This is a genomic window from Pseudoalteromonas sp. Ld20 (assembly GCF_045064175.1).
Lineage (GTDB): Bacteria > Pseudomonadota > Gammaproteobacteria > Enterobacterales > Alteromonadaceae > Pseudoalteromonas > Pseudoalteromonas neustonica.
This window is the reverse complement of the sequence record NZ_JBISHB010000040.1, coordinates 115,343-161,564: the sequence shown is the minus strand read 5'-3', so window position 1 is coordinate 161,564 and position 46,222 is coordinate 115,343. Positions and strand designations below refer to the sequence as shown.

Here is a 46,222-nt window from a genome sequence, read left to right as displayed (position 1 = left end):
GATTTTACACAGCTGTAAGCGATAAGCTTAAAGTTGTAAGAAGACAATTATCAGCATTTTCAAATTTTAGTTAGTGCGTAGAGATACGAACTGACACCCAATTTGCTTGGTGACAATAGCGTTTTGGACCCACCTGATCCCATGCCGAACTCAGTAGTGAAACGAAACAGCGCCGATGATAGTGTAGCATTTGTTATGTGAAAGTAGGTCATCGCCAGGCTCCAAATAAAGAAAGCCCGACTCACTGAGTCGGGCTTTTTTACGTTTGCAGGAAAGTGAAAAAGCGAGCAAGGTGCAAGGTGGCCAGTGTCGCTCAGGCGTTCACCTGAAAGCAACACACCCCCATATATCGGTTGTCGCGATAAATCACGACCTACATCGTACTGAGTGAACTCAAATAGTGTGTGTAATACCAATCTGCATAAATATTTGAACAATTTAACGAATTAAATCACGCTATAACCCAGTTAGCTCTTTATTTAACTCGCTAGGGTGGTTAAATATTTAAGTCGATTGGTATTACATCCAAGGTGTTTATTTTAGAATGTTGCTCGTACGCTAAGCGCAAAGCGTCGATCAGTCGTGAAGTTTAATGCTTGCGTTCTTGTTCCGGCTTGATCCATCTGGTATTGAGTTTTGGTTTCAGTTTCAAGCAAGTTACTTGCTTCAATACCAACTTTCCAGTGATCATTAATCGTGTAGTAGAAGCTGGCATCCATCATGCCAGATGCCTCAGCATAAGCTGGAACATATTCTTCTGACTCACGTAAAGTAAGTAAATACTCAGAGCGCCAAGTATAAGCAAGGCGGAATGAAATATTTTCGTACTCATACATACCAATAATATTCATGTTTTGATCTGAGTAACCCTGTAATGGTAAACCACTAAATACACGAAAGGTGTTTCTAGTATCTGCAATTGGATTACCGTTTTCATCAAAACCTAAAGTACCTTCTGAAATATTATTAGGATCTTCTAAACCATTTTGATCGATATAAGTGTAGTTAAATTGTAAGCCTAAACCACTGAATGCGCCTGGTAACATGTCATAGAATTGAGAGTATGAAAACTCAGCTCCACGGATTGTGCCTGATCCTGTATTGTCTGGCCCATACGCAGATACATCGTACTCCTCACCATTAAAATTAACATCAAGATCAAATGATTTATTACGAATAATATTATCTAATTTCTTATAAAATAAGCCCACAGTGATATAACCAGCAGGTGCGAAGTACCATTCTGTGGTTAGATCAGTATTAATAGATGTTTCAGGCTCTAAGTTTGGATTGCCTGATAGTGCGGTGAGTTCTATATTATCAAGTCCAACAATGGGGTTGTTTATTTCATCAGAGTCCGCGCCAGGGGTTTGTAAACGACGAGTATAGTCTAGATTGAGAATGCTAATATTACGGGCATCAACTAAGCTTGGGTAAAATAGCGCTTTTGAAGCGCCGAAACGAACAACGACATCTTCAGAGACACCAAAGCTTATATTCAGGCTAGGTAAAATAGTGCTGTAATCAGTACCTTCAACGGTACTTAACTGAGACTCACCTGTAGCAATATCATAGTAACGTTTATATTCAGGCTGTTGCATAACAGCATTAAGAGATGTTCCTGGATCGCCGCGTTTGATAGTTGCAGGCTGTACAAATGCTCCTGTGGATTCCAATTGATAATTGACGTAGCGTAAACCAATGTTACCTACAATTGGTATATCTTGTGCAATAAAATCAAAATCACCGCGCACGTAAAGTTCGTTACGCTTTTCATTTGTTGAACTAATGTTATGTGCTGCATATGGGCCTTCGACCCGATTTGGCTTGTCTGTATAAGGAACGTAAGTACCACTACAAACGCCATTATTAGCGGCGCTATTTGTTGCGTTGTGCCACCCATCTTTACAACCTTGACGTAATGAGTTTGCGTAGTTTTTGACTAACTCCATGCGTGGAAATAAGAAGTTATTTACATCGCCTTGTAACACTTGACCATTGTAGTAATCAGAAAAATCAACACGTTCAAATAGTTCTGGTCTATTTATAGCTGATGCAGCATTTCTATCATCTTGGATCCAAGGAGTACCAATGGCAGACCAACCCTCGTAGGCGGTGTCTCGTACTGTTAGGTCTTTGTCTGAAAGATATAAACCTGCTTTAATATTGGTAAATACGCCATCAAGCTCATAATTCAGATCTAATTTAAAACTATCAGCTTTTGCAGTATTGTGTTCTTTTTGCTCCATACCACTGCCTAAGAATAAATTAGGTACGGGTCCATTCCAATCTTCGTTAGGTGACCAGCCAGCGGTCATAATATTATCGCTTAAAAACTCTACTGTTGGTCGAGAGCCTCTCATATCGAGAAAGTATGGGGATACTACATGAACATGGTTGCCGCGTGTCTGACCAGACATACTATAATTATTTAAAAATTTTTCTGAACTTATATGCTGATAGTCAAATTCAACGGTTAAACGGTCAATGGGCTTTATCGTTAGATTGAATGAGGTATCCTTCACTGTGTTTTCGTTTTGATTCCAACGACTGCGATAGAAAAAGGGAGTCTCAGGGCTGACACCCAGTGCGATACCTGAGGTTACGAATCCATTATCAGTTATTAAAGGATGGCCACTAGCTGTATCGTCCATCCAGTTTTGTGATGATCCCATAAAGCTTTTAAAGCCTTGTGCTGCTTGACCTATTTGACGTTCATTCCACTCAAGTGATGCTTTTGAATTGATGTGTTCTAGTGTAACCACAACAGTGTCATCACTACTTGCCCATTGCAGGGATGATGTGAAACCTGTTCGTTTACGGTCGTTGGTCGCTGTACTCATATGTATTGCTGCTGGCACATGCCAGACACTGCCTTCTGGTTGGCCTGGTAAGGCCGGACCATCTACAGGTGAGCTAGGATCAACGCCTGTAATTCCACCCCACTGATCGGTTGTTGGTAAAAATGAATCGCCACGAGAATGGAAGTTTCCTATACCTACACCATCACCTCGGGTTTTATATTCAGATTTTGATCCTGCAATTAAAAAACCAAATTTACCCATATCTGTTTCCCAGTTATCAGAAAACAATGCGGAGAATGAAGGAGTCGTTTCATCACGGAAGTCGCTGTAGTTTGCTTTTGCATTAAAAGAGATTAATTGTTCTGTAGAATCAAATGGTTTACGAGTAATGAGGTTTACAGTACCTGCAACACCACCGGATATAAGATCAGCCGTTTGATTTTTAACTACTTCTATCGCACCTAGTAGTTCCGCAGGAAAGTCTTCATAACTTAAACCACCAGAAGGGTTTGCACTAAATGCATCACGGCCGTTAACTTCTGAACGAACGCGATCCAGCCCGCGTATAAGTACACCAGTCCCTTCATCTGCATAGTGTTTAGGATCATCTGAAGAAGCGAACCTTTCGATTGTTACACCCGGCACACGTTGCAGAGCTTCGGTAACTGATTTATCGGGGAGGGCACCAATATCTGATGCTGTGATGACATCTTTTACTGTATCAGCATAGCGTTTTAAATTTTGAGCGCTAAATATGCTTCCTCGGATCCCAGATACTTCAATTACTTCGATAGAGTCCTGCTTTTTCCCTGTGATGACATCGCTGTCATTTTGTGGCGCTGTTTGACCCAAAACTAATAGTGGGCACAACCCGAGGATCGCACATGAAACCGCTAGGCTAAGTGAAGTACGTTTTGTATGTTTATTATTACTGTTGATGACTATTTTAGACATGGTTTTATCTCTTTTTTGCTTTTTATAACCAGTGTAGCCTTGTTCAGACAAAGGACTTACAAAGCTATTTTATTATCGACATTACGGCCCAATATGCCAAATTCATTCGCTACTTCTAATAACCTATTATTTTTAATAAAGCATAAAAAGTAACAGTTATTTAAAGTGTAACTGTTACTTTTTAACATAAAGTGCGAAAAAGTAAACATTTTTGGATTAAATTCTTTTTTATAGTGATTAAGTATTGGGTTTATCAATAACGGATATAGCAAGAGATCCTGCATTATAATTTTGGGGGGAGTAAGATAATTATAATTTTGCTTTATGCGGCAAACATTCAGCTGGCCAATTTACGTAATTAGCCAAGAGCTAGCCAAATTCCTACGCCAATCATTAAACTACCAGCTATTGCATTCATCCATTTTATATTATCGCCTGTATTTAAAAATAGGCGTAAACTTTTACCGCCACTTGCATAGGCAATCATACAAATAAACTCGCTGACCATAATGACAGCAACGAGAATACATAGTTGAGGTGCTATCGCCTTGTTGATGCTTATAAAAGGAGGAAGCAGAGAAATCATAAAAGCCCAGCCTTTAGGGTTTGCTATGGCAGTTATAAAACCTTGCATGAATAGGGCTTTATGACTTGCTTCGGCACGCTTTTCATCAACTACAGTAAGTTTAGCTTTTGCAAGCCACATGCTAATACCGATATAGATTAGGTAAGCACCACCAATCCACTTCAAAATAGCGAATATATTGGGGTAGTTAAGCATAATGCTCGCGACCCCCAAGACTGCAGCCACGGCGACAAGTGCGACACCTAAAACCTCACCATACATCATCCACATTGTTTTGCGTACGCCAATACTCATTCCGAGTGTCATTGCTAAAGTCATGCACATACCTGGCGTGATAGAGACAAAGAAGAAGGTGGGAATAAAAACAGCGAGAATAGCAAAATCAAACATGTTAACTACTTGTAGAATATATTTACGCAAACAATACCAGTTAGTTGTTAGATTAACCACGCTATTTTAACTACCTATTCTTTGATTAAGACAATAGTAAAGCTTGGTAGTAACGTATTTATAATATTGTATTTTAAAATATATTTTTGCTTTGTTGAGTGCTTTGATTTAGGATCAAAAAAGTTTAAATCAAAGAACCAATCACCTGTGTCTAGATTACTAATTGCCATTGCCTCTATTTTTTTGTGTTTTACAGCGACTGCAGTTGAAGTCACTGATCTATATCAAGATGTGCTAAAAGTCACTGATAAATCTCGCGATGCGAGGTTAAGCGCCAGTCGTAAAGCGTTACTTAATGTATTAGTGAAAGTCAGTGGTGACCCTCAAGCGGATCAAAACCCACTCGCGCAGCAACGTAACAAAGACATTTCAGAGTACATGCTTAAATTTGAATACGATGAAAAAGCAGACGGTGAGCTCAATTTAGTTGTTAAGTTTGAAGCAAATAAAATTAATGCACTTGTTAAAGAGCTTGATTTACCGTTATGGGGAACTCGTCGTCCACTGATTGCTATTTGGCTTGCGATAGAAGATAACTGGCGTCGAGAACTTGTTACACAAGAAAGCTATCCGCAGTTAGAAAAATTAATCTATAGCACAGCATCTCGCCGAGGTTTACCCGTTGTAGTACCATTACTTGATTTACAAGATCGTGCATTGGTTGGTATACCTGAAGTATGGGGAAATTTCTCAGAGCCTGTGGAGCAAGCATCAAGTCGATATAGTGCTGAGCGAAGCATCACAGCACGGTTATACAAGCAACTTGACAGCGAAAGTTGGGTTCTAGATTGGCGTTTTACCAATGATGAACTTTTTGAAGAAAATAGACTAACAGGTGATAAGCAACAAACAATCGCTCTAATGATTGATAGCTTAGTTGCAGGCTTAGCTGATGAATATGCAGTGGACCCAAACTTACTTGGACAAGTAACTCAAGCTGCATTCGAATTAAAAGGTGCAAATAGCTTTGTTGATATTGAGCTTGCTAAACGTAGATTACAAAGTTTAAGTGTTGTTACGCAAGTGACAATTAGCGCTCGAACACCTGATGCTGTTCACTTTACGATCAGCCATACAGGCAATATGAGCGATTTACAAAAAGCGCTGAAACTTGATCGCGCTTTTGAAGCATTTGTCGACCCTCGTACATTTTATTCTGTTGTTAAAGATAATTTAGAATATCAATGGATTGGCTTATAATGCAGGCAATGGAGCCAGTGCAAATGGCCTTGCCGGTTACATTGCCGGATGATGAAACGTTTGCATCATATTTTGGTGGTGAAAACTCCCTTGAAGTGAGCCATTTAAAAAATGCGTTTAAGAGTTTAGCAACTACCTTCCAATATACATATTTATGTGGTTTAGGAGATTCGGGTAAATCACATTTGTTGTATGCAACGTGTATTCATGCACAAGAACATGGCTTATCAACCATGTTACTATCGATGCGAGAAGTAATTGATTTTGGGCCTATGGTACTCGATGGCTTAGATGCACTTGATGTACTATGTATTGATGATGTACATCTAGTAGCAGGAAACGATGCGTGGGAAAAAGCGCTATTTAATTTTTTCAATCGTTTTAATGAGCCAGGTAAATGTTTGGTCGTTACTGCGGACTTGTTACCTGATATGCTCAATATCAGCTTACCTGATCTTGAGTCGCGGCTAAAATGGGGCACGACTTTTCAAATTCGCTCCATGAGTGATGATGATAAAGCAGAAGCCTTAGTTAAACGCGCGAATATGCGGGGGTTAGAATTGAGCGATGAATGTGCGCGATTTTTATTAACACGCTTAAGTCGTGATATGCGCGCACTACTTGATGTACTTGATAAACTCGATCATGCATCGATGGCCGCACAACGAAAATTGACCATACCTTTCATTAAATCCACGCTACATCTCTAAATTCTCCTGCAAAACAGCCTAAGTTCCCATTTTGCTTATGCAGAATGGGAAAGAATTCAATAAGATTGGTTTAAGGTCTAGAATCTAGTCCTTGCTTTCAGTTATCATTAGCTATTACCAGAGCGTGTTTACCTTTCAGGATTGAAATTTGTTCAACCTAGAGGCGTTTTAATTGCGATGCGAGGACTGCAACATAGTAATTCTATGTAAAGTTTGAGTAACAGTAAAAAAACGCCTTTAGGCAGAACCCGACGGGCAGCGTATGTTTGGTTTTTTTGCAATGTTATTGCACTATTTTGTAGGAAACTACACGACATGTGCTCTGCCTTAACTAAAAATCAACGACTCAGCTGAAAAATTAATCTCGAAAAGTCAGCACGCTCTAAAGCAATCACCTCTGTGAAAGATCAGGTATCGAATGAACTTAGAAAATATATTAGCGCAAGCACTTGAGGCGGTCGCCAGTGCCAATGAAATAGCGCAGCTTGAAGACATCAGGGTTAATTACCTTGGTAAAAAAGGCGAAATCACGAACTTATTAAAAACCCTTGGTAAAATTGCTCCTGAAGAACGTAAAGAAGCGGGCCAAGTAATTAATCAAGCCAAACAAGACGTACAAGTTGCGATTAACGAAAAGCGCGAGTTACTTGCAAGTAAAGCACTTGAAGAAAAACTAGCCGCTGAAACAATTGACGTAACTTTACCGGGGCGTGTAATGCCAACAGGTGGATTACACCCAGTAACTCGTACAATTGAACGCATTGAGAGCTTTTTTGGTGAGCTTGGTTTTGAAGTTAAATCAGGCCCTGAAGTTGAAGATGATTTTCATAACTTTGACGCGCTAAATATTCCAGAGCATCACCCAGCGCGTGCGGATCACGATACCTTTTACTTTAATCCAAAATTAGTTTTACGTACGCAAACCAGTGGTGTGCAAATCCGCACTATGGAAACAGAGCAACCGCCGCTTCGTATTATTTCACCAGGGCGTGTATATCGTAATGATTACGATCAAACCCACACGCCTATGTTCCATCAGGTTGAAGGCCTAATGGTTGATACAGATGTAAGCTTCACAGAGCTTAAAGGCATTTTGCACGATTTCTTACGTAACTTCTTTGAAGAAGACATGGAAATTCGTTTTCGACCTTCATTTTTCCCATTCACAGAACCTTCAGCTGAAGTAGACGTAATGGGCAAAGACGGTAAATGGTTAGAAGTACTAGGTTGCGGAATGGTTCACCCTAATGTACTTAAATCTGTGGGCATTGACCCAGAAAAATACACAGGTTTTGCCTTCGGTATGGGCGTTGAACGCTTAACCATGCTGCGCTATGGTGTAAACGATTTACGTGCGTTTTTCGAAAACGATTTAAAATTCCTTAATCAGTTCCGTTAAGAGTGAAAATATAACATGAAATTTAGTGAAAAGTGGTTAAGAGAGTGGGTTAACCCTGCAATTGACACGCAGGCTCTTTCGGAACAGTTATCGATGGCCGGCCTTGAAGTAGATGGCGTAGAACCTGCAGCAGCGCAGTTTACCGGTGTTGTTGTTGGTGAAGTGGTTAAATGTGGCCAGCACCCAGATGCAGATAAACTACGCGTAACAAAAATCAATGTCGGTGGTGATGAGCTACTAGATATTGTATGTGGCGCGCCAAACTGCCGCTTAGGTATTAAAGTTGCGGTTGCGATGGTAGGTGCTGTTTTACCAGGTGATTTTAAAATTAAAAAAGCCAAGCTTCGTGGTCAACCTTCTCACGGTATGCTGTGTGCGTTCGTTGAGTTAGGGATTAGCGAGGAAGGCGATGGCATCATGGAATTACCAAGTGATGCGCCTATTGGCACCGATTTACGAGAATACTTAAGCCTTGATGATAACATCATTGATGTTGATTTAACGCCTAACCGTGGTGATTGCTTAGGCATTAAAGGTATTGCGCGTGAAGTAGGCGTACTTAATAGCATCGACGTCAAAGCGTTAGAAATTCCAGCAGTGACGCCAACAATTGATGACAAAATATCAATTGAGCTAGTAAACGAAGAAGCATGTCCACGTTATTTAGGCCGTGTGATCAAAGACATTAACCTAGACGCAGAAACACCGCTGTGGATGGTTGAAAAGCTTCGTCGCAGTGGCGTACGTTCAATCGACCCCGTAGTTGATGTAACTAACTATGTGTTACTTGAACTTGGTCACCCAATGCATGCGTTTGATTTGAGCGCTATTGAAGGCGGTATCAAAGTACGCAGCGCTAATGCAGGTGAAGAGCTCGTTTTATTAGATGGTAATACCGCTAAACTAAACGAATCAACATTAGTTATTGCCGATCATAACAAAGCATTGGCAATTGCGGGTATTTTTGGTGGCGAGCAATCTGGCGTGACAGATAAAACGTCTGATATCTTATTAGAAAGCGCATTTTTTAATCCTGTTGCAATAGCTGGGCAAGCCCGTAGTTACGGTTTACACACAGATGCATCGCATCGTTATGAACGTGGAGTTGATTTTGCGCTACAACATGATGCAATGGAACGTGCAACTGCGTTGTTACTTGAGATTGTCGGTGGTGAAGCTGGTCCTGTAGTGGAAGCGGTAGCTGCAGATAAACTACCTAAAGTGACAGAAGTTCGTCTTCGCCGGGCGCGTTTAGACCGTGTTATTGGCCACCACATTGAAGACGCCAAGGTAACGGATATTCTTACTCGTTTAGGTCTAGATGTAAAAGTTGAAAATGAAAGCTGGAGTGCAGATGTACCAAGTTATCGTTTTGATATTCGCATTGAAGAAGACTTAATCGAAGAAGTTGCCCGTGTATATGGTTACAACAGTATTCCAAATGTTGCGCCAACGGCTAAACTAAAAATGACAACTCATAACGAGGCAACTATTGCGGTTAATAAATTTCGCAATACTTTAGTGACTCGAGGTTATCAAGAAGCAATCACTTACAGCTTTGTTGACCCTAAAGCACAAGCTATTTTACACCCAGACAGCGACGCGCTTATTTTACCACACCCAATTTCGATAGAAATGTCGGCAATGCGTGTCAGTCTGATGCCAGGTTTACTTGCGTCAGTCATGTATAACCAAAACCGTCAGCAACCGCGTATTCGTTTATTTGAGCATGGTCTTAAATTTTTACGTGACGAAAATGCAGAGAATGGCGTAAACCAAGTAGCAGTTATCGGTGGTGCGATTACCGGCCTTGCTCATGGTGAACATTGGGTTGAAGAAAAACGCACTGTTGATTTTTATGACCTAAAAGGTGACGTTGAAGCATTACTTTCATTAACTAATGATATAACACGTTTTGAAATCAAAGCTGAGCAATCGGATGGCTTACATCCTGGTCAATCTGCAGTGATTTATGTTGACGGTAAAAAGGTTGGTTTCTTTGGTGCAGTTCATCCGCAAGTACAAAAATCGTTAGATATTAATAATGCGACTTATGTGTTTGAAATAGAAATGTCAGCCATTGAGAAAAGAAATTTACCAGAGGCAGTAGGGGTATCTAAGTTCCCTTCAAACCGCCGCGACATCGCTATTTTAGTGGAAGATCAGGTGAAATCTGGCGACATTTTATCAGTGATAGAAAAAGTTGGCGGAAATCAATTGGTTGACCTAAACTTATTCGATGTGTATAAGGGCAAAGGTATTGAGCCAAATTACAAGAGTTTGGCGATTGCTCTAACACTGCAAGCGGTTGATAGAACACTCGAAGAGAAAGATATCAATCTAGTAGTTGATAACGTGGTGGCCGCACTGGCCGAACAGTTTAATGCATCGTTGAGGGACTAGATATGGCGCTTACTAAAGCCGACATAGCTGAACACCTATTTGAAAAATTGGGGATCAATAAAAAGGATGCCAAAGATTTAGTTGAAGCGTTTTTTGAAGAAATCCGCTCAGCGCTTGAAAAAGGCGAGCAGGTTAAGCTCTCTGGATTTGGTAACTTTGATCTTCGTGACAAGAAAGAAAGGCCTGGCCGTAACCCGAAAACAGGGGGAAGACATTCCTATTTCGGCGCGACGAGTTGTGACTTTCCGACCGGGTCAAAAGCTCAAAACCCGTGTTGAAGTTGGCACGGGCAAATAGATTAAAAAAGGCAGCGCAAGCTGCCTTTTTCTTTTGTCTTAATTTATATTATAAATTGATTAAAGTACGATTCAAAAATCACGTGGTGATACAAACTGTCCAGTCTGAATGCTCTCAAAAGTTTGCTCCGCTAAAGAGTCTAGACTATTTAAACTTTTCCCTGATGCTGTAAGCTGATGCTCAATTGACATTATATCAATATTTGTTATCCCAGAAAGCTGTGCAATTTTAGCAAACGTATAAGCGTGCTTAAATTTTTCATGCTTATTGAATAAACTCACAAGCGTTGTGTAAATTTCAGGGTTGGGGATTTGATCGGGCTTATTCAGCTCTAGAGTCTTGTAGAGCAGATCAATCGTTTTTTCTTCATCAAATTTAATATAATACGTTGCTAAAAAAAACTGCATCTCAGCATCTTCAGTCACACTGGGTTGATCTTCGATGGTTAATAACTTTGTTAATGCTGATTGATCATTATTGCGAGACCAATGATAATAAAGTAACCCTGGGTGATTGGTATTTTTGGTATCTTGAAAAATTCGCGTTATTTCTTTAATACTGGTTAAGTGGCCTTCCACTCGGGAAGTGGTTTTTTCTTTTAGTTTAATATGTTCAATTTTTGCGGCTAACGACACACATTGTTCGTATTTTTCAAACCCTTTTAATAACGCGTATTTATTTTCATCAGTGGGTTCTTTGTATTCATGGTAGCGCGCCATAATCACATCTGCTCGCTGTTCTTTACAATGACTATCTTTATTTAAATCATTACATAGCCCAGGAGTATCTTTACACACTTGGGCAAGTGTTAATGGTTCTTCACAGCCTGTTAACGCCAATAAACTTAGTAATATGCTTGCTCTTAGTAACATTTTTTAGCCTCTACATCATCTCTAATATGATTCTAGCGTAATGAATTGATCTCTAACAGTGGAGAATAAAGTTAGTTTAAATTAGAATAGCTGTGCCCAATAGGATGCATTGCTCTCAAAACTCAATATATCCTTATGGCTATCCGTTCAAAAATTGTTTAATTAGGTAAATAAAATGACCTCATCTCACGAGTTAGAATACACAAATAGTTGGCAAGAACGCCAAGATTATGCTGAAAGCATGCAACCTATCATTGGTAAGCTTTACCGTAATCGCGGTATTGAAATCGCTGTATATGGCCGTCCTCTCGTAAATGCCAGTACTATTGAGATTATTAAATCTCACAAAACTGTTGCCCAGTTTGAAGGCACTAAACTACGTTTACGTGAAAGCTTTCCGTTTCTTGAAGCTATCGCTAAAATGGATTTAAACTCAGCACGTATCGATATCGGTAAGCTTGCATACGGTTATTTATATAATGATGCAGCTAAAGGTCGTTCAGTTGAAGAATACTTAAATGATGAACTTGCTGAAATCATCAACTCACAAGCAAAAGAGCCGCGTGATGTTGTTTTATACGGTTTTGGTCGTATCGGTCGTTTACTCGCTCGTTTACTAATTGAAAAATCAGGTCCTTACGCTGATTTACGTTTACGTGCAATTGTTGTGCGTGGCGGTAAAGATGGCGACCTTGAAAAGCGTGCAAGCTTATTGCGTCGTGATTCAATTCATGGTCCTTTTAATGGTTCGATTACCATTGATAAAGAACGTAATGCAATTAAAGCAAATGGTAGCTACATTCAAGTTATCTATGCTAACTCACCAAGTGAAGTTGATTATACTGCGTACGGCATTGATAACGCACTTATCGTTGATAATACGGGTATCTGGAAAGATGAAGCAGGCCTTGGTCAACATTTAGAGTGTAAAGGCGCTACAAAAGTATTATTAACAGCACCAGCTAAAGGTAATATCAAAAACATCGTATACGGTGTTAATAACCAAGATATTCTACCTGAAGATAAAATTGTGTGTGCGGCCAGCTGTACAACCAATGCAATTACACCAACATTAAAAGCGTTAAACGATAAGTTTGGTATCAACAATGGCCATGTTGAAACTGTACACTCGTACACCAATGACCAAAACTTAATAGATAACTATCATAAAGCAGACCGCCGTGGTCGTGCCGCAGCGCTTAATATGGTAATTACTGAGACTGGCGCAGCAAAAGCCGTTTCAAAAGCACTACCGGAGCTAGAAGGCAAGTTAACAGGTAATGCAATCCGTGTTCCTACACCAAACGTATCATTAGCTATTTTGAACTTAAACCTAGCGACCAGCACCACGGTTGAAGAGTTAAACTCGTTCTTACGCCATGCTGCGCTTCATTCAGATTTACGCGATCAAATTGATTACACAGCGTCTACTGAAATTGTATCTACTGACTTAGTAGGTAGTCGTTATGCCGGTGTTGTAGATTCAACAGCAACAATTGTTGATGACAACCGTATTGTACTTTACGTTTGGTACGATAATGAGTTTGGTTATAGCTGCCAAGTTGTACGTTGTATGCGTGATATGGCAGAGGTTTCATTCCCAAGTTTGCCACGTTAAGTAATTACAGTCGTTAATTCATATTGAGCCAGCATTTGCTGGCTTTTTTAGTCATGAATGTTTTTTCAAAACCAAAGCCATGTGGTAGGCTGTATCTAGTTTGCTACATTTTAATAACAAAGCGTCTTTAACATGAAGGCGTTGTTGAATTTCTAATCTAACGCATTATTTGTTAGGAATTAATTTTTTAATCTATAGGTTTATTTAAATGAAAATCACCAGTAATTTTGACAGTGGTAATATCAAGGTCATTGCCGCGACCGATCCACTTAATATTCAACTTGAGATCAATAAAGATCATCAATCTGATTTTTTTCAGTGGTTCCATTTCCGTCTTGAAACAACGCCTTTTCAAAGCCATAAACTGCATATTAATAATTTAGAAAACTCAGCTTACCCAGATGGTTGGGATGGTTACCAAGCTGTTGCATCGTACGATCGCCAAACATGGTTTCGTGTACCTTCAAGTTATGCTGATGGCACATTATCTTTTGAAATTGAACCTGAGTGTGGCAGCGTCTACTTTGCTTACTTTGCACCATATAGCTACGAGCGTCATTTAGATTTACTTTCGTGGGCGCAAAGTCAAGAAGCATGTCAGCTGGAAACATTAGGCGAAACACTGGATGGCCGTGACATGAGTGTCTTGCGCATTGGTGGAGAGAGTGACGAAAACAAAAAAACGATTTGGATCACTGCACGTCAACACCCAGGCGAAACAATGGCCGAATGGTTTGTAGAAGGGATTTTACATAAGTTATTAGATGATGAAGACCCACATGCAGCTGCATTGTTATCAAAAGCGGTTTTTTACATCGTACCAAACATGAACCCAGACGGAAGCGCACGCGGTCATTTGCGCACTAATGCCAAAGGCGTTAACTTAAACCGTGAATGGCAAACACCAAGCATGGAAAATAGCCCTGAGGTGTATTTAGTGCTTAATAAAATGCGCGAGACCGGCTTAGACATGCATTTAGATATTCATGGTGATGAAGCAATACCGTATAACTTTGTTGCAGGAAGCGAAGGTATTCCAGCGTACGATGCACGCTTAAAAGATTTAGAAGATAGCTTTAAAGCGGCATTGCTTGTTGTGACACCTGAGTTTCAAGATGTGCACGGCTACCCGAAAGATGAGCCTGGACAGGCAAACTTAACGGTAGGATCAGCTGCTGTTGCACAAGAGTTCAATGCGCTTGCTTACACCGTAGAAATGCCATTTAAAGATAACGATGATTTACCTGATCCAGATTATGGCTGGTCAGATCGTCGCTCATATCAATTTGGTCAAGATACTTTAGCGGCAATTGTTAATGTTGTTGATAAATTAAGATAGAGTAAACTTGAATTAGGGCATCGTTTATTGATGCCTTAATGTTCAAAAATATCAAAAATTAATAGATAACAATCGTAGAGTATTTAGGCTAATATTTATTATATCAAAGGGACACTCAGAGGACTCTTCCTCATCTCTTTCTATAAAAGGTAGCGGATTCTGGGCAATAAAGAACAGAATATCGTTAAACAATAATAAAAAATAATAGAGGATATCCATGGAAGCTTTTGTAAGCGCTGTTAACGGCGTTGTTTGGAGTAATGCACTCATCTACCTATGTTTAGGCGCTGGCCTATTCTATTCAATATTAACCCGGTTTGCTCAAGTTAGGCATTTTAAAGAAATGTGTAAATTGCTGTTTAGCCCTAACACATCTGATACCGGTATTTCATCGTTTCAAGCATTAGCCGTGTCATTATCTGGGCGAGTTGGAGTTGGTAATATTGCCGGTGTTGCTGCCGCGATTGGCTTTGGTGGACCTGGCGCTATCTTTTGGATGTGGGTTGTGGCCTTTTTAGGTGCCAGCACTGCATTTGCAGAATCAACATTAGGGCAAATTTATAAAACAGAAGAGGATGGCCAATATCGTGGTGGCCCAGCTTATTATTTTGACCGTTGTTTAGGCCAAAAGTGGCTGGCTATTTTATTTGCCGTATCGGCAATTATTGCCTGTGGTGTTTTTCTACCTGGCGTACAGGCAAATGCCGTTGGTAACGCGTTTACCCAAGTATTTGGCGAAGGTACAATGGTCAGCACTAGTTTTGGTGACGTTGGTAGTTTTAAGCTGGTTGCATTAGCGATTATTCTTATTGTGCTTGCTTTTATCATCTTCGGTGGCATTAAACGTATTGCAAACTTTACCCAAATTGTCGTGCCTTTGATGGCATTGGGATACATTGTTTTAGCGTTGATTGTAGTGTTTTTAAACATTGATAAAGTACCTGGAATATTTGCTTTAATTATTAGTGATGCCTTTACAGCACAGGCTGGCTTTGGTGCTGCTATCGCCTGGGGTGTAAAACGCGGTATTTATTCTAACGAAGCTGGGCAAGGTACGGGGCCACACGCTGCTGCTGCCGCAGAAGTTGACCACCCAGCTCAGCAAGGGTTAGTACAAGCGTTTTCTGTTTATGTAGATACACTTTTTGTTTGTACAGCAACAGCTTTAATGATTTTAATAACACAGCAATACAATGTAGTGGGTGAACTACCTGCAGGGCAGTTTATCGTACAAAATGTTGATGCTGCGACAGAGATAGGTTCAGCAGCGTTTACCCAAATGGCGTTATTTAGTGTATTTGGTAGTTTTGGTCAAGCGTTTGTTGGTATCGCATTGTTTTTCTTCGCATTCACAACAATATTAGCGTATTACTTTATTGCAGAAACTAATGTTGCGTATTTAAATCGCTACTTTAAAGGTGCAATCCCACTGGTATTAGTGAAGCTAGTGATTATGTTTATGGTGTCGTATGGCATGGTTAATAACGCGGGCTATATATGGACCATTGGTGATATAGGTGTTGGCTTAATGGCGTGGATTAATATCTTGGGTATTTTGGCAATATTTTTCGTGGCGAAGCCGGCTTTATTATGTTTACGTGATTTTGAAGACCAGAAGAAAGCGGGTGGAGCTATCAATTTTGATCCAGTTAAACTCGGTATCAAAAATGCGACTTTTTGGGAAAAACGTTTAGCTAAACAGCAGCAAGACGATAAATCATAGACACTGATAATTTAGCGTGATTTGTTTGTTGAAATAAATGTCTAGGCAATGACTGCAATTGAAAAAAGACAACGACAAATAAAACACGTACAATAAAGGGCGCCGCAAGGCGCCTTTTTTATGCGTAGATTTTTATGCGAAGTATGGAGAGAGATATGGCGATTGTTCGTTGTCCTAGTTGTAATAAGTCAATATCCGATAAACACCAGCAGTGCCCTCACTGTGAGAATAATGTAGCTGAGCTTGATGGCGAACAACGCCAGCAGCTGGCACGCGAAAAACGAATTCAAAAACAACAAATGTTTATGAATTATTCTTTTTTTGCACTGTTCATATTTTTAGGTGGATTCTTTAGTTTATACTTTTTACATCCAGAACCCGAAACCCCACAGTGGTACGCATGCACGGCAGCCATTGCTATCGGTTGTATTTGGTATTTAATAAATCGCGTTATCTTAGTGACTCTTAAAAAGAAAAAATGACATGAACATCGACAATCTCGTAAAAACAATTACCCCAGAATTATTTGAACGATTACAATATGGTGCCGCAACAGGCAAGTGGCCTGATGGTACAGTACTAAGTGATGAGCAAAAAGCGCAAACAGTCCAGTTAGTCATGCTTTATCAAGCAAAAGTAGCCCAATCTAATGAGCAATTTACCATTGGCTCAAATGGTGAAATGGTGCAAAAAACAAAAGCACAATTGCAAAAAGAATTCACCGCAGACAACGAAATAGCAAGGTTTAGTGAAAATGATCTTTAAACACCTTTTTACCCCGAAATGGAAGCACCCAAAGCAGCAAGTACGTCTAGATGCAATTGAAAAGCTAGATGTAGAACGTGATGCAACAATTTTAAATACATTGGCACTAGATGATAGTTCCGCAGAAATCCGCAAAAAAGCCTTAAATAAAGTCAATGATTTAGTGTTGTGGTGGAAAGCGTACAAGCAAGACCAAAGCTTAAAAGAGTTAGCTGAACAGCATATTTCAAGTGCAGTATTAAACGCCGAAAGTACGCTCGACACGCAGATTAAAAATGAATACATTGAACGTTTCGCACCAGTAAAAACACTTGAAAAACTCGCCTTTGCCGAGAAAGAATTACAAGTAAGAGTTAAATTACTAAAGCGCTTATCAAATCCTAAGCTGATAGAAAAAGCCTTTAAAGAAGGCGGCAACGAATTGCAATTGCAGTTAACGGAATTAGTTATAAATCATCAATTGACAAAAAGCTTAGTAAAGCATGCTCACGGTGAGGCACACACGCTACTACAGACACATCTTGATAATGAACGTTTAGCATCTGTTATGCCTGGTCAAGTGCAAAATGACACGCGTGTAGTGCTCGCTAAACTTAATGCATTGCGTGAAAAGCAAGACTATGGCGTTGTGTGTGAACAAAAAGAGTCACTTATAGCACAATGGCAAGCGATAGAGCTAACATGGTTAAACCCAGAGCAAATTGCAATACTAGAAGAAAAATATCAGTCATTGACGGCTAAATTGAATGTGCATTTAGCTTTATTAAAAGATCAGCATGATCAACAGCAAGCGATTTTAGCGCAAAAACAGCGCGAAGTTTTAGCATTGGCAAATCTTGAAGCACTTAGTGAAGAAATTGAAAATGCACTGCAGCTTGGTCTTGAAACACCAGAACAAATTCAACAAGACTGGCTTGATGCAAAAGTTGAGCAAGCACAAGCGGTGATAGCACAAAGCAATCTTTCAAATAGCGAGCATAAAACAAAAGTGGTTGCTAAGTTACAGCAATTATTTAAACAAGTTAGCCAATTACCAGCACTAAGCCAAGCGATCAGTGATTATAGAGTGGCATTAACAGCCCTGAGTGATTTGAGCACTGAAGTTGATAAAACAAATTTTGATGCCGCGACTGCGCAGTTTGAGCAAGCATTTAAAGCGGCCAATGCGCCACTTAAGCAATTACCTGTATCATTACAAGCGCCTTTTAAAGCGCAACTTAAAGAGCAAAAGTTACAATGGCAGCAAGGTATTGCGCAATTAAGTAATGAATTAACAAAAAACCAGCAGCAGGCGAGCCGAAAAGCGCGCGATGTTAAACGTCTAATTGAGCAAGGCCGTTTTAATGTGGCATTTGGTGTGTTTAAAGGTTTTACGGAGCTTTATGACAGCTTAACACCGGGTTTTCAGGCGCAGCTTGAAAAGCTTAAAGCGGAACTTGAGCAGCAGTTAGCAGATGCTAAAGATTGGCAAAAGTATGCTTCAGCGCCAAAACGTGAAGAACTGTTAGCTGAATTAACGAGTTTGTTAGAGCAGCCATGCACAGACCCAAAAGCCCGTGCAAATGAGGTTAAGGTTTTTCGCCGTCGTTGGAATGAGCTAGGGCGTTTAGACACTGAGCAAGAGGAACAACAAGGTAAAGAGTTTGATGACATGATTGAGCAATTATTTGCACCATGTCGCGAATACTTTGCACTGCAAGAACAACAGCGTGAAGCAACTAAGCTTGAACGTGAAGCAATCATTAATCAAATGCAAGCACTTGCGCAGGCAGACACCAGCGGCACTGAATTTGATTGGAAAGAGTTTGAAAGCCAATATAACCGCATTAATAAAGTCTGGCGCAATGCCGGTAATGTTGAGCCAAAAGTATACCGTGCATTACAAACACAATATAAAGCGCAACAGCAGCAAGTATTTAATGCACTAAATGCATTTCATAAAGGCAATGCGGCTGCAAAAAATGAGTTAGTTGAGCAAGCGCAGCAGTTATCAGTCAGCGATGATTTAGCGACGGCTTGTCAACAATTAAAAGAACTGCAACAGCAATGGCAGGGAATTGGTTTTGCAGGCGTAAAAGCTGAAAATGCTTTATGGCAAAAATTTCGTCAATTTAATGATTTAACCTTTGCTAAACGCAGTGATGAGTTTGCGCAGCATAAAGAGCAACAAGCAGCGGATAACGCAGTTGTTGCGGCGCAAATTATTGAACTAGAAGAAGCTTTACCAGCAGTGACTCAAAAAGCACAGTTGCTAGATTTGCGCACTAAAGTAACCGCACTACAAAGTAGTAAAGAGTTAGGAAACCGCATTAAAAAATTATTGGCTAACATAGATGGCAAATTAGCGATCCTGACTGAACAAGCTGCTAAAGCTGATTTTAGTGCGCTATTTACGGCACTTGAAAATCAGCAAGTTATCCCTGCTCAATGGCAAGGTAACGCAGATACGCATTTAACAGCTGCGCAATTATTAGTGAGAATGGAAATTCTTGCCAATATGGCAAGCCCTGATGGCTCATCTCGTATGGCTGAACAAGTTGCCATGCTTGATGATAAGCATCGTGGCGAACAAGCTGATTTGCACTATTATTTAAAGCAGCTATTAGCGCTCAGTCAAGGTTCAGTTGACAGTGACACACTAGCACGCTTAAAAACGGTTTTTAGCGTTTAGTGGCTAAATGCGTTAAAGAATAAAAAAGCCGCCGTTGTGCGGCTTTTATTTTTTTATCCTCGAAAAGGAAAAATCATGAAGTATATTGTATTAATTGCCTGTTTATTTCTCAGTGCATGTAACACGACCCAAGGAGTCTCGTTTTATTCATTTACTAGCAGCGAAATTGAGTCAGCACTGAATCAACAGCTTCCTAAACTCAGTGAAAAAGTGCGTTTAATGGGCTTACCAGTGCAATTTGATGTGAACGATTTAAGCGTTAATGTTGGCCCCAATAATCGCGACGTAGTGATACTTGGGGCTGATTCAAGTGCTGTCATTAATGCGTTTGCACTTAAGTATCCGGTACGTTTAAAGTTGCAAATTGAAGGTGCGCCATTTTACGATAGCGAGAAAAAAGCAGTTTTTTTACGTGACATAAAATTGCTTGATTCAACCATTGATGCAGGTGGTTTTAAAGGTAATCTAGCCGTTTTAAATGATGAGGCCATGAATGTCATTAATAGTTTTTTAGCTGTAAATCCAGTGTATAAGTTAAACATGAATGATCCAAAAGTCGCGTTATTAAGCAAATTACCTTTAGATATGAAAGTCGTTGAAGGTGCAATTAAGCTAGTGCCTCATATGTAAAAACACGAGATTAACTAATCTGAACTCGGATTATAGTATAAAAAAGCCCTGATCATCAGGGCTTTTTAGTGTACTTAAAAGTAGGAGAATTAACCTATGCTTGCATAAAAACAGCCAAAGCCGGGCAGGGTTAACGTGTTTTTATTTACAGTACCGTTATGATGATTAAGCTCACTATGAGGTGTGATATTAATATGGTCAATCTCATAGCTTGTGGTGCTTTGTGCGAGGTTAAATATACAAAGCATAGTTTGACCTGCAAAGCGACGGTAAAAGGCGAGCAGTGGCTCAGGGGTATCGATAAATTCAATATCACCCTCAAGTAATACGGCCTGTGTTTTACGCCATGCCATAAAGTGACGAAATGCATTTAAAATCGAATGTTGATCGCTCTCTTGCTCACTTACATTTTGGTTTTTATGCTGCTCATCAACGGGTAACCAAGGCTTAGTGGTTGAAAAGCCGGCTTGCTTGCAGTTATTGTTGTGCCACGGCATTGGTGTACGACAGCCATCACGCCCTTTAAAGTTTGGCCAAAAAGTAATGCCATATGGGTCTTGTAAATCTTCAAAGGCAACGCTTGCTTCGCCTAAACCAAGTTCTTCACCTTGATACATGCACACACTACCACGAAGTGACGCCAGTAAAGCACTAAGCATCTTACATTGCTGTGGATTTACCTCGCCATTGGCACCCCAACGACTTGCTACACGCTCTACGTCGTGGTTGCTAAATGCCCAGCACGGCCAGCCTTGTGTCATGCGCTCTTCAAGTGTTTTGACGGTAGTACGAATGTACTCACTGCTGTAATCATTCGTGAGTAGTTCAAAACTGTAACCCATATGTAGTTTGTCGCCACCCGCGGTGTATTCAGCCATTGTCGCCAGTGAATCTTCAGATGAAATTTCGCCCAAAGACACAGTCCCAGGGTATTTGTCTAATAGGGTACGAATATCTTGCATAAAGCTGATATTTTCAGGTTGGGTATTGTTGTAATGATGGTATTGAAATGCATACGGATTATCTTCACTAAAACCACGACCTTGACGTTTTTCAGGTGGCTTTGCAGGATTATCGCGCAGCTGTGCATCATGATAGCAAAAGTTAATTGCATCTAGTCGAAACCCATCCACCCCTTTTTTAAGCCAAAACTCCACGTTGTCGAGTACTGCTTGACGTACATCGGGGTTATGAAAGTTTAAGTCGGGTTGTTCTGTAAAAAAATTATGTAAATAATATTGACCCCGACGTGGCTCCCACTGCCAAGCAGGGCCACCAAAAATAGATAACCAGTTGTTTGGTTGCGTACCGTCGGGTTTAGAGTCAGACCATACATACCAATCCGACTTATCGTTAGTTTTGTTTTCGCGACTATCTAAAAACCACTGGTGTTGATCTGATGTATGACTTAAAACTTGGTCAATTATGATTTTTATATCACGCTGGTGAGCGTGTGCTATCAGCTCATCAAAGTCATTAAGATCGCCAAACAGGGGGTCAACATCACGATAGTCACTAATATCATAGCCAAAATCTTTCATTGGCGATTTGAAAAAAGGAGAGATCCAAATAGCATCAACGCCAAGACTTTTAATATAGTCAATGCGAGCAATGATCCCTTTTAAATCACCAATTCCATCGCCATTGGTATCTTGAAAGCTGCGAGGATATACCTGATAAATAACCGCACCTTTATACCATTGCTGTTGAGCCATGCTTTTCTCCATCGTGACATCAATACCTTAAAAACGTTGGTCGCTTTATAGCTAAAATTTTTTAAGGCGTGTTGTTTTCGTCAATCTTATTTTATGGGTAGGGTTAACTACGCCACGTTATTTTTGAAAAGCATACGTGAAGGCTTAGATACTGTAAAAAGCCTGCATACGTATGCATGCTAAATAGATTATTCTACAGTGCACAGATGCGAGTAATATCAGCATTAAATAACGTAGAACAAGCATCGTTTTAATTATTACCAATTAATATGTTAAAAAAGTTAACATGTTATAAAGTCCATTATGGTGCGGCTTTCATTGACTTTGTATTGTGTTGGTGCAAATGATTATTGGTCTTACCAATTGCCAGGGGTGATATACAATGCCACAACTAATAATTGAAATTGATAGTTACTTGTATTTTAGAGTGTTATAAGTCAGTTAGTTTTGAATTTACTTATTTAGTATTATGAAATTTGTTTTAGTGCTTATTGCACCAACATATTTATTTTTTACCTCTATAAAAACAAGGTGTTGCCAGTATCCTTGTGAAATTTTTGTTAAAAGTGATGGTTTTATTCTACTGTGAATACGTATGCATAAAGTTGTTAATAAAATAAAGCGGGCGTTAATATTCATCCTGACAACAAAATCAGCCAGCGAATAACGGTGCTTCTATCACAAGCCTGTTATTACGCTGGTAATAAATAATATGGGTAACGGGAAAACATCATGTCTATGTTCAAACCAAGTATATTAACAATTGCACTTGCGACCGCAGGTATTAGCAGTTTCGCTTCACACGCACAAGATGAGCAGCAAGCAGCAAAGAATGACGTTGAAGTCATCGAAGTGAAAGGTTTTCGTGGCAGCGTTGTTGAATCAATCAATACAAAGCGTTTTTCATCAGAAGTGGTTGAATCTATTTCTGCAGAAGATATTGGTAAATTACCTGATTCATCAATCGCAGAGTCAATTGCACGCCTGCCGGGCCTGACTGCACAACGCCTAGACGGACGTGCAAGCCGTGTGAGTGTGCGTGGTTTTAGCGAAAATGAAAGTGCAACAACGTTTAATGGCCGTGAGCAAGTGTCTATTGGTGACAACCGTGGCGTTGAGTTTGACCTTTACCCATCAGAAATAATGAGCGGTGTAACCGTCTATAAAACACCAAGCGCAAGTTTAGACGCTGAAGGTATTGCCGGTGTAATTGATATGCAAACCGTAAAGCCTTTAAGTAAAGGCGAGCGTGTGATCATGTTCAATGGTCAATTAGAGCAAACGGGTTTTGAAAAGTTAAACCCTGACGGCGATGACCAAGGTTTCCGTGGTACGGTTTCGTACATAGACCAATTTGCAGATGACACTATCGGTGTTGCATTTGCATACAATAAAATGAGTTCACCTAATCAAGAAAAACGTTGGAACTCTTGGGGTTACCCTGATTACAGTATTTCTGAAAATAAACTTAAAGACGACACAACTGTTGGCCCATATAACCCTATTTTAGGTGGCGCAAAGCCGTTTGTACGTTCGTCCACTCTTGAGCGCGATTCAGCTATGTTGGTAATTGAAGCTGCGCCCACTGATCGCTTGAATATGACATTTGATGCACTTTATGTTGATTTTTCAGATGAAAAAATACTTCGCGGTATTGAAGTACCCTTTGGTTGGGGACAAGGTAAAATACGCTCTGGTTCAGAAGTTGTTGATACAAATTCCGACTTTATCACCAGTGCTGTAACCCAAGGCCAACGTGTTGTTGTACGTAATGACTATGAAGAACGTAATGCAGAACTAACTCAATTTGGTTTTAATACAAAATATGATATCGATGATTCATGGTCTGTGGAATTTGATGCCAGTCGCTCAGAAGTAGAACGCCAAATTTGGAGTATCGAAAGCTATTCTGGTACTGGTCGAGGTGATGCAAATGGCATAGCTGATAACATTGGATACGTATTTGATGGCGGTAACACAGGCGCGCAATTTTCACATGAACTAGATTACAGCGATTATGATTTAATTCAATTAGGTGGCCCATTATCATGGGGTGGAAGTGCCGCACTTAATGACAAATATGGATTAAAAGACACGCCATACCAAAATACAGCACAAGATGGCTTTATTAATGCACCAGAAATTAACGACGAATTAAGTACATTAAAACTTGCTGCCAGCAAAGCACTTGAAAGTGAATATTTTAGCAACGTAAGCTTTGGTATTTCATATCGTGACCGCGAAAAGAGCAAAGTGTCAGAAGGTTACTTCATGACATTAAAAGGCTTCTCGCTGTCAAACCCGGGTATGTTGTCTATTCCTGAACAATACCGCCAAGGTACAGCAAGCCTTGATTTTATCGGTATGGGCAATATGGTCGCCTATGACACTAACGGTCTAGTGAACGATGGCTACTATGATTTATTACAAGAGAGCTTAACGGACCAAAAACACAAAACACAATCGTGGGCAGTACAAGAAGAAGTTATTGCGGTATTTGCACAACTGGATATCAATGCAGAGTTAGGCTCAATTCCTGTAACAGGTAATATTGGTGCGCGTTATGTGCAAACTGATCAATCATCACAAGGGTCTGCTGCAAACACGATTGATGGCTTAGTTGTTGTTTCGCCAACGGATGTAAGTCATGACTATAGCCATTTTTTACCAAGTATTAATTTAGCGTTTAGGATTGACGAAGACCAAACCATTCGTTTTGGTGCTGCAAAAACTATTTCACGTGCTCGCTTAGATGAAATGAATGCATCTATTAGTGCGTCTTATAGTGAACAACAAAATAATGATGGAAACAACTGGAATATTTCAGGCGGTAACCCTTTACTAGAACCAAAAGAAGCAACAGGGTTTGATTTAAGTTACGAAAATTACTTTAATGCAGAAGGTTACTTTGCCGCAGCTTTCTTCTACAAAGATATTACGCAATGGATATTCGATGGTAATTACGAAGTTGATATGACCGGAGTTGCTGATCCAGCAACAGGTGAAATACCTGCTAATTCAACAGGCTCTGGATCAGGAAAAATAAACGGTGGTGAAGGTAATTTATGGGGTTATGAACTATCTCTTGCATTGCCATTTAATATATTTCACCCTTCGCTTGACGGCTTTGGTTTAATTGCCAGCCATACCGCAGTAGAGCAAGATATTACTGATCAAAAGGGTAATGAATATGAATTACCAGGCTTATCAGATCAAATTGACAGCCTAACGGCTTATTATGAGCGTAATGGCTTCCAAGCGCGTACTAGCATGCGTAAACGCAGTGATTTTAAAGGCGATGTTTACGGCCTAGGCTTTGCAACTACACAGGTTGATATTAAAGGCGAAACCATTTTTGATGCGCAAATTGGTTATGACTTTACTGAAGCAGGCATAGAAAGCTTAGACGGGCTAAGCGTGACTTTCCAAGTGCAAAATATTACTGAAGAACCCTTTGTGTCATTACAAGGTAGTAGTGATTTACAAGTACGTGATTACCAAGATTACGGTCGTACGTTCTTACTTGGCTTTAGTTACAAGCTATAACATTCTTTAGCGTTTAAAGGCCCTTGTAATTTGTTTTACAAGGGCTTTTTTATATCGCTAAGCTACACTGAAAAAAGATCATAACGGTGGAAAAGAGAATGCAACAGCAAAAAATAAAACAGGTCATTATTGCCGGTGGTGGTAGCGCAGGGTGGATCACAGCGTCGTTATTGAATAAAGTGCTTGGTAAAGTGATAGAGATCACACTGATTGAGTCGGATCAAATAGGCACTGTTGGTGTAGGCGAGGCCAGCATTCCGCCCATTCAGCATCTTAATGGCGCACTGGGGATTCGAGAAAGTGAGTTTATTAAAGCAACCCAAGCAACGATTAAGCTTGGTATTGAATTTGAAAACTGGCGCGAACAAAATCATAAATACATGCACGCCTTTGGTGATATTGGCAAAGACTTTCCGTTTTGTGAGTTTTACAACTTTTGGCTAAAAGCCAAGCAACAAGGCAACGCGACTGACTTTTGGGATTTTTCGCTTAACTACCAAGCTGCAAAGCAGCATAAGTTTACCCACTTACAACACATTCCTAATACTCAACTTACCGGCTTAAATTACGCCTATCATTTTGATGCCACACTGTACGGTGAGTTTTTAAAAGAGCTGGCCATATCACGGGGCGTTAAACGTATTGAAGGCAAAATTGCTCATGTTAAGCAATGTACTGAGAGCGGCTTTGTAACAGCACTTGAGCTTTCAGGCGGACAAATAATAAACGGTGACTTATTTATAGATTGCACTGGCTTAAGTGCATTACTAATTGAAAAGACCCTCAACACAGGCTTTGAAGACTGGTCACATTGGCTACCTTGCGATAGTGCTATAGCGGTGCAGACTAAAAGCACAGCCGATCCCGTGCCTTACACTCGCTCTATCGCCCGTGATGCGGGTTGGCAATGGCAAATACCACTACAGCACCGTGTTGGCAATGGCTTAGTCTATTCAAGTCGTCACTTAACTGATGAACAAGCCAAGCAACAACTGTTTGATAACATTGCTGGTGAACCAATCACAGAGCCTCGCGTTATTCGCTTTAAAACAGGGCGCAGGCGCAAACAGTGGCATAAAAATGTGGTAGCCATTGGCTTATCAAGTGGCTTTTTAGAGCCATTAGAATCGACTAGTATTCATTTGATCCAAACCGCTGTTATTCGTTTAATTAAACTCTTTGCGCATAACAACATTGAGCAATCATTGGTTGATACGTTTAATCAGCAAAGCCAAACCGAAATCGAACGTATCCGCGATTTTATTATTTTGCATTATAAACTTACTGATCGCACCGACAGCGCATTTTGGCGTCAGTGTAAGCAAATGAGCATTCCCAAATCACTGCAAACCAAAATTGATTTATTTAAAGACACAGGCAAAATTATACGCCAAGACGATGAGCTATTTGCAGAGGTTGCGTGGCAGCAAGTAATGATAGGCCAAGGGCTTAAAGCGCAAGACTATAACCCATTAGCCGATGCGCTCAATGATGAACAATTAGCAGAGTTATTTACAAATCTAAAAACGCTGATCAGCACCACGGTAAAGCAATTACCAACGCATAATGAGTTTTTAGCGAGGATAAAAAGTAATTAATATGAAATCACTCATTCAGATTTTTTTAGTAAGCGCACTTTTAACTACGTGCATAAACGTTAATGCAATGACGGCATCACCACAAAGCTGGTGGGTTGGTATGCAAACTAATTCATTGCAAATTATGCTTCATGAACAAAACGTTGCTAAGCATCAATGGCAATTAATGCCATACTCTGGCGTAAATTTACACAACATAATAAAAACAGATAACCCAAATTACGCCTTTTTAAACCTTGAAATAAGCCCAAGTGCAAAGCCGGGTACGTTAGTGTTTAATAGTGCTGCGGGCGGGCGTTTTGAATATTCATTAAATGCGCGCAAAGCCAATAGCAGTAAACGACGTGGTTTTGATAGTAGCGACACACTTTATTTAATTAATCCCGATCGTTTTGCCAATGGCGACAGCACTAACGACAGCGTAAAAGGCATGTTAGAGGCTGCAAACCCAATTGAGCGAGGCGGGCGTCATGGTGGTGATATACAAGGGGTAATTGATGCGTTGCCATACTTACAAAAACTGGGTGTAACTCAACTTTGGCTAACGCCGCCGCTTGAGAACAACATGCCAAGTTATTCGTATCATGGCTATGCTATTACTGATTTTTACAAAATAGACCCGCGTATGGGTTCCAATGCACTTTATAGGGAACTGGCAGCGAAAGCCAAGCAACACGGCATCGGCTTGGTAATGGATTTAGTGCTTAATCACTTTGGCTCTGAACACGTATGGATGAAAGACAAACCCACTGCTGATTGGATCAATTTTAATGGCGATTTTGCAAATGGAAAACATGCAACCAGCCATGCAAGACAAACCATTCAAGATCCCCACGCCAGCGACTTTGATAAACGCCAGTTTAGTGATGGCTGGTTTGTTGCCACCATGCCTGATCTAAACCAACGCCAGCCATTATTGGCAAACTACCTTATTCAAAATGCCATTTGGTGGATTGAGTACGCTGATTTAAGCGGTATTCGAGTAGATACCTACTCATACTCTGACAAAGCCTTTTTAGCTAACTGGACCAAAGCAATCATGACCGAGTACCCACAGTTTAATATTGTGGGTGAAGAATGGACGTCAAACCCCGCGATTGCTTCATACTGGCAAGCAGGCAAAGTAAATAATGATGGTTATACGTCAAGCTTACCCAGTGTGATGGACTTTTCATTGCAAGAATCACTTATTCAAGCACTTAATGAAGATGAAAGCTGGAACACCGGCTGGGTTAAAGTGTATCAATCGATTGCCAATGACTTTTTATACCCAAATCCAGATAATTTATTAGTGTTTGCTGATAACCACGATATGAGCCGTGTATATACCCAGCTTAAGCAAGATCTTGCTAAAACTAAAATGGCGATAACTCTGCTGCTTACTACTCGCGGCATTGCACAAATGTATTACGGTACCGAAGTACTGCTTGATAACACAGGCAGTAACGATCACGGCGATATTCGCATTGATTTTCCCGGTGGTTTTAAAGGCCAAAAAAGTAACGCCTTTACAGGGCAAGGCTTAACAATTGATCAACGTGATATGCTGCAAACGATTAGCACCTTACTTAATTTTAGAAAACAAAGCGCTGCACTGAGCCAAGGTAAACTCACTCATTTTAGCCCAAAGGATGGGGTGTATAGTTACGCACGCACAAGCGAAAAACAAACCGTGCTGGTGTTTTTAAACAAACATGCTGAGATGAAAAGTTGGCCACTTCATTACATGGAAGAAGTGCTTGGTAGTCAAATACATGCAACTGAGCTATTTACTCAACAAACAGTAAATTTAAATAAAGCAGTCACCTTACCCGCAATGAGTGCAGTGGTGTTAGTGATTGAATAGTGTGAATACGTATGCAGCCGCTGTTAGTCAGTGGCGGTTCACATTAGTATTAAAAATATAACAAAAATGACATGTAAATGTCTGAGTAAGTAATAAAATTATGACAACACAAAAAATCACCATTAGCACGCTCAAATATGGCCCATTAATATTAGCCAGTGGCTTACTTTTAAGTGGCTGCTCTGAAGAACCCGCACCGAAGGCTAAAGCGCAAAAAGTACACGAACACGTCACCGAACACTCTAAACCCGTTGTGTATCAAGTATTCACGCGTTTATTTGGTAATACGCAAACGGCTAACGTACCGTGGGGAACGAAAGAGCAAAACGGTGTAGGTACATTCAGTGATTTTAATGATGCGGCTTTAAGTGGCATAAAAGAACTGGGTACTACCCATATTTGGTATACGGGCGTGCTTCATCATGCGCTGGTGGGTGATTACAGCCAATACGGCATTAGTCAAGATGATCCTGATGTTGTAAAAGGCCGTGCAGGTTCACCTTATGCGATTAAAGACTATTACGACGTTAACCCAGATTTAGCCATCAATCCAGAACGTCGTCTTGAAGAATTTTCAGCGCTCATTACACGCACTCACCAATATGGCATGAAAGTAGTGATTGATATTGTGCCAAACCATGTTGCGCGCCACTATAAGTCAACCGCAAAACCTATGGGCGTTAAAGATTTTGGTGAGCAAGATGACACCAGCGTAGAATATGCGCGCGACAATAACTTTTATTATGTCACTGGGCAGTCTTTTCAAGTGCCAACCAGCGAAGGCTACCAAGTGCTTGGTGGTAATGCCCACCCACAGGCTGATAATTTATTTGACGAAACTCCCGCTAAGTGGACAGGTAACGGTGCACGAGCTGCCAAGCCAGATATAAACGATTGGTACGAAACCGTAAAAGTAAATTACGGTGTAAAACCCGATGGCAGCTATGACTTTCCTAGCTTACCAGCTGACTACGCAAACAAAGACTTAAGGACGCACTTTGAGTTTTGGCAAGATAAAGAGCTGCCAAACAGCTGGTATAAATTTCGTGATATCGCGCTGTATTGGCTTGATAAAGGCGTAGATGGTTTTCGTTATGATATGGCCGAAATGGTGCCCGTTGAGTTTTGGAGCTTTTTAAACTCCTCTATTAAAATGCATAATCCAGAAGCCTTTTTATTGGCCGAAGTATACAACCCAGCACTATACCGCCCGTATATCCAACAAGGGAAAATGGATTACCTCTACGATAAAGTAGGCTTTTACGACACGCTTAAAGGCGTTATGCAAGGTAAACAAGCGGCAAATAGCATTTTTGCACCACAGCAAGCCGTTGCAGACATTGAACAGCACATGCTGCACTTTTTAGAAAACCACGACGAACAACGCATAGCCAGCCCTGATTTTGCAGGTAATGCAGCAAAAGGTAAGCCCGCGCTGGTGGTATCTCACCTTATTAGCCGCGCGCCAACACTGTTGTACTTTGCTCAAGATGTAGGCGAAGACGGCTCAGAATACGCAGGCTTTGGTAAACCCACTCGCACCAGCATTTTTGATTACATTGGCGTACCCGCGCACCAAGCATGGATGAACAACGGCAAATTTGACGGCGGAGCACTCACGCCTGAACAAAGTCAGTTACGGAACTACTACAAAGCGATTATGGCGTTGAGTAAACACCCAGCAGTTGTTGCTGGCGACATGCAACCCCTTATCGTGACTGGCAGCGAGCACGTTGCCGCGTTTAGCCGCAGTATTGGTAATCAACAACTTTGGGTCGTGAGTAATTTTTCGAGTGCACAAACAATAGTCACCATTGAAATGCCAATGACCACCTTAGTTGATGACAAGCGTGGCGAGTTTAAGTTATTGGATTTACTAGAAGCAAACCAAAAAGCTGCCATGACTATCAACGAAGAACACGCACAGATAAGTTTAACGTTAGATGCGCTTAGCAGTGCAGTTCTCACCACTGGAGCACACAATGAAAGATAACAAACCCGATTTAAGCTTTTGGCAAATATGGAATATGTGCTTTGGCTTTTTAGGTATTCAGTTTGGCTTTGCGCTGCAAAACGGTAACGTAAGCCGCATATTTCAAACATTGGGTGCAAACGTTGATGACATTCCTATTTTATGGGTGGCAGCGCCGCTAACGGGTTTAATTGTACAGCCAATTATTGGCTATTGGAGTGATAAAACCTGGGGAAAATTAGGCCGCCGCCGTCCGTTCTTTTTATATGGTGCAATTTTAACGACCTTATCGCTGTTTATTATGCCAAACTCGCCAACGCTTTGGATTGCAGCAGGCATGCTGTGGATCATGGATGCGTCAATCAATGTCACAATGGAACCTTTTCGCGCTTTAGTGGGCGATAACTTACCAAAAAAACAACGTGCAACAGGTTATGCCATGCAAAGCTTTTTTATTGGCGTTGGCGCTGTTGTGGCATCGGCATTACCGTGGATGATGACCAATTGGTTTGATATTGCTAACACCGCGCCTGCGGGGCAAATTCCTGACTCTGTAAAGTATTCGTTTTATTTTGGTGGCGTGGTTTTATTGGTCGCCGTGGGCTGGACTATTTTAACTACCAAAGAATATTCACCACAACAACTTGCAAAGTTTAACGAACAAGACAGCGATGCTGAGCAAGTCGACATTACTAACACCGTTAACTTTAGCAAAGGCGGCGCAATTTTTACCGCACTGGGCATGAGTGTACTTGCCCTTGTAATGGGGCTGGGGCTTGAAAAAGAGCTGTATTTACTCGCCGCTGGTTTAATGTGCTTTGGGATTATTCAATTTATTGCCGGTACGTTAAAAGCCAAACAGCATACTGCGGGTGGTTTTTATCAAGTAGTCAACGATGTATTCACGATGCCAGAGGCGATGAAACAATTGGCGTGGGTGCAATTTTTTAGCTGGTTTGCGCTGTTTGCAATGTGGATTTACACCACCTCAGCGGTCACTAGCTTTCATTATGGTAGCAGTGATACCAGCTCTGCGGCTTATAACAATGGCGCTGACTGGGTAGGCATTTTATTTGCCGCGTACAATGGGTTTGCCGCACTGGCTGCATTATGTATACCGGTCATCGTAAAGCGCATTGGTTTAAAACTCGCTCACGCAATTAACTTAATTTTAGGCGCTTTGGGCTTAGTCAGCTTTATTGTAATTAAAGATCCTACCTTACTTATTTGGCCAATGATCGGCATTGGTTTCGCTTGGGCGTCTATTCTATCGTTGCCATATGCCATGTTAAGTACGTCAGTACCGAGTCATAAAATGGGCGTGTATATGGGCATATTTAACTTTTTTATAGTGATCCCCCAATTACTAGCAGCCAGCATATTGGGTCTAATTTTACGTCACTTTTTTGAAAACCAACCTATTTACGCACTAGTATTGGGCGCGGTGTCGTTTGTACTGGCAGCGGTTGCTGTTATGCGTGTTAAACACGCGCAGTAACGCTTATAGCTAACAGATAAGATTTAAGGGTTTAAAAATGAAAAAATACAACATGATCACCACAAGTTTACTCATGCTTGGCTTAACGGCGTGTAGCTCAGAGCAAGCCTTAACAGACACCCCCAAAGTAACTGAGCAACTAAGCGCACCCGGTGCCCCAGGCGTTGACCCATTTTGGGCATTCGCAGGTAAAACAGGTATTGGTACTTCGTTTGAGCAATATCAAAATGGCGCTTATAGCGACAGCGCAGCGACGGGTAAAGTATCAAAAGTATGGTTTTCGATAGCAAAAGGAGTGATCACCGAAACTATGTTTGGGCTAATTCACCAAGCACAAATTAAAGACATGCAGTTTGTTATTGTTGGTAAAGATTTTACCGTAACTGAAACGGATGATCTTGACGTAACAATTGACTACTTATATAAAGATGAGCACGGCCGCCCGTTATCATTGGCTTATAAAGTAACAAGCACAGATAAACAAGGCCGCTTCAGCCTTGAAAAACACATATTTACCGATCCAGACGGGCAAACTTTATTTGTGCGCAGTATTTTTAATACTCAGCTTAAAGGCGTAAAAGCCTATGTAACGGTAAATCCATACATAGATAATAATGGCCTGGATGATTTTGCAAAAACCACAGAGCAAGGGCTAGTTGCATGGCAGGGCGATAGTTACTTGTCATTACAAGGCGCTAAACCATTTAAACAGACCAGCGTAGGTTTTACAGGCAAAAGTGATGGTTTAAATGCGCTAAAAACGACTCAACAGCTTCCAAGCGTTTATCAAAATACCGGTGAGCAATCAGGTAATGTGAGTTTACTTGCCGAGCTGGGTGAGATTGGCAACAACAGCCAATTTGATCTAACCCTGAGTTTTGGCAACAACGAGCAAGCGAGCTTTAAGCAAGGCCAAGCAAGTTTAGCGCGTGGCTATCAACACGTACTTGATAACTACAACGGAAAAGGCGACGCATTAGGCTGGCAAGATTATCTACAAAGCTTAGCACCGCTCAATACCATGAGCGAGCAAACTACTGATAATGGCAAGCTACTTTACACCAGTGCCATGGTGTTAAAAGCGCAAGAAGATAAAACGCACGCTGGTGCGCTTATTGCTTCGTTATCAAATCCATGGGGCGAAACAGTCTCAGCCAAAACAGGTTCAACCGGTTATAAAGCTGTATGGGTGAGGGATTTTTATCAAGTTGCTATGGCGTTTATGGCACTTGGCGACACTGCTACAGCTAAAACTGCATTCGAATACCTTGAAAAAGTACAAGTAAATAATAAAACACCGGGCAACAAGGGCGATACAGGCTGGTTTCTACAAAAAACACACGTCGACGGCGAGCTTGAATGGGTGGGCGTACAGCTAGATCAAACCGCTATGCCAATTATGCTCGCGTGGAAATTGCACCAAGCAGATGTGTTAACAGATGCAGAGCTAACTGGTTGGTACGGGCGCATGTTAAAACCTGCTGCTGACTTTTTGGTAGACGGTGGGCGCGCCAAAATTTTGTGGAACGACATGCAAATAACACCGCCAGCTACTCAGCAAGAGCGCTGGGAAGAGCAAGCGGGCTATTCACCATCAACCACAGCCGCCGTTGTAGCAGGCCTTATTACTGCTGCTGATATTGCAACACTTGCAGGTGATGATCAAAATGCTAAACGCTATCTTGAAACCGCTAAAAAATATAATAGCGGCATAGAAAGCATGATGTTTACCACCGCCGGTAATTTAGAATCAATCAACTCAGACGGTGAGTATTTTATTCGAATAGGCCAAGACAAAGACGCCAATTCAAACACTAAAATTAATGCTAATAATGGTCGTGAAGGCTTTAATAAAAAGCAAATTTTAGACGGTGGCTTTTTAGAGTTAGTACGTTATGGCGTGCGCGATGCACTTGCTCCAAGCATTGTAAAAACCTTGCCAGAGTATGACGATGAAACGTTAGCCGATAACTTACAAGTTAAGTACAGCTATCAGTTTAGCGATGGCAGCGGCTCATTCCCAGGCTTTCGCCGTTATGGTAACGACGGCTACGGTGAGGACGAAGTAACTGGCGCAAACTACGCCGAAGGCGGGCAAAATACCCCCGGCCAACGTGGCCGTGTATGGCCGTTTTTTACCGGTGAGCGAGGCCATTACGAAATTGCCGCCGCAAATGCCACGCAATCGTTAAACGCAGACAAGCAACAATCTATTAAAAACACGTATGTGAAAGGGTTAGAGCAGTTTGCCAACGAAGGCATGATGCTGCCAGAGCAAGTATGGGATGGCGTAGGCAACAATAAAGCAGGTTATACACTCGGCGAGGGCACCAACTCCGCCACTCCGCTTGCATGGACACATGCAGAATACGTTAAGTTAGTACGTTCTTTAAGCGACAAACAGGTATGGGACCACTACCCAGTGGTTGAACAAGCGTTGAAGTAAGTTGGTTTAATCAGTAATACTAAGAGCCACGGTTAACAGCCGTGGTTTTTTATGGAAATTTAAAGTATCAATGCTGTATTAAGTCATGTAGCAGCAATTTTATATCGCGTATAGCACAAAATATCTAAGCCTCAGCTATGATAATCTCGAAAACGGGCTCACTACGCCATTGGCACCTTGTTGCAAAACATGGGTATAGTAAACTTGCTATCAAATAATGTCGTTTATTTATATGTTTATATAAAAAAGCAAGTGCATTTAAAGCGGTTGCTTGTGTTTTCGCTGCCACTTTCTTAGTGACTGTTAGGTGATTTAAAAATATTTCTACTTCATTATTCCCCATACTGGCTGGATGACGCTTATTATGGAAATGGATATAGGCACTCGTCCAAAATACATAAGTTTCAAATAAGTTTCAATAGACTTTTTAGCATAGTGATGGCTATACATATAGTCGATAAGATTATTAAGAAAAGGGGATTTAGTTTTCATTTTAAATGCCATTAACTGTGTTTATATACAGTGCTGGTGATTTTCCTTCTAAGTCAAGAAATGAGGACACTTTCCTCTTTTTTACACATTATTAAAAGAACAGCCCGACTTAAAGTTTAAAGCTGGCAATGTGTTACAGTATTTGTTATTAATAATAAAAATATATAATAGGACATACATTGCTCATAAAAAGAGGAAAGTGTCCTTTGATAAAGTTGTTATATGTTCTGTAACTTATGAGTACTCTTCAATATCTAGCAATACAGTGCTGTGCATTTTTGGGATTATACATTGGCGGATTAATATTGCCTAAATATGACGAAATACTATATCCATTTGCACCTAATTTGCGCTTTTTATCGCAGTTCTGGTTCAATATATTTGTATATGCTTGTTTATCATCAATGTTTGCTTTAATAGGGTCATGGGTTTATAAAAAAACAATTTCCTTTGCTATTCTGGCGGCGGTGGTTGCTATAGCGATAGACTTTCTATACAGCCTATTTAGCAATCTCTATGTTCACTTTTTTCACTTTAGCTATATATTTGTTTCGATTTCTGGCATGTATTTGAGCGTATTAATAATAAAGAAATTGGCAAATTACATTAGTGAAAAAAAACATATAACAAGCAATTAAACAGGGATAAAAAACTTGCGGGCTATTCGCTTCGCTCAATTTTAGCCCACAATTTTTTACCCGTTAATCGGGCGTTATATCACTAGGGATAGTCCGTGCGCGATCAACTTAAAAATTTAACTGAAGATGATTATTGGGTTTATGGAATAACAGAACCCGATTTTGATCATGCTGTTGAGTTGGTTCGAGAAATGATTGATGCTCGATCTGAACAATATAAAGTTCAAGAAGCCAAAGTAAGACTTGAAAACCCCGAAGCTGCTGATGATATTTTAGATGATGTAGCTTATTACCGATACACTGATAATCAATACCTTTGGCAGTTTGCGCTTTGGAGGCTTCAAGGACTTATTGAAGCTGTAATTGCCCATCAACTTGTTAAAACTGGAAATTCAAAAAAACTATTTGGTTTAAAGTCAAAACTAGAAGCTTTGGATAAATTTGGTTATAGCATTAAGCAACAAGAGATCGAAGAGTTACTGTTGTGGGCTAACTTAAGAAACGCAGTTTCCCCTCTCTGTCAGACTAGTTGTCGCGCTTAATATTTAACCATTAAATAGAGGGTGTGGAGTAACAATGAAACATTATTCAGCGCAAAGCAAAGAGTCGGCTCTTCAGAAGATGATGCCTCCAAATAAACAACCAGTTCGCGTAAATATCAAAGAGCCAGAGATAGCTTCTCAGTTTAGAGCTCGTACATAAGTATGCATTTATTTCTTTGTGTTAAAAGTTTTTGTTGTTGACAAGAGGGAGTCCACATAAGTTTGCTAGACACCCAATGAGTTACATTGTGCCAAGTAGAGCGCAGATTAGTACAATACTAATCTATCCGATATAATCTCATTCTGCGTGCAGCCAAGTTCATGGATAACTTAATATCGTAGAATCTATAAGCTATTTGTAGAAAACCTGTAGCTGTTTGTTACCATACTTAAATAGCCCAGCATTCGTTGGGCTAATTTAGGCAATAGACATTAGGGAGTCATTATGTGTATAGACCCTTTTTATCAAAAGCCCATAATTTGTTGTTCTCAAACGTCGTTGAATACATCTTCAAAAGCTCCCGAGCCAGAAATTTATCTCAAAGTAAATATTTGCTCGACTGAAACAGCAAAATAAGCCGAAATTCTGAGTGCAATTACCACCGATGGTGTAAAACGCCCGGTTTCTACTGTACTGATGGTTTTTCTAGAAACGCCTATGGCATCTGCTAACTCTTGCTGAGAAATTTTATGCTGCAATCTAAGTTTGTGAAGATGGTTGTCTAAATCTTCATTCATCAAGACCTTCCTCACGTAGTTTCCACAAAATTAACACACCATGCGTGGCTGCTGCCAAGCCAAGTAATACTTGAAGCATATCCGTAAGCCCAAAGGGAGCTATAAATTCTATAAACCACTTGCTGTCGCCACTATAAGCGAGGAAAATTCCGCCTACTACCATAATGTGACAGGTAGCACGCAAGCTGAACGAACTGACATAATCCACATACTCGTCGTTAAATTTCAGCGCCCAGTAACCTAGACTCGATATATTTTTGCAAATTTCATCGATTTAAGAACTAACACAATACAATAAATAATACTCACAAATACAATTACATCTAATAGCCAATAGATAACTGAGTTTTTTTCACTAATTACTGTTAAAAACACCTGAGCTAAAAGGAAGAGCGCTAGTACAATACTGATTCTCCCGGTAATTGCTAAATATTGTTGTTCCGTTTCTGGTGGTACTGATAGTGATTTTTCCATCTTTGTGTATATCCCTTTTCTGTTGGCGACGAATTAATGTCGTATTGTGTTGACTGCGTTTAAGGTTACACGTGATACCTAAATACACCAAATGTAACCTTTAGGTATCAATGGTACCTAAAGGTTACATAAAGGCAAGCTTTCTTTTATTTTTAGCTAATATTTGACCAATAACGAGAGACGAAATTTGAAAATGAATGAGGAAATAAACAAAAAACAAACCCGAATTTTCTTGTGCGGGGAAGACCGTTTTACAGGGAAGTCTTATGAGCACCGCAGAGGGTGGGTTGAAGAGAAACTACTGAGTCTAGGCAAGGTATTTTGTATTGATGTGTGTGAGTATGCTGTTATGAGCAACCAGCAAAATGTCAGGAACATTTAACAACAGCGCAGCTGGCCCGAAGGGCGAAAGGCAGGACGCCTGAAGTACACGCACCTAGTGTTGTATGTTGATGATAAAAAAGCGAATCGGCTAAATGATAAAGCGATTGTTATTCGTTGGCACAAGCTGTGTAAAGGCACCGTACTTACGCAAAGATACATACAAGGTGAGAAGCTAAGTAAAACTGAACTTATTTTTTTTAATCAAACAGTAAACCAATACCGTGAACGGCTATCAAGTATTAGCTGGTTTATGCGGCTATTAAATGAAGACATTGCTCGTAAAGCGAATAAAGAAGATAACTGCACAGGCCGATTTTATTCGCTGCCGTCCATGGCGCTCACCCTTCGGGCCGCTTAAGGCATTCAAAGTTGTTCCTTACAACTTTGTGGGAAGGTCCTTTCTTTAAAATACAAAGCAGTCATAAGCGCTTCTTGATGAAGCATCATTAGCAGCCTGTATGGCATACGTTGATTTAAACCCTATCAGGGCTAAAATGGCAAACACGCCAGAAGAGTCATCACATACGAGTGTGCAAAAACGATTAGAAAGCGCAACAGAAGGCTGCAACCAAAGCAACTATTAAGATTTTCAGGCATGCCACGTCAAATCATGCCAAAAGGCCTGCCGTTTGAACTTAAATCTTACCTTGAACTGATTGAATTAACAGGGCGTTGTATACGAGAAGGAAAGCGCGGGTATATTGAAAGCACACATTTACCTTTACTAGAAAGAGTCAATATCTCCCCAGAAAACTGGTTAAAACTCACGACACAATTTACGCGCGTATTTCATGGCGCAGTAGGTAGGACGACCTCACAAGAGAGTTACAGTGAACACTTGAGCAGAAAACGGCGTAGCAACGTCAGTAACAGCGAAAAGCTGCTGGCATAAAGTTAAAAGTCCTCAGTAAAAAGTTAAAACTGCAATTATGCAGTTATTTTTATGCGCGTAATTTAGGCTTAAGAGTACTAATAACTTATTTAATGGGTGAAATGAAAGCAACCCATTAATAAAAAGTAAATTCATAACCTAAAAGTAAATTTAGTGGAATAGTGATGTTGGCTCAATTAGAGTGGCTGTCTAATTTGTTTTGATTGAACCAAAATAGGAACTCAGCTATGGTTGATGCATCAATAAAAATAAATTTAAAACGAGTTATTCTACAGGCTCGTTAAATTGCAAATGAGGCCAAATTGAAATATCTATCATTCCTACTGCTCTTTGTACCAAGTGCCCATGCTTGTTTTGGCGGCACAAGTAAGGAAGATTACGAATTGATAAAGTCTCAATCTTTAGATCAAACTTATCTAATGGTGGGCTTACTCATTCTAGCGATAATTTTACGTGCGATAACAAACAAGAATAAAATTTGGGTACCGCTACTTATAACTTCAACAAGCATGTACTTCCCATTTGCGAAGTATCAATCGGCTCTATATAACAATGATTGGTGTGGCTGGGGTGTAGTTCATGCATTTCAATTAGGCACAAAAATTATGGTGTGTATTTTTGTGATTGAATTACTTAATTTCTTATATGCAAAGTTTAAAAGAACAGAAGTAAATGCAATTTAACAAACCAAGTCCTCAATAAAAAGTTAAAACTGCAACTATACAGTCTTTCCATGCGCGTAATTTAGGCTTAAGAGTACTAATAACGAAATGAAAGTAGCCCAGTAATAAAAGGTAAATTCATAACCTAAAAAGTAAATTTAGTGGAATAGCTTTGTTGCTTCAATTAGAGTGGCTGTCTAATTTGTTTATTCGAATAATAGGGCTGGGCTTAAACCACATGCACATTCGTATAAGTCACACAGGCCAAAGTGGTGGAAAATTGACATCACCTCTTAGTCCATGATGATAATTATTGTGCTTATCTTAACCATAGTAAAACAGTTCACACAGTTACAGAAAATTATTAACCATGATAAATTTCAAAGGTTTAATTCAAGCTATTTCTGTGTTAGATAAGACATGATTCATAGGAGTTAAAATGACAATAAGTATGCAGGTGATTAGCCTGATAAGGGCATTAGTAATATTGACTGTGCTGGTCATTCTGGGGGGCTGTGATTGGTTTGATGACAAAGTTGAGGTAACCTCGGCTGAAGCGGCGTATTTATTGCCAGATCGTCACGCTGAGAATGTTAAGTTACAACAACAATCGGCCAGTCAGTTGTCTAATGCTGAACTTTATCAACGTGCGCTTAGCTTGTGGCCAATCGCTTATCGTGAGTTGAGTGTACCGACTTCTCTTGGTCAAGCTCGGGTTATTGTAGCAGGTCCCGCTGATGCTGAGCCGTTGGTTCTGTTGCACGGTATGCACGCCAATTCAGCCATGTGGTACCCTAATATTGCCGCGCTGGCAGAACACTATCGCGTTTATGCAATTGATGATCTGCTCGGCTCTGGCGGGTCACGTGCAAGTGCAGATATTAGCGATATGGAGCAGGTGGTAAGTTGGTATCAAGAGTTATTTGACCGTTTGCAGTTGAGTTCTTTGCATTTGGTAGGTGCATCTCGTGGTGGTTGGCAAGCGGTCGCCATTACTCTAGCTGAATCTACCCTGGAAAAGTCGCGTATTCAGCGCTTGGTGCTACTAAGTCCTGCGCAAACCTTTGGTTGGATAGAATTAAGTGGCGACTTGCTGGCGAGCATTTTTTTTACTATCAATCCAGATCGCAATGAAGTGCAAGAGAGCTTACAAAGTGTGTCAAGCCGGCCACATATGATTAACCCAATTTATTTAGATCAATATGTAGCAGCACTTGAGGATGATCCTGTTCCGGCTTTGATAACCGAACTACGACCATTTTCGGATCAGCAGTTGCAACAGATTACTTTACCGACATTAGTTTTAATCGGTGATAATGATATGATGAACAACAATGATAGCCTTGAGCGGGCGAAGAAAATACTGGTGCAGGGACAAACCAAGCAAATAAAAAATGCGGGGCACTTTTTAACGGTTGATCAGGCTGAACATGTGAATCGCGCTATGTTGAAGTTTTTATCGCGTTAAGTATATACCCAGCAATCTCAAGGTGAGAGCGTCGTTGGAATTAAAATCAATAACGCTTAATCCTGTATCTTGAGGTGGTTTAGTCAAAATATTTTAAACTAGTGTATTAAAATGGAAGGCTCACTTATTGTTTATTGTGATAGACAATTCGTGAGGGCTCGTTCTCGCTCTGATTGGTATAATTCATGATTTAGCTAAAGCCAGATATTTGAACATAATACACGGCTTACACGTTAAGTAAGCCGTGTATTATTGTTATAGTTTTTCAGTAAGCGCTGTAAGTGTTAATCGCTTTGTAATATCTGTATTCATAGACTGCTGCGCAATTATCACTAAGTGATCGACCCTTGCACTTACTTCATTGCATACATTAAGTAAATCATCTATCAAACAGCCAATCGCTCTTACTTCAATAAGCTGCATTTGCTTACGTTGATAGCCGGTTAATGTCGTCAAATTTGTTGCGGCACCAAAATCGCCAAAAAGCACGTTATGGTCTGCGTTTACCATAATATTATGCGCGTATACATCGCCATGACTTATGTTGTTAGCATGTAAATGGGCAAGTGTATGGATCATCTGCTGTGCAATTAAGGTAATTTCATTTGCACTAAAGTCAGTGTTTTTGGTAAAAGTATCGCGGGTGCAGGTTTCAAGTGATGGTGGTAAACCAAGATTTTGATAATCTTTACTGATCAACTCCATAACCAAGCCAAGTTGCAGTGGGTTATTGATATAAGCAAGTACGTTTATAAGATTATTGTGCTCGCCGGCTTGTAAACAGCAACTAACTTCGTCAAGCGGGTAGCCATCACTCGTGATCGCGCCTTTAAATAGCTTTAACGCGACATTATTGTTTTGCCATTTAGCTAAATGAATTATGCCTGATGCGCCTTCACCAATTTGTTCAACTAAAGAAAACGCTTCAAGCTGAGCTTCAGTGAGTGATACTTGCTGTAAACTTTGGGCTTTATTAAAGTCGTTACCTGCAAATGCAAGCCATGTGAGTTTTGGTAATTCAAATAACCAGTCATCAATATGGGTTAAGTTATTGGCTGATAAGCGCACCAGCTCAAGGCTTTTGCAGTGTTGCATACTGCATGGCAAGGTTGTTAGTCGATTACCTGCCAGAGCCAGTTTACGAAGCTGCGTAAGTTCGCCAAAAGACTCAGGTAACTGTTCAATATGGTTGTCAGTTAATATTAACCACTGGGTTGAGGTTGGCAAACTATGCTCTGCAAATTCAGCTATTTGATTGCCTTTAAACGCAATCATAATAAGCGAAGGGCATTTAGCTAATACTGCCGGAATATGTTTAAACTGATTAAATGATAAAAACACGCGTTTTAGTTTTACGAGGCTAGCAAATTCATCAGGTAAGTCAGCTAAGTTATTGTTTGATAAATCGAGTACTTCGAGGGTATCGGCAAGGGTGAAAATTTCGTCTGGAAATGTGGTTAACTCTTCAACTAGTTGTAGACGTGTTGCACCAGCTAATTTACCAGCGCGAAGATCTTCTAGGGTATTCAAAATGCACATCCATTTGTAATTAAAAAATAAAAAGGCCAATTTAGTTGGCCTTAGTAATCATTTTATTCAATAAAATTAAAACTGTGCGTTGTGATATACGTTTTGTACGTCGTCACAATCTTCTAGCATAGCTAAAAAGCGCTCCATTACTTCAACATCCTCACCTTCAATCGGCGCTTCAATTTGTGGAACAAAAGAGATTAAATCTTCGTCAAATTCAGTAATACCCATTTCTTCTAGGGCAGTGCGGGTATTATTGTATTCTGTGTGCGGTGCAAAAACAGTCACTTTACCTGCTTCAACTTCTACGTCAGTAACATCAACGTCTGCCATCATTAACGCTTCAAGCACGGCTTCGTCGTCATCACCGTCAAATACAAAAATTGCAAGGTGATCAAATAAATGAGAAACCGAGTTTTGTGCGCCAATTTTAGCATTGGCTTTAGTAAAGCATACACGTACGTCAGCAAAAGTACGTTTGTTGTTATCGGTTAAGCAATCAACAATAATCATACAGTTACCCGGGCCATAGCCTTCGTAACGTGTTGCTGAGTAATCTTCACCGCCGCCGCCTTTGGCTTTATCGATTGCGCGGTCAATAACGTGCGCAGGTACTTGATCTTTTTTAGCGCGTTCAATTAAACGACGTAGTGATAAGTTGCCATCAGGATCAGTACCGCCATTTTTAGCACAAATATAAATTTCTTTACCGTACTTTGAGTAAACTTTAGTTTTAGCACCCGCAGTTTTAGCCATTGAATCTTTTTTGTTTTGGTAAGCTCTTCCCATCTGCGTTTCGCCTTAAATATGTTTTTGAAAGTATAAATTTTGTTGTGCGGTATTCTATACCCTAGTCGCTTGGAAATACAGAAATCAGTGGCAATTAAAATAGCTTGAGGTGGGGAAGTTGTTTGATTAAGGGACTAAAAAAATATAACCCGCGCTTGCGGGTTATATTATAAAGATCTTTTAATTACCAAATGCGGACACGTTGGTCTTCAGGTAAATACAAAGCGTCACCTGGTTGTACATTAAATGCTTTGTACCATGCGTCGTGGTTACGCGGTGCTTGGGCTCTAAAGCGACCTGGTGCATGTGTGCCACCACGTAGTTGGTTTAACATACTTTGTTCGGTGCGTTTTTCTTTCCATACTTGTGCCCATGCAAGAAAGAAGCGTTGATCACCTGTTAGACCATCAATAATAGGCGCTTCTTTGCCGTTTAGGCTAAGTTTGTAGGCGTGATATGCCATGGCTAAACCGCCCACATCACCAATGTTTTCACCTAAGCTATTTCGCCCGTTTACAAAGTTTCCAGGAATAGGTTCGTATTGACTGTATTGTGCGGCAAGTTGGTCTGCTTTAGCGTCAAAAGCGGCGCGATCAGCGTCTGTCCACCAGTTACGTTGCACACCATTTTCATCAGATTTTGAACCTTGGTCATCAAAGCCATGGCCCATTTCATGGCCGATAACGGCACCAATACCGCCGTAGTTTACCGCGGCGTCTGCATTTGGATCGAAAAATGGTGGTTGTAAAATGGCTGCTGGGAATACAATTTCATTAAATGAACTGTTGTAATAAGCATTAACACGTTGTGGTGTCATGCCCCAACGGTTGCGGTCTGTTTTCTTAAGTTCTTTTGCAACACTTTCGGCTTGAAAAAACTCACGCATGTTTTTAATGTTGCCAATCAAATCGTTATCGCTAATGCTTAAGCCGTCAAACGATTGCCATACGTCAGGGTAACCAATTTTTGGTACGAAGGCGGCTAATTTTGCACGTGCATTAACTTTGGTTTGTGCACCCATCCAGTCTAGGTTATCAATGCGCTCACCCAATGCCGTGCGTAAATTTTCAACAAGCTCTGACATTTGTTGCTTTGAAGATTCAGGGAAATAACGTGCTACATAGACTTTACCAATAGCAAATCCAAGCGAGTTAGTGCTCGACATTTGGCTGATAGCACGCTTCCAACGTGGGCGAGGCTCTTGTTGTCCGCTTAGTTCTTTACCGTAAAATGCAAAGTTAGTATTAAAAATATCTTCAGAGAGTAAATCAGCATTACCACTTAGGGCATGATACGTTAAATAATCTTTCCATACTGCTAGGTCTTCTTGATTGATCAAGTCAATCATGGCTTTAATTGGCTCTGGTTGAGATACATTTAACTGCGGTACTTTATACCCAGTTTGTGCAAAATATAAATCCCAGTTAAAACCAGGGTACGCTTTAGTAAGTTCAGCGCGGTCGATTTGGTTTAATGTAATATCGCGGTTACGACGTTTCTCGCGAGGCCAGTGACCTTGTGCAATTTTAGTTTCAAGCGCAAGAATTGCTTGAGCACGAGAGGTTGCGTTGTCTACGTCAGCAAATTTCAACATGTCAGCAATGTGTGCGACATACGCTGCGCGCGTTTTAACAAAGCGCTCTGAATCTTCAAGGTAGAACGAACGATCCGGTAGGCCTAAACCGCCAGCACCTAAAGACATTTCATATTTGTTAGGATCTAAACGGTTAAACCACATACCGCCACCTAACGGAGCTTTTACGCCAGTAAGCCACGATTTACCAAATAGCTCAGTCAGGTCATTCGTTGATGATACAGCGTTGATCTCTGTTAATAGTGGTTTTATCGGTGTTACGCCGAGTTTGTTCAGAGTGTCTGTATCCATATATGCATTGTAGAAATCAGCAACTAATTTCTCTTCAGCATTTAAATCTTTGCGTGCTGCGATTTCTTCGATGATTGTTTTAACGCGTTCTTCACTGCGATCAGCAAGTGCAGAGAATGCACCATAACGAGTTTTATCAGCAGGCATGCTGTAGTTGTCGTACCATGTACCGCTGGCGTACATAAAAAAATCATCACCAGGTTTAATTGCTTCATTACGCGCTGATAAATCAACACCAAAGCTACCTAGCTCTGCTTTTGTTGTAGCAGCAACTATTTGTTGCTCTTGTTTTGTTGTCTCAGGCGTTGAGCAGCCTGTAATAAAGGTGGCAGCTAATGCCGCTGCTATTAGGTTCTTCTTCATTGTGTTGTTCCCCTGAACGTTAACTTTATTAATACGTAAATTTGTTTCTATTTTGATTGTTAAGGAATACTAACAACCAGACAATTTTTTTGAGGCGAATCACCTCTGCGCACGATAAAATAACCAGCCTTTTATGCATTGTCTGATTGTTTTTGCTGTAATTCCCACATGCGGGCATATTCACCTTGCAGGGCGAGTAAGTCATCATGCTTGCCTTGCTCGATGACTTGGCCTGCTTTGAGCACGATTATGGTGTCAGCATCCGTGATAGTGGATAGTCTATGAGCAATGACAATACTTGTATGTTCACTGGCTACTTCACG

Annotated in this window: 31 protein-coding genes, 1 rRNA gene and 2 pseudogenes (1 of these 34 only partly in view); 24 read left to right on the top strand and 10 right to left on the bottom strand. The window is 40.5% G+C overall.

Annotation, left to right across the window (positions count from 1 at the left end; all coding sequences use genetic code 11):
- Window positions 1-105 precede the first annotated feature (105 nt).
- Window positions 106-220: ribosomal RNA gene (rrf, locus tag ACJJVX_RS15655) — 5S ribosomal RNA — on the top strand.
- A gap of 319 nt (window positions 221-539) precedes the next feature.
- Here rrf and ACJJVX_RS15650 read toward each other — a convergent pair.
- Window positions 540-3,758, bottom strand: a complete 3,219-nt coding sequence (locus tag ACJJVX_RS15650; RefSeq protein ID WP_405632307.1) for a TonB-dependent receptor — start codon at window positions 3,756-3,758, stop codon at window positions 540-542.
- Between the two features lie 358 nt (window positions 3,759-4,116).
- Window positions 4,117-4,734, bottom strand: coding sequence for a LysE family translocator (locus ACJJVX_RS15645; protein ID WP_405632305.1), 618 nt, complete (start codon window positions 4,732-4,734; stop codon window positions 4,117-4,119).
- 207 nt (window positions 4,735-4,941) lie between these two features.
- Between ACJJVX_RS15645 and ACJJVX_RS15640 the strand changes: the two genes are divergently transcribed.
- The 5 genes and pseudogenes from ACJJVX_RS15640 to ihfA all read left to right on the top strand — a co-directional run bounded on the left by ACJJVX_RS15640 (window position 4,942) and on the right by ihfA (window position 10,803).
- Window positions 4,942-5,994, top strand: coding sequence for a DUF2066 domain-containing protein (locus ACJJVX_RS15640; protein ID WP_405632302.1), 1,053 nt, complete (start codon window positions 4,942-4,944; stop codon window positions 5,992-5,994).
- The gene (gene hda, locus ACJJVX_RS15635) at window positions 5,994-6,704 is read left to right on the top strand and encodes a DnaA inactivator Hda (protein WP_170174547.1); all 711 of its coding nucleotides are present in this window, start codon (window positions 5,994-5,996) and stop codon (window positions 6,702-6,704) included. The genes ACJJVX_RS15640 and hda overlap by 1 nt, the downstream gene beginning before the upstream one ends.
- 418 nt (window positions 6,705-7,122) lie before the next feature.
- Complete coding sequence (pheS, locus tag ACJJVX_RS15630; protein WP_054206789.1) at window positions 7,123-8,103, top strand: phenylalanine--tRNA ligase subunit alpha; 981 nt, start codon at window positions 7,123-7,125, stop codon at window positions 8,101-8,103.
- Between the two features lie 15 nt (window positions 8,104-8,118).
- Window positions 8,119-10,506 (top strand): phenylalanine--tRNA ligase subunit beta, encoded by a 2,388-nt coding sequence (gene pheT / locus ACJJVX_RS15625; RefSeq protein WP_405632300.1) that lies wholly within the window; start codon window positions 8,119-8,121, stop codon window positions 10,504-10,506.
- Between the two features lie 2 nt (window positions 10,507-10,508).
- A pseudogene (gene ihfA / locus ACJJVX_RS15620) lies at window positions 10,509-10,803 on the top strand (integration host factor subunit alpha).
- A 71-nt stretch (window positions 10,804-10,874) separates the two neighbouring features.
- Here the strand turns inward: ihfA and ACJJVX_RS15615 are convergent.
- Window positions 10,875-11,675 carry a DUF2989 domain-containing protein gene (locus ACJJVX_RS15615; protein ID WP_054206786.1) on the bottom strand — a complete coding sequence of 267 codons (801 nt, stop codon included), beginning with the start codon at window positions 11,673-11,675 and terminating at the stop codon, window positions 10,875-10,877.
- A 175-nt stretch (window positions 11,676-11,850) separates the two neighbouring features.
- Here ACJJVX_RS15615 and ACJJVX_RS15610 point away from each other — a divergent pair, with 175 nt between their 5' ends.
- The 7 genes from ACJJVX_RS15610 (at window position 11,851) to ACJJVX_RS15580 (ending at window position 20,421) form a co-directional block, all read left to right on the top strand.
- Complete coding sequence (locus ACJJVX_RS15610; protein WP_054206785.1) at window positions 11,851-13,293, top strand: glyceraldehyde-3-phosphate dehydrogenase; 1,443 nt, start codon at window positions 11,851-11,853, stop codon at window positions 13,291-13,293.
- Between the two features lie 208 nt (window positions 13,294-13,501).
- Entirely contained in the window at window positions 13,502-14,632 is a 1,131-nt protein-coding gene (locus tag ACJJVX_RS15605) for a carboxypeptidase family protein (protein ID WP_169328415.1), read from the top strand.
- 217 nt (window positions 14,633-14,849) lie between these two features.
- Window positions 14,850-16,355 carry a sodium:alanine symporter family protein gene (locus tag ACJJVX_RS15600; protein ID WP_054206783.1) on the top strand — a complete coding sequence of 502 codons (1,506 nt, stop codon included), beginning with the start codon at window positions 14,850-14,852 and terminating at the stop codon, window positions 16,353-16,355.
- A gap of 155 nt (window positions 16,356-16,510) precedes the next feature.
- Window positions 16,511-16,837 (top strand): hypothetical protein, encoded by a 327-nt coding sequence (locus ACJJVX_RS15595; RefSeq protein WP_054206782.1) that lies wholly within the window; start codon window positions 16,511-16,513, stop codon window positions 16,835-16,837.
- Window position 16,838: 1 nt separating this feature from the next.
- Complete coding sequence (locus ACJJVX_RS15590) at window positions 16,839-17,120, top strand: YeaC family protein (RefSeq protein WP_054206781.1); 282 nt, start codon at window positions 16,839-16,841, stop codon at window positions 17,118-17,120.
- Entirely contained in the window at window positions 17,110-19,791 is a 2,682-nt protein-coding gene (locus tag ACJJVX_RS15585) for a DUF349 domain-containing protein (RefSeq protein WP_405632294.1), read from the top strand. The genes ACJJVX_RS15590 and ACJJVX_RS15585 overlap by 11 nt, the downstream gene beginning before the upstream one ends.
- Window positions 19,792-19,866: 75 nt before the next feature.
- Entirely contained in the window at window positions 19,867-20,421 is a 555-nt protein-coding gene (locus ACJJVX_RS15580) for a DUF1439 domain-containing protein (protein WP_054206779.1), read from the top strand.
- An 89-nt stretch (window positions 20,422-20,510) separates the two neighbouring features.
- Here the strand turns inward: ACJJVX_RS15580 and ACJJVX_RS15575 are convergent, their stop codons facing one another.
- Window positions 20,511-22,136 carry an alpha-glucosidase gene (locus tag ACJJVX_RS15575; RefSeq protein WP_170174540.1) on the bottom strand — a complete coding sequence of 542 codons (1,626 nt, stop codon included), beginning with the start codon at window positions 22,134-22,136 and terminating at the stop codon, window positions 20,511-20,513.
- Between the two features lie 732 nt (window positions 22,137-22,868).
- On the opposite strand from ACJJVX_RS15575, the gene ACJJVX_RS15570 reads away from it, so the two are divergent.
- From ACJJVX_RS15570 to ACJJVX_RS15545, 6 genes are all read left to right on the top strand, one after another.
- On the top strand, window positions 22,869-25,682 hold the full coding sequence (locus ACJJVX_RS15570; RefSeq protein WP_054206777.1) for a TonB-dependent receptor: 2,814 nt from the start codon (window positions 22,869-22,871) through the stop codon (window positions 25,680-25,682).
- 98 nt (window positions 25,683-25,780) lie between these two features.
- The gene (locus tag ACJJVX_RS15565) at window positions 25,781-27,280 is read left to right on the top strand and encodes a tryptophan halogenase family protein (protein ID WP_405632291.1); all 1,500 of its coding nucleotides are present in this window, start codon (window positions 25,781-25,783) and stop codon (window positions 27,278-27,280) included.
- A 1-nt stretch (window position 27,281) separates the two neighbouring features.
- Window positions 27,282-29,126: a glycoside hydrolase family 13 protein gene (locus ACJJVX_RS15560; protein WP_405632289.1), complete on the top strand. Its 1,845-nt coding sequence runs from the start codon at window positions 27,282-27,284 to the stop codon at window positions 29,124-29,126.
- A gap of 100 nt (window positions 29,127-29,226) precedes the next feature.
- The gene (locus ACJJVX_RS15555) at window positions 29,227-31,119 is read left to right on the top strand and encodes an alpha-amylase family protein (RefSeq protein ID WP_405632286.1); all 1,893 of its coding nucleotides are present in this window, start codon (window positions 29,227-29,229) and stop codon (window positions 31,117-31,119) included.
- Window positions 31,109-32,596, top strand: coding sequence for an MFS transporter (locus tag ACJJVX_RS15550; protein ID WP_405632284.1), 1,488 nt, complete (start codon window positions 31,109-31,111; stop codon window positions 32,594-32,596). The genes ACJJVX_RS15555 and ACJJVX_RS15550 overlap by 11 nt, the downstream gene beginning before the upstream one ends.
- A gap of 37 nt (window positions 32,597-32,633) precedes the next feature.
- Window positions 32,634-35,042 carry a glycoside hydrolase family 15 protein gene (locus ACJJVX_RS15545; RefSeq protein ID WP_405632281.1) on the top strand — a complete coding sequence of 803 codons (2,409 nt, stop codon included), beginning with the start codon at window positions 32,634-32,636 and terminating at the stop codon, window positions 35,040-35,042.
- A 124-nt stretch (window positions 35,043-35,166) separates the two neighbouring features.
- On the opposite strand, the gene ACJJVX_RS15540 is transcribed toward ACJJVX_RS15545, so the two are convergent.
- Window positions 35,167-35,418 (bottom strand): phage integrase N-terminal SAM-like domain-containing protein, encoded by a 252-nt coding sequence (locus ACJJVX_RS15540; RefSeq protein WP_235575819.1) that lies wholly within the window; start codon window positions 35,416-35,418, stop codon window positions 35,167-35,169.
- Window positions 35,419-36,267: 849 nt separating this feature from the next.
- Here ACJJVX_RS15540 and ACJJVX_RS15535 point away from each other — a divergent pair.
- Entirely contained in the window at window positions 36,268-36,714 is a 447-nt protein-coding gene (locus ACJJVX_RS15535) for a hypothetical protein (protein WP_405632280.1), read from the top strand.
- 34 nt (window positions 36,715-36,748) lie between these two features.
- The gene (locus ACJJVX_RS15530; protein WP_405632278.1) at window positions 36,749-36,874 is read left to right on the top strand and encodes a hypothetical protein; all 126 of its coding nucleotides are present in this window, start codon (window positions 36,749-36,751) and stop codon (window positions 36,872-36,874) included.
- A gap of 374 nt (window positions 36,875-37,248) precedes the next feature.
- Here the strand turns inward: ACJJVX_RS15530 and ACJJVX_RS15525 are convergent, their stop codons facing one another.
- A complete protein-coding gene (locus tag ACJJVX_RS15525) occupies window positions 37,249-37,452 on the bottom strand; it encodes a helix-turn-helix transcriptional regulator (RefSeq protein ID WP_054203496.1) in 204 nt (67 codons plus the stop codon).
- Window positions 37,453-38,119: 667 nt separating this feature from the next.
- Between ACJJVX_RS15525 and ACJJVX_RS15520 the strand changes: the two are divergent.
- The 3 genes and pseudogenes from ACJJVX_RS15520 to ACJJVX_RS15510 all read left to right on the top strand — a co-directional run bounded on the left by ACJJVX_RS15520 (window position 38,120) and on the right by ACJJVX_RS15510 (window position 41,332).
- Window positions 38,120-39,202 (top strand): annotated as a pseudogene (locus ACJJVX_RS15520) (transposase).
- A 302-nt stretch (window positions 39,203-39,504) separates the two neighbouring features.
- Entirely contained in the window at window positions 39,505-39,885 is a 381-nt protein-coding gene (locus ACJJVX_RS15515) for a hypothetical protein (protein WP_054203499.1), read from the top strand.
- Between the two features lie 418 nt (window positions 39,886-40,303).
- Window positions 40,304-41,332: an alpha/beta fold hydrolase gene (locus tag ACJJVX_RS15510; RefSeq protein WP_405632275.1), complete on the top strand. Its 1,029-nt coding sequence runs from the start codon at window positions 40,304-40,306 to the stop codon at window positions 41,330-41,332.
- A 255-nt stretch (window positions 41,333-41,587) separates the two neighbouring features.
- On the opposite strand, the gene ACJJVX_RS15505 is transcribed toward ACJJVX_RS15510, so the two are convergent.
- The 4 genes from ACJJVX_RS15505 to ACJJVX_RS15490 form a co-directional block, all read right to left on the bottom strand.
- A complete protein-coding gene (locus ACJJVX_RS15505; protein ID WP_405632272.1) occupies window positions 41,588-42,862 on the bottom strand; it encodes a leucine-rich repeat-containing protein kinase family protein in 1,275 nt (424 codons plus the stop codon).
- 75 nt (window positions 42,863-42,937) lie between these two features.
- Window positions 42,938-43,651, bottom strand: a complete 714-nt coding sequence (locus tag ACJJVX_RS15500; protein ID WP_054203503.1) for a YebC/PmpR family DNA-binding transcriptional regulator — start codon at window positions 43,649-43,651, stop codon at window positions 42,938-42,940.
- Between the two features lie 184 nt (window positions 43,652-43,835).
- Complete coding sequence (locus ACJJVX_RS15495; RefSeq protein ID WP_064435492.1) at window positions 43,836-45,899, bottom strand: M13 family metallopeptidase; 2,064 nt, start codon at window positions 45,897-45,899, stop codon at window positions 43,836-43,838.
- Window positions 45,900-46,030: 131 nt separating this feature from the next.
- Window positions 46,031-46,222: the 3' portion of an ABC transporter ATP-binding protein/permease gene (locus tag ACJJVX_RS15490; RefSeq protein WP_054453517.1), read on the bottom strand. 1,560 nt of this gene lie beyond the right edge of the window; 192 of the gene's 1,752 nt are visible here — the last part of the coding sequence; its start codon lies off the right edge, out of view; its stop codon occupies window positions 46,031-46,033.

What these genes read in the sequence shown, in the direction of transcription:
- ACJJVX_RS15500 (WP_054203503.1), bottom strand. Translation starts at nt 43,651, where the DNA reads ATGGGAAGAGCTTACCAAAACAAAAAAGATTCAATGGCTAAAACTGCG.
- ACJJVX_RS15610 (WP_054206785.1), top strand. Translation starts at nt 11,851, where the DNA reads ATGACCTCATCTCACGAGTTAGAATACACAAATAGTTGGCAAGAACGC.
- ACJJVX_RS15510 (WP_405632275.1), top strand. Translation starts at nt 40,304, where the DNA reads ATGACAATAAGTATGCAGGTGATTAGCCTGATAAGGGCATTAGTAATA.
- hda (WP_170174547.1), top strand. Translation starts at nt 5,994, where the DNA reads ATGCAGGCAATGGAGCCAGTGCAAATGGCCTTGCCGGTTACATTGCCG.
- ACJJVX_RS15570 (WP_054206777.1), top strand. Translation starts at nt 22,869, where the DNA reads ATGTCTATGTTCAAACCAAGTATATTAACAATTGCACTTGCGACCGCA.
- ACJJVX_RS15575 (WP_170174540.1), bottom strand. Translation starts at nt 22,136, where the DNA reads ATGGCTCAACAGCAATGGTATAAAGGTGCGGTTATTTATCAGGTATAT.
- ACJJVX_RS15595 (WP_054206782.1), top strand. Translation starts at nt 16,511, where the DNA reads ATGGCGATTGTTCGTTGTCCTAGTTGTAATAAGTCAATATCCGATAAA.
- ACJJVX_RS15585 (WP_405632294.1), top strand. Translation starts at nt 17,110, where the DNA reads ATGATCTTTAAACACCTTTTTACCCCGAAATGGAAGCACCCAAAGCAG.
- ACJJVX_RS15650 (WP_405632307.1), bottom strand. Translation starts at nt 3,758, where the DNA reads ATGTCTAAAATAGTCATCAACAGTAATAATAAACATACAAAACGTACT.
- ACJJVX_RS15555 (WP_405632286.1), top strand. Translation starts at nt 29,227, where the DNA reads ATGACAACACAAAAAATCACCATTAGCACGCTCAAATATGGCCCATTA.
- ACJJVX_RS15645 (WP_405632305.1), bottom strand. Translation starts at nt 4,734, where the DNA reads ATGTTTGATTTTGCTATTCTCGCTGTTTTTATTCCCACCTTCTTCTTT.
- ACJJVX_RS15560 (WP_405632289.1), top strand. Translation starts at nt 27,282, where the DNA reads ATGAAATCACTCATTCAGATTTTTTTAGTAAGCGCACTTTTAACTACG.
- ACJJVX_RS15590 (WP_054206781.1), top strand. Translation starts at nt 16,839, where the DNA reads ATGAACATCGACAATCTCGTAAAAACAATTACCCCAGAATTATTTGAA.
- ACJJVX_RS15605 (WP_169328415.1), top strand. Translation starts at nt 13,502, where the DNA reads ATGAAAATCACCAGTAATTTTGACAGTGGTAATATCAAGGTCATTGCC.
- ACJJVX_RS15525 (WP_054203496.1), bottom strand. Translation starts at nt 37,452, where the DNA reads ATGAATGAAGATTTAGACAACCATCTTCACAAACTTAGATTGCAGCAT.
- ACJJVX_RS15550 (WP_405632284.1), top strand. Translation starts at nt 31,109, where the DNA reads ATGAAAGATAACAAACCCGATTTAAGCTTTTGGCAAATATGGAATATG.
- ACJJVX_RS15530 (WP_405632278.1), top strand. Translation starts at nt 36,749, where the DNA reads ATGAAACATTATTCAGCGCAAAGCAAAGAGTCGGCTCTTCAGAAGATG.
- ACJJVX_RS15565 (WP_405632291.1), top strand. Translation starts at nt 25,781, where the DNA reads ATGCAACAGCAAAAAATAAAACAGGTCATTATTGCCGGTGGTGGTAGC.
- ACJJVX_RS15600 (WP_054206783.1), top strand. Translation starts at nt 14,850, where the DNA reads ATGGAAGCTTTTGTAAGCGCTGTTAACGGCGTTGTTTGGAGTAATGCA.
- ACJJVX_RS15545 (WP_405632281.1), top strand. Translation starts at nt 32,634, where the DNA reads ATGAAAAAATACAACATGATCACCACAAGTTTACTCATGCTTGGCTTA.
- ACJJVX_RS15495 (WP_064435492.1), bottom strand. Translation starts at nt 45,899, where the DNA reads ATGAAGAAGAACCTAATAGCAGCGGCATTAGCTGCCACCTTTATTACA.
- pheS (WP_054206789.1), top strand. Translation starts at nt 7,123, where the DNA reads ATGAACTTAGAAAATATATTAGCGCAAGCACTTGAGGCGGTCGCCAGT.
- ACJJVX_RS15580 (WP_054206779.1), top strand. Translation starts at nt 19,867, where the DNA reads ATGAAGTATATTGTATTAATTGCCTGTTTATTTCTCAGTGCATGTAAC.
- pheT (WP_405632300.1), top strand. Translation starts at nt 8,119, where the DNA reads ATGAAATTTAGTGAAAAGTGGTTAAGAGAGTGGGTTAACCCTGCAATT.
- ACJJVX_RS15615 (WP_054206786.1), bottom strand. Translation starts at nt 11,675, where the DNA reads ATGTTACTAAGAGCAAGCATATTACTAAGTTTATTGGCGTTAACAGGC.